The organism is Priestia megaterium (assembly GCF_009497655.1).
Classification (GTDB): Bacteria; Bacillota; Bacilli; order Bacillales; family Bacillaceae_H; genus Priestia; species Priestia zanthoxyli.
This window is the reverse complement of sequence record NZ_CP023317.1, coordinates 702,843-760,175: the sequence shown is the minus strand read 5'-3', so window position 1 is coordinate 760,175 and position 57,333 is coordinate 702,843. Positions and strand designations below refer to the sequence as shown.

59 protein-coding genes and 1 tRNA gene (1 of these 60 cut by a window edge) are annotated in these 57,333 nt (G+C 37.9%); 17 read left to right on the top strand and 43 right to left on the bottom strand.

From position 1 onward, the window contains the following. Positions 1-24: 24 nt before the first annotated feature. On the bottom strand, positions 25-2,175 hold the full coding sequence (nasC, locus tag CEQ83_RS03965; RefSeq protein WP_098113874.1) for an assimilatory nitrate reductase catalytic subunit NasC: 2,151 nt from the start codon (positions 2,173-2,175) through the stop codon (positions 25-27). 19 nt (positions 2,176-2,194) lie between these two features. Next, positions 2,195-4,540 carry a nitrite reductase large subunit NirB gene (nirB, locus tag CEQ83_RS03960; protein ID WP_098113873.1) on the bottom strand — a complete coding sequence of 782 codons (2,346 nt, stop codon included), beginning with the start codon at positions 4,538-4,540 and terminating at the stop codon, positions 2,195-2,197. 337 nt (positions 4,541-4,877) lie between these two features. Between nirB and CEQ83_RS03955 the strand changes: the two genes are divergently transcribed. Next, the gene (locus tag CEQ83_RS03955; RefSeq protein WP_033578088.1) at positions 4,878-5,312 is read left to right on the top strand and encodes a hypothetical protein; all 435 of its coding nucleotides are present in this window, start codon (positions 4,878-4,880) and stop codon (positions 5,310-5,312) included. A gap of 51 nt (positions 5,313-5,363) precedes the next feature. On the opposite strand, the gene lrgB is transcribed toward CEQ83_RS03955, so the two are convergent. From lrgB to CEQ83_RS03880, 15 genes are all read right to left on the bottom strand, one after another. Next, complete coding sequence (gene lrgB / locus CEQ83_RS03950) at positions 5,364-6,044, bottom strand: antiholin-like protein LrgB (RefSeq protein ID WP_028412309.1); 681 nt, start codon at positions 6,042-6,044, stop codon at positions 5,364-5,366. Between the two features lie 33 nt (positions 6,045-6,077). Then, positions 6,078-6,512 (bottom strand): antiholin-like murein hydrolase modulator LrgA, encoded by a 435-nt coding sequence (gene lrgA, locus CEQ83_RS03945; protein ID WP_028412310.1) that lies wholly within the window; start codon positions 6,510-6,512, stop codon positions 6,078-6,080. Between the two features lie 162 nt (positions 6,513-6,674). Next, complete coding sequence (locus CEQ83_RS03940) at positions 6,675-7,415, bottom strand: LytR/AlgR family response regulator transcription factor (protein ID WP_098113872.1); 741 nt, start codon at positions 7,413-7,415, stop codon at positions 6,675-6,677. A gap of 1 nt (position 7,416) precedes the next feature. Further along, complete coding sequence (locus CEQ83_RS03935; RefSeq protein ID WP_099330626.1) at positions 7,417-9,168, bottom strand: sensor histidine kinase; 1,752 nt, start codon at positions 9,166-9,168, stop codon at positions 7,417-7,419. A 106-nt stretch (positions 9,169-9,274) separates the two neighbouring features. Further along, positions 9,275-10,705: an amidase gene (locus tag CEQ83_RS03930; RefSeq protein ID WP_223546315.1), complete on the bottom strand. Its 1,431-nt coding sequence runs from the start codon at positions 10,703-10,705 to the stop codon at positions 9,275-9,277. Positions 10,706-10,740: 35 nt separating this feature from the next. Next, on the bottom strand, positions 10,741-12,063 hold the full coding sequence (locus CEQ83_RS03925; protein WP_098113870.1) for an MFS transporter: 1,323 nt from the start codon (positions 12,061-12,063) through the stop codon (positions 10,741-10,743). 217 nt (positions 12,064-12,280) lie between these two features. Then, positions 12,281-13,630, bottom strand: coding sequence for a sigma 54-interacting transcriptional regulator (locus CEQ83_RS03920; protein WP_098113869.1), 1,350 nt, complete (start codon positions 13,628-13,630; stop codon positions 12,281-12,283). A gap of 114 nt (positions 13,631-13,744) precedes the next feature. Further along, positions 13,745-15,073, bottom strand: a complete 1,329-nt coding sequence (locus CEQ83_RS03915; protein WP_034269418.1) for a 6-phospho-beta-glucosidase — start codon at positions 15,071-15,073, stop codon at positions 13,745-13,747. Then, positions 15,070-15,399, bottom strand: coding sequence for a PTS lactose/cellobiose transporter subunit IIA (locus CEQ83_RS03910; RefSeq protein ID WP_034269415.1), 330 nt, complete (start codon positions 15,397-15,399; stop codon positions 15,070-15,072). Before CEQ83_RS03910 ends, CEQ83_RS03915 begins: the two co-directional genes overlap by 4 nt. 13 nt (positions 15,400-15,412) lie before the next feature. After that, on the bottom strand, positions 15,413-16,771 hold the full coding sequence (gene celB, locus CEQ83_RS03905) for a PTS cellobiose transporter subunit IIC (protein WP_098113868.1): 1,359 nt from the start codon (positions 16,769-16,771) through the stop codon (positions 15,413-15,415). Positions 16,772-16,784: 13 nt separating this feature from the next. Continuing rightward, on the bottom strand, positions 16,785-17,090 hold the full coding sequence (locus CEQ83_RS03900) for a PTS sugar transporter subunit IIB (protein ID WP_028412318.1): 306 nt from the start codon (positions 17,088-17,090) through the stop codon (positions 16,785-16,787). Between the two features lie 159 nt (positions 17,091-17,249). Beyond that, positions 17,250-19,199 carry a BglG family transcription antiterminator gene (locus tag CEQ83_RS03895; RefSeq protein WP_033578082.1) on the bottom strand — a complete coding sequence of 650 codons (1,950 nt, stop codon included), beginning with the start codon at positions 19,197-19,199 and terminating at the stop codon, positions 17,250-17,252. A gap of 259 nt (positions 19,200-19,458) precedes the next feature. Further along, a complete protein-coding gene (locus CEQ83_RS03890) occupies positions 19,459-20,037 on the bottom strand; it encodes a TetR/AcrR family transcriptional regulator (protein WP_047751634.1) in 579 nt (192 codons plus the stop codon). A 4-nt stretch (positions 20,038-20,041) separates the two neighbouring features. Beyond that, positions 20,042-20,764, bottom strand: a complete 723-nt coding sequence (locus CEQ83_RS03885) for an MBL fold metallo-hydrolase (protein WP_028412321.1) — start codon at positions 20,762-20,764, stop codon at positions 20,042-20,044. A 272-nt stretch (positions 20,765-21,036) separates the two neighbouring features. After that, complete coding sequence (locus tag CEQ83_RS03880; RefSeq protein WP_048020044.1) at positions 21,037-21,375, bottom strand: YflT domain-containing protein; 339 nt, start codon at positions 21,373-21,375, stop codon at positions 21,037-21,039. Positions 21,376-21,821: 446 nt separating this feature from the next. Between CEQ83_RS03880 and CEQ83_RS03875 the strand changes: the two genes are divergently transcribed. Continuing rightward, entirely contained in the window at positions 21,822-23,213 is a 1,392-nt protein-coding gene (locus CEQ83_RS03875; protein WP_098113866.1) for an amino acid permease, read from the top strand. 289 nt (positions 23,214-23,502) lie between these two features. On the opposite strand, the gene CEQ83_RS03870 is transcribed toward CEQ83_RS03875, so the two are convergent. The 4 genes from CEQ83_RS03870 to CEQ83_RS03855 form a co-directional block, all read right to left on the bottom strand. Continuing rightward, positions 23,503-24,132 (bottom strand): copper homeostasis protein CutC, encoded by a 630-nt coding sequence (locus CEQ83_RS03870; protein ID WP_033578077.1) that lies wholly within the window; start codon positions 24,130-24,132, stop codon positions 23,503-23,505. A 64-nt stretch (positions 24,133-24,196) separates the two neighbouring features. Then, positions 24,197-25,642 carry a DEAD/DEAH box helicase gene (locus CEQ83_RS03865; RefSeq protein WP_034269394.1) on the bottom strand — a complete coding sequence of 482 codons (1,446 nt, stop codon included), beginning with the start codon at positions 25,640-25,642 and terminating at the stop codon, positions 24,197-24,199. A gap of 194 nt (positions 25,643-25,836) precedes the next feature. Further along, positions 25,837-26,190: a hypothetical protein gene (locus CEQ83_RS03860; RefSeq protein ID WP_034269391.1), complete on the bottom strand. Its 354-nt coding sequence runs from the start codon at positions 26,188-26,190 to the stop codon at positions 25,837-25,839. A 160-nt stretch (positions 26,191-26,350) separates the two neighbouring features. Beyond that, positions 26,351-26,422 (bottom strand) — tRNA-Val (locus tag CEQ83_RS03855). Positions 26,423-26,756: 334 nt separating this feature from the next. Between CEQ83_RS03855 and CEQ83_RS03845 the strand changes: the two genes are divergently transcribed. Next, complete coding sequence (locus CEQ83_RS03845; RefSeq protein WP_028412326.1) at positions 26,757-27,512, top strand: arylamine N-acetyltransferase family protein; 756 nt, start codon at positions 26,757-26,759, stop codon at positions 27,510-27,512. A 27-nt stretch (positions 27,513-27,539) separates the two neighbouring features. Here the strand turns inward: CEQ83_RS03845 and CEQ83_RS03840 are convergent, their stop codons facing one another. Beyond that, positions 27,540-27,989: an Lrp/AsnC family transcriptional regulator gene (locus CEQ83_RS03840; protein WP_028412327.1), complete on the bottom strand. Its 450-nt coding sequence runs from the start codon at positions 27,987-27,989 to the stop codon at positions 27,540-27,542. Positions 27,990-28,161: 172 nt separating this feature from the next. On the opposite strand from CEQ83_RS03840, the gene CEQ83_RS03835 reads away from it, so the two are divergent. Further along, entirely contained in the window at positions 28,162-28,782 is a 621-nt protein-coding gene (locus CEQ83_RS03835) for a YitT family protein (protein WP_028412328.1), read from the top strand. A 38-nt stretch (positions 28,783-28,820) separates the two neighbouring features. On the opposite strand, the gene CEQ83_RS03830 is transcribed toward CEQ83_RS03835, so the two are convergent. From CEQ83_RS03830 to gnd, 5 genes are all read right to left on the bottom strand, one after another. Then, positions 28,821-29,432, bottom strand: a complete 612-nt coding sequence (locus CEQ83_RS03830) for a DUF1349 domain-containing protein (RefSeq protein WP_063248132.1) — start codon at positions 29,430-29,432, stop codon at positions 28,821-28,823. A gap of 154 nt (positions 29,433-29,586) precedes the next feature. After that, positions 29,587-30,915: a GntT/GntP/DsdX family permease gene (locus CEQ83_RS03825; protein ID WP_034269380.1), complete on the bottom strand. Its 1,329-nt coding sequence runs from the start codon at positions 30,913-30,915 to the stop codon at positions 29,587-29,589. A gap of 269 nt (positions 30,916-31,184) precedes the next feature. After that, the gene (locus tag CEQ83_RS03820; protein WP_033578068.1) at positions 31,185-32,711 is read right to left on the bottom strand and encodes an NCS1 family nucleobase:cation symporter-1; all 1,527 of its coding nucleotides are present in this window, start codon (positions 32,709-32,711) and stop codon (positions 31,185-31,187) included. Positions 32,712-32,989: 278 nt separating this feature from the next. Beyond that, a complete protein-coding gene (gene gntK, locus CEQ83_RS03815; RefSeq protein WP_028412332.1) occupies positions 32,990-34,531 on the bottom strand; it encodes a gluconokinase in 1,542 nt (513 codons plus the stop codon). 25 nt (positions 34,532-34,556) lie between these two features. Next, on the bottom strand, positions 34,557-35,456 hold the full coding sequence (gene gnd / locus CEQ83_RS03810) for a phosphogluconate dehydrogenase (NAD(+)-dependent, decarboxylating) (protein WP_028412333.1): 900 nt from the start codon (positions 35,454-35,456) through the stop codon (positions 34,557-34,559). 150 nt (positions 35,457-35,606) lie between these two features. On the opposite strand from gnd, the gene CEQ83_RS03805 reads away from it, so the two are divergent. Further along, complete coding sequence (locus tag CEQ83_RS03805) at positions 35,607-36,452, top strand: MurR/RpiR family transcriptional regulator (protein WP_014461544.1); 846 nt, start codon at positions 35,607-35,609, stop codon at positions 36,450-36,452. A gap of 169 nt (positions 36,453-36,621) precedes the next feature. Next, complete coding sequence (locus tag CEQ83_RS03800; protein ID WP_028412334.1) at positions 36,622-37,101, top strand: GNAT family N-acetyltransferase; 480 nt, start codon at positions 36,622-36,624, stop codon at positions 37,099-37,101. 125 nt (positions 37,102-37,226) lie between these two features. On the opposite strand, the gene CEQ83_RS03795 is transcribed toward CEQ83_RS03800, so the two are convergent. After that, positions 37,227-37,763, bottom strand: a complete 537-nt coding sequence (locus CEQ83_RS03795) for a phosphatidylglycerophosphatase A family protein (RefSeq protein WP_028412335.1) — start codon at positions 37,761-37,763, stop codon at positions 37,227-37,229. Between the two features lie 172 nt (positions 37,764-37,935). Between CEQ83_RS03795 and CEQ83_RS03790 the strand changes: the two genes are divergently transcribed. The 6 genes from CEQ83_RS03790 to CEQ83_RS03770 all read left to right on the top strand — a co-directional run bounded on the left by CEQ83_RS03790 (position 37,936) and on the right by CEQ83_RS03770 (position 41,283). After that, positions 37,936-38,322, top strand: a complete 387-nt coding sequence (locus CEQ83_RS03790; RefSeq protein ID WP_028412336.1) for a hypothetical protein — start codon at positions 37,936-37,938, stop codon at positions 38,320-38,322. A gap of 95 nt (positions 38,323-38,417) precedes the next feature. Further along, entirely contained in the window at positions 38,418-38,684 is a 267-nt protein-coding gene (locus CEQ83_RS26920; protein ID WP_081732847.1) for a hypothetical protein, read from the top strand. Positions 38,685-38,755: 71 nt separating this feature from the next. After that, complete coding sequence (locus tag CEQ83_RS03785; RefSeq protein WP_155010426.1) at positions 38,756-39,481, top strand: alpha/beta hydrolase; 726 nt, start codon at positions 38,756-38,758, stop codon at positions 39,479-39,481. 82 nt (positions 39,482-39,563) lie between these two features. Then, on the top strand, positions 39,564-40,076 hold the full coding sequence (locus CEQ83_RS03780; RefSeq protein WP_013055455.1) for a YjcG family protein: 513 nt from the start codon (positions 39,564-39,566) through the stop codon (positions 40,074-40,076). A gap of 5 nt (positions 40,077-40,081) precedes the next feature. Continuing rightward, positions 40,082-40,516 (top strand): GNAT family N-acetyltransferase, encoded by a 435-nt coding sequence (locus CEQ83_RS03775; protein WP_028412338.1) that lies wholly within the window; start codon positions 40,082-40,084, stop codon positions 40,514-40,516. 89 nt (positions 40,517-40,605) lie between these two features. Further along, positions 40,606-41,283 (top strand): DUF421 domain-containing protein, encoded by a 678-nt coding sequence (locus CEQ83_RS03770; RefSeq protein ID WP_028412339.1) that lies wholly within the window; start codon positions 40,606-40,608, stop codon positions 41,281-41,283. A gap of 75 nt (positions 41,284-41,358) precedes the next feature. Here the strand turns inward: CEQ83_RS03770 and CEQ83_RS03765 are convergent, their stop codons facing one another. Further along, positions 41,359-41,610 (bottom strand): hypothetical protein, encoded by a 252-nt coding sequence (locus tag CEQ83_RS03765; RefSeq protein ID WP_033578061.1) that lies wholly within the window; start codon positions 41,608-41,610, stop codon positions 41,359-41,361. 377 nt (positions 41,611-41,987) lie between these two features. Here CEQ83_RS03765 and CEQ83_RS03760 point away from each other — a divergent pair, with 377 nt between their 5' ends. Beyond that, positions 41,988-44,306, top strand: coding sequence for an ATP-dependent helicase (locus tag CEQ83_RS03760; RefSeq protein ID WP_098113530.1), 2,319 nt, complete (start codon positions 41,988-41,990; stop codon positions 44,304-44,306). 342 nt (positions 44,307-44,648) lie between these two features. Beyond that, positions 44,649-45,437 (top strand): M48 family metallopeptidase, encoded by a 789-nt coding sequence (locus CEQ83_RS03755; protein ID WP_028412342.1) that lies wholly within the window; start codon positions 44,649-44,651, stop codon positions 45,435-45,437. 47 nt (positions 45,438-45,484) lie between these two features. Here CEQ83_RS03755 and CEQ83_RS03750 read toward each other — a convergent pair whose 3' ends face one another. The 5 genes from CEQ83_RS03750 to CEQ83_RS03735 all read right to left on the bottom strand — a co-directional run bounded on the left by CEQ83_RS03750 (position 45,485) and on the right by CEQ83_RS03735 (position 46,957). Next, the gene (locus CEQ83_RS03750; protein ID WP_013055449.1) at positions 45,485-45,742 is read right to left on the bottom strand and encodes a sporulation-specific transcription regulator SpoVIF; all 258 of its coding nucleotides are present in this window, start codon (positions 45,740-45,742) and stop codon (positions 45,485-45,487) included. A 133-nt stretch (positions 45,743-45,875) separates the two neighbouring features. Further along, positions 45,876-45,998, bottom strand: a complete 123-nt coding sequence (locus tag CEQ83_RS03745) for a YjcZ family sporulation protein (protein ID WP_013055448.1) — start codon at positions 45,996-45,998, stop codon at positions 45,876-45,878. 87 nt (positions 45,999-46,085) lie between these two features. After that, entirely contained in the window at positions 46,086-46,265 is a 180-nt protein-coding gene (locus tag CEQ83_RS03740; protein ID WP_014461555.1) for a hypothetical protein, read from the bottom strand. A gap of 61 nt (positions 46,266-46,326) precedes the next feature. Beyond that, positions 46,327-46,503, bottom strand: coding sequence for a hypothetical protein (locus CEQ83_RS26915; protein ID WP_167387307.1), 177 nt, complete (start codon positions 46,501-46,503; stop codon positions 46,327-46,329). Between the two features lie 67 nt (positions 46,504-46,570). Beyond that, complete coding sequence (locus tag CEQ83_RS03735) at positions 46,571-46,957, bottom strand: hypothetical protein (RefSeq protein ID WP_028412343.1); 387 nt, start codon at positions 46,955-46,957, stop codon at positions 46,571-46,573. A gap of 261 nt (positions 46,958-47,218) precedes the next feature. Between CEQ83_RS03735 and CEQ83_RS03730 the strand changes: the two genes are divergently transcribed. Together CEQ83_RS03730 and CEQ83_RS03725 are read left to right on the top strand one after the other, a co-directional pair. Then, positions 47,219-47,956: a BMQ_0737 family morphogenetic spore coat protein gene (locus CEQ83_RS03730; protein WP_028412344.1), complete on the top strand. Its 738-nt coding sequence runs from the start codon at positions 47,219-47,221 to the stop codon at positions 47,954-47,956. A gap of 139 nt (positions 47,957-48,095) precedes the next feature. Then, positions 48,096-48,929, top strand: a complete 834-nt coding sequence (locus CEQ83_RS03725) for a hypothetical protein (RefSeq protein ID WP_098113531.1) — start codon at positions 48,096-48,098, stop codon at positions 48,927-48,929. Between the two features lie 47 nt (positions 48,930-48,976). On the opposite strand, the gene CEQ83_RS03720 is transcribed toward CEQ83_RS03725, so the two are convergent. The 5 genes from CEQ83_RS03720 to mgtE all read right to left on the bottom strand — a co-directional run bounded on the left by CEQ83_RS03720 (position 48,977) and on the right by mgtE (position 53,817). Continuing rightward, entirely contained in the window at positions 48,977-49,312 is a 336-nt protein-coding gene (locus CEQ83_RS03720) for a DUF1360 domain-containing protein (RefSeq protein ID WP_048022000.1), read from the bottom strand. Positions 49,313-49,389: 77 nt separating this feature from the next. Beyond that, positions 49,390-49,902 (bottom strand): CotO family spore coat protein, encoded by a 513-nt coding sequence (locus CEQ83_RS03715; RefSeq protein ID WP_033578056.1) that lies wholly within the window; start codon positions 49,900-49,902, stop codon positions 49,390-49,392. Between the two features lie 214 nt (positions 49,903-50,116). After that, positions 50,117-50,251, bottom strand: coding sequence for a hypothetical protein (locus CEQ83_RS27545; protein ID WP_255256918.1), 135 nt, complete (start codon positions 50,249-50,251; stop codon positions 50,117-50,119). A gap of 171 nt (positions 50,252-50,422) precedes the next feature. After that, positions 50,423-52,282 (bottom strand): monovalent cation:proton antiporter family protein, encoded by a 1,860-nt coding sequence (locus CEQ83_RS03710; RefSeq protein ID WP_155017007.1) that lies wholly within the window; start codon positions 52,280-52,282, stop codon positions 50,423-50,425. 158 nt (positions 52,283-52,440) lie between these two features. Then, positions 52,441-53,817: a magnesium transporter gene (gene mgtE, locus CEQ83_RS03705; RefSeq protein WP_028412349.1), complete on the bottom strand. Its 1,377-nt coding sequence runs from the start codon at positions 53,815-53,817 to the stop codon at positions 52,441-52,443. 177 nt (positions 53,818-53,994) lie between these two features. Here mgtE and prpE point away from each other — a divergent pair, with 177 nt between their 5' ends. Continuing rightward, positions 53,995-54,735: a bis(5'-nucleosyl)-tetraphosphatase PrpE gene (gene prpE, locus CEQ83_RS03700; RefSeq protein ID WP_155017006.1), complete on the top strand. Its 741-nt coding sequence runs from the start codon at positions 53,995-53,997 to the stop codon at positions 54,733-54,735. Positions 54,736-54,768: 33 nt separating this feature from the next. Here prpE and CEQ83_RS03695 read toward each other — a convergent pair whose 3' ends face one another. The 4 genes from CEQ83_RS03695 to CEQ83_RS03680 form a co-directional block, all read right to left on the bottom strand. Further along, positions 54,769-55,662 (bottom strand): RluA family pseudouridine synthase, encoded by an 894-nt coding sequence (locus CEQ83_RS03695; RefSeq protein WP_028412351.1) that lies wholly within the window; start codon positions 55,660-55,662, stop codon positions 54,769-54,771. A gap of 14 nt (positions 55,663-55,676) precedes the next feature. Next, positions 55,677-56,474 (bottom strand): NAD kinase, encoded by a 798-nt coding sequence (locus tag CEQ83_RS03690; RefSeq protein WP_025749877.1) that lies wholly within the window; start codon positions 56,472-56,474, stop codon positions 55,677-55,679. A gap of 61 nt (positions 56,475-56,535) precedes the next feature. Beyond that, positions 56,536-57,171, bottom strand: coding sequence for a GTP diphosphokinase (locus tag CEQ83_RS03685; protein WP_014461566.1), 636 nt, complete (start codon positions 57,169-57,171; stop codon positions 56,536-56,538). A gap of 27 nt (positions 57,172-57,198) precedes the next feature. Beyond that, on the bottom strand, positions 57,199-57,333 hold the 3' portion of the coding sequence (locus CEQ83_RS03680; protein WP_014461567.1) for a UPF0738 family protein. It continues 252 nt past the right edge of the window; only the last 135 of its 387 coding nucleotides appear in the window; its start codon lies off the right edge, out of view; its stop codon occupies positions 57,199-57,201.

Sequence of the window (57,333 nt, the reverse complement as noted above, 5' to 3'; positions counted from 1 at the left end):
AAGAGGCTTTTTGCATCAGCATTTTTAATAACTGCTTCTTTTTACAGAAGGGCTAATATTCACGGCACTTACTTTAAAGCCAGGCATCTTACAGGCGGGATCTAATTTCTCAGAAACAAGGTTATTAACATTTTGAGAATCCGCCCAGTGAAAAGGAACAAATACGGTATCTGGCCGAATGCCCTCTGAAAATTTACTTCTTACCACAATCCTTCCATATGAAGATTCAATTTGTACTAATTCTTGATTCGATATTTCATATTTTTTCGCTGTTGAAGGGTGAATTTCCATAAAAGATTCGAAATTTCTAGCAGATAAAGATGCACTTTTTCGCGTTTGTACACCCGTTAAATAGTGTGACACCACTCTCCCTGTTGTTAAATAGAGAGGATATTTTTTCGTTATTTTTGCTTTAGGAACAATAGCTTGATTCGAGACAGGGACCATCATCGCCTTTCCATCACTATGAGCAAAACGTGTTTCAAACAGGCGCTCGGTTCCTTTATCTGTTAAGCTTCTGCATGGCCATAAAATTCCTTTTTCCGCTCGTAATCGTTCGTACGTAATACCGGAGTAATCCGCGATTCCTCCTTTACTTGCTATTCGCAGTTCATTAAATATTTCTTCAGCTGATGAAAACGAAAAATATTCCTCTTTCCCTAAAACTTTAGCAATTTCACATAGTATTTCCCAGTCGTGTTTGATTTCGCCACGGCGCGGAAAGCTAGCTTCGCGCAATGTAACTCTTCCCTCTACATTTGTCATCGTTCCTTCATCTTCCAAATAAGAGGATGCTGGTAAAATTAAGTTTGCTAATTTTGCCGTTTCTGATTCAAACATATCTGCTACCACTAGAAATTCAAGCTTTTCAAAAGCCTTCTTAACAAAATTAGCGTTTGGATTTGAAACGGTTGGATTTGAACACACCAGAAACAGCCCTTTAATTTCACCGTCATGAATTTTTTCAATCATTTCATATGCAGAAACACCTTTTCTAGGAAGATCTTTCTCCTCTATGTTCCAAACATCTGCTATATACATCCGATGCTCGTGATTTTCGATTGAACGGTAGCCTGGAAGCTGATCTGCTTTTTGACCGTGTTCTCGGGCTCCTTGCCCATTTCCTTGACCAGTAATGGCTCCATATCCGCAGCGGGGTTTACCGATTTTCCCGACAGAAAGTAGAATATTCAAAAAGTTCTGCACAGCAGCACTCCCGTCTGTTTGCTGCTCTACCCCTCTAGCAGTAAAAATCATTCCTGTTTCTCTTTGACCAAACATACGGGCAGCTTGATACATTTTCTCAAGCGGCACTCCCGTTATTTCTTCAATGACACTAAATTCTAGAGACGCCACATATTGCATTACCTCTTCAAATCCATTAACACGTTCTTGTAGAAATCGTTCATCTAGATAATTTTCTTCGATAATGACCTTCAAGATTCCATTGGCTAATGCCGCGTCGCTCCCCGGTTTAAGCTTCAGGTGTAAATCAGCTATTTTAGTTGTACCTGTCTCTCTTGGATCAATAGCAATAATAAAAGCTCCGTTTTCTTTTGCTTTTTCAAAATAAGGCATAATCGTTGGCTGACATTCCGCAATATTTGTTCCAGCTAACATAATACATTCAGTAAACGGAATCTCTTGTAAGCTATTCGTAAATCCTCGGTCCATGCCAAATGTTTTACTAGCAGCAGAAGCAGCAGCTGACATACATAAGCGTCCATTGTAATCAATATACTTTGTTTTTAACGCAACTCGAGCAAATTTCCCTAATAAATAAGCTTCTTCATTTGTAATAGAGGCACTTCCATAAACACCTAGCGCATCTGCTCCATTCTTCTCTTGAATCTCTGTAACGTGCTCTTTAATATAGTCAAGAGCTTCCCTCCAAGAAATCTTTACAAACTCTCCGTTTACTTTTAACAAAGGATATTGAATCCGATCTTTATGCAAAGGATGCTGGTGCGCATTCATTCCTTTGATACATAATCTTCCTTGAGAAGTAGGGTTGTCTCTTCCAATTGTTTTATACGTTTTTCTTTTTACATGTGTTTGTTCAACTAACTGCATTTTGCACTGCATGCTGCAGTAAGGACACTGCGTATTATAGATACGCTCGGTTTCAGCTTGCTTTTGCTGCTCACGAAAATATTTCAACAGCATCTCAGTCATCGTAGGTCACCCTTCTTTCCTATAATAAATATGTGATTGCACGAGAACGTTCTGAGCTGAGCTGCTTCATTAAATACTCTCGATTGTCTGCCTCAAACAAAACTTCTCTGACATGAACAATTCCTACTCGCTCGATCCAGCTGCCGACAGCTTCTAAATAGTTCCCCGTTTCACGGTAATATTGAATCAAAGAACAGCTGATTTCTATCGCTTCTTCGTTCGTTTCGGCCACATAAAACAGCTCCCCACTTCTGGCTTCTGTGCTGCTTCCGCCAGCATATATTTCCCAACCTCTGTCTATTCTTCTTAATCCTATATCACTTGTTGTGACATCCTCTGTAATGTGAAAACAAGAAGCAATACTGATTTTGATATCGCATGGGGTCTTTACGTATTCAAGCTGTTTGTCTAATTCATTTGATAAAGCAAGAGCAGGTTCATACTGACAAATACACGTTCCTTTTCCTATATAAACAGATACATTTTTAACTGTACGTTCATATAGCTGCTGAAGTCCTCTATCTATTTCCTCACTTATCAACGAAAGATATTCTTTTTTCACTCCAATAAGTTGAATGCGCTGATCACTTGTTAAACGAATATTCGAGATGTTGTACCTTTCAGCTACATTTGCTATGTTCCTTAATTCCTGTACATTTGTCAGACCACCGTGAATTTGCGGTACCACTGCATAAGTACCGTCATGAAGCAAAACGGCCTGTTCATTCTCCGTAGTAAATAAAGAATGTCGATTATTTTCGTAATGAGGATTCATCATATTTAAATAGTAATGAAGACCGCCTTCACATAACGAGCAGCCTTTCATGTCTTTAAACTTTAACATTTCTCTTACTTGCTGAACCGTTTCAAATTGATATTGCTGCATTTCTCTTACCAGCTCATCTTCTGATAGATGTGTACAAGCACAAAAGGTTTTTTGTTCAATGTTTTCATCAAATTCATCGCTTTGAATATACGTTAAAAGATCTGTTACAAGGGGCTTGCATCCTCCGCATGAACCAGAAGCTTTCGTGCAATTTTTTATTTCATCTACTGTCGTTAAATCATGTTTCTGTACTGCTTCAATAATACCTCCCTTGGTTACACCGTTACAGTTACATACCATATCTGTAACTGACATAGAAGCTGCTGCATTTTCCTTTTCATATTGAGAAGGAAATAATTGTACTTTTTCCGCTTGCGACAAATCCTTTTTTTCACTAATCATTTGTGATAGCTTTATAGCCTCACTGGTATCCCCAAAAAGAACGGCTCCCACTATTCTCCCTTCGCGAAAAACTACTTTTTTGTATATACCATCTAACATATTCGAAATCGTAATAGCTTTTGCACCTTGATTTTCCTTAAACTCTCCGACCGAATAAACGTCTATTCCTGATATTTTTAACTGAGTGGAAAGAACGGACCCGCCATAACCTTCATTTTTCATTTGGCAAAGGTGTCGCGCTAAGACTTTTCCTTGTTCGTAAAGAGGAGCAACAAGGCCGTATGTCATCCCCCGATGTTCAGCGCATTCACCTACTGCATAGATATCCGGGATGCTCGTTTCCAAATAATCATTTACGATAATTGCTCTATTTGTTGCTATTCCGCTTTTTTTAGCGAGATTCACATTTGGCCTCACTCCTGTAGCCATTACAACTAAATCAGCTGCAATTTTGCTGTTATCATTAAATCGGACGCCTTCTACTCGGTTTTCCCCTATAATCTCATCCGTATGTTTGTTTAATAGAAAACTCATGCCTTGCTTTTCCAATTCTTCTCTTAACATAGCAGATGCTGCTCTGTCTAGCTGTCGCTCCATTAAAAAACCCGAATGATGAATAACTTGAACATCCATTCCTAAATTTAATAGTCCTCTAGCAGCTTCCAGCCCTAACAGACCCCCTCCAATAACCGCTGCTTTTTTATACCGTTTAGAAATTTCAATCATTTTCCGACAGTCTTCGATGGTACGAAAACCGAGGACCCCTTCTTTTTCAGCCCCTTTAACGGGGAGCATATACGGGCTCGAACCGGTAGCAATAATAAGCTTGTCGTACATCGTCTCTCTGTTTTTATCTGTTTTTATTATTTTTCTCTTGGTGTCTATGTGCGTAACACTTTCTCCTTTAAATAAAGTGATATTATTTTCGTTATACCATGCAAAAGAATGAATGTTAATATCTTCAAGCTTTGTACTGCCTTGTAAAACGGTTGATAATAAAATTCGATTATAGTTAACGTGAGGCTCACTTCCAAAAACAGTAATATCAAAACAATCTGGAGAATGAATAAGAATTTCTTCAACACAGCGCATTCCCGCCATTCCGTTTCCGATTACTATCAGCTTTTGTTTCGTCATATAAAAACCTCCAACACATAGATTCAGACCGTAAAATATACATTTTTTATTATTTCATAAACTTCTCTAAAAGAAATGAACCTTGTTATAACTTCTAACATTAAAATCTGTTTAAAGCGTATGAATACGCCGATACCTTTCGCTGAAAGCAGGCTTTTATATAGAAGATTAATCTGCTTTAAAAAGGGGTAGAAAAAAGGATGCTGTGCTTGCATTACCTTTCTCTACGCTTTATAAGTACTCTATATAAAATTTTGTTATCTTCTTTTTGCCTACTATTTATTTATTTTGGAATCAATTATGATAAAAGAAAGAGTCTGAATTGGAGGTTTAAAACATGTCAATAACCGTTCACGCCACTCAGTGGATTCATTTTCAAATTAAATTGTATAACCTTCATTCCAAAACGAGATCGCTTAAAGATCAAAAACTAGAATTACCTCTACCAGAATTCCATCAAAACCTGATCATATTTACATCAGCAGCACGTCATGGCCTTACGTTTGGATATCAAGCCATTCAATGGGATACACCCTATACTTCTTCTCCGATTTACATAGAGCATCAGTCTATTCCGTGGTCCACTTTAGAACAACGTTCCCATAAGCGTATAACCGAACATATTACAGCTATTTTCTTAGAGACAATGTTTTATAGACAAAGTCAATTCAAACAATGTCAATTTTGTTTTGAATTTATCATTCCTGAGAGTCTTTTTGACCATACAACCTGCCAAAACTGCGCATCACGACATTTTGGAGTGGTGTATTAACAAATAAAAGCCTGAAGAAGTCAGAGGTTTTCTGACATCTTCAGGCTTTTATTACATGACTAGCTGAACAAAAAGTGGAATAACGGCAACTGTGACGACACCTACAATAACGACTGCAATACTTGCCATGGCTGCCTCTACTTCTCCCATTTCAATCCCTACGGCTACTCCTAGCGCATGCCCGGACGTTCCCAGCGCTAATCCTTTTGAAATTGGATTTTTCACTTTGAATACTTTTAAAAATAATGCGCCCAGTGCATATACAATAACTGCATTAAAAATAACTGCAAAGGAAGTAATAGCAGGAATCCCTCCAATATCTTGAGACAATGGCAGTGCAATTGCTGTTGTAGCTGCTTGTGGGAGCATTGATTTCATCACGACTTCATCCATATGAATACCTTTAGCAATCGCAAAAATAATGGCTACTGAACAAACTGATCCTACTGCAATAGAAGAAAGAATTTGCCACCAGTACTTTTTTAATTTATCGGCTTGCTTATATAAAGGGATGGCAAAAGCAATTGTTGCCGGTTCTAAAAAGAAGCTGATAATTTTTCCGCCGCTACTGTACTCCTCATAAGAAAAGTGACCAAGTTTCAAAAAAGCAATCCCGAGCACCATTGCCACAAATAAAGGAGTAAATAAGAAAAACCCTTTTGACTTTTTAAATAAATACGTTCCAATACCGTACGCAGCTAAAGAAACCACGATTCCAAAATACGGATTCATCTTTCCAACCACCTTGTCTCTTTATAATTGATATTACGCAATGCCCTGTTTTTTTGTTTTTTCACTCATATCTACATCTTTTATTTCTTCTTTTGCTTTATTATCTTTTGTCATGCCAAGTATAAGCTGTGAAAATAAGCCTGTAACGCCTAACAAAATAATCGTTGCCACGATGATAACTAAACAAATTTGAATGCCGTACTGCTGCATAACACCTAATGAATTCATAACAGAAATACCTGCTGGTACAAATAAAAATCCGATCAAAGAAGTTAAAGCCGTTCCCAGTGATTCAACTTGCTCTAGTTTAATAATCTTCAAGCAGAGTGCAAGAAATAACAGCACAAGTCCAATGACTGAAGCTGGCATCGGAAAAGGCAAATGCTCTGCAATAAAATCTGAAATCAACATAATTACGGAAAAAATAAATGCTTGTGTTAAAAAGCCATACACTTTTTTAGCACTCATTTCTTTCACCTCTCTCTGTTTGTTGACTTCATTATATAAAATGAAAACACGTTAGAAAGCGTTTTCAAATCAAAGAGTCGAATATTTGTGCTCACTTACAAAAATCGAGCCTTGAAATGCAAAAAACAGCCTGCTAACATGCATAAGCAAGCTGTTTCTTACTTAAATTCCTAAACGCTTCTTCAATTCTTTAGCATATGTACGGCTGACAGGAACTCGCTTATCGTTTTTCATCACTAAATTATACGTGGAATTAAACCATGGCTGTACTTCGGAAATATGATGTACGTTGACGATATAACCCCGGTGCACACGAACAAACGACTGAGAAGGGAGCTTTTTTTCTAGCATAGCCAGCGTATCTGCAGTATGATAGGATTCTGTTATGGTCTGAATGGTGACTTCTCCTTCTATTAGCCCTACAAACAAGATGTCCTCTATATTTACTAACACAATTGAATCGTCTACAGAAATCGCTAACTTTCCCGTTTGAGAAGAAGACTCTCCTATCGGTTCTTCTTCTTTAACAACGTGATGAGGAACACGCATTTTTTTATATTTATGAATGGCCTGCACCACTCTTTCTTCATCAAAAGGCTTCAAAATATAGTCAATTGCATCTACTTCAAAGGCTTGTAAAGCGTACTGATCGTACGCAGTTGCAAATATAATAGCAGGCGGGTTTTTCATTTTTTTAAGCCTTTTCGCAATATCAAAACCGCTGTCATCTGACAATTGTATATCTAAGAATAATAAATCCGGCTTTTCATCCATCATTTTATCCAACGCCTCTTCGATACTTTCAGCTTCTTCAATGAAGTCTACTTCTTTCGTTCGGTGGAGTAAATATTTTAATTCATCTCGCGCTAACATTTCATCGTCTACTATTAGTACTCGCAGCATATTACATACCCTCGCTTTTTAATTCAATTGGTATAACAAACGAAACTGCTGTTCCTTCTGTTACGTCAAACTCCAGTGTCGTTTCTTTTCCAAACAATCCATGTAAACGTTGTTTAATATTGTAGAGAGCCGTCCCCGTTCCTTTTTCTGAAAAAACAGGCTCATTGCCAAGCAGTTCCAATCGTTTTGTGTCTATACCTTGTCCATTGTCTTTTACCTTTACGTATACATATTTATCTTTTGTCTCAATATAAACTTCTACGCGACAGTGTTTTTGTTTGCGCGGAAACGCGTGCCGAATGGCATTTTCCACAAGTACTTGAAGAATAAACGGCGGAAGCAAGACATCATCTAGTCCTTCTTCAATATACATGTCAATTTCGTATTTATTAGGGAATCTGGCTTGTTCAAGCGATAAGTACGCGTGAACATGGTCAAGCTCTTTTGATAACGGAATCAACAGCTGCCTTGCACCTTGCAAATTAGAACGAAAATAAACGCTTAGTTGCAGTAGCAGTTTTCTAGCTTTTTCTACGTCCTGTCTGCAAAGCGCCGATATCGTATTAATGGCATTAAATAAAAAGTGAGGATTCACCTGTGCCTGTAAAGCTTTAATCTCCGCATCTTTTAGCAATTTACTTCGAAGCTCTGCTTCGCCGAGCTCTAGCTGAGTTGAAAAAAGTTTGGCCAATCCTTCTGCCAGCTCTTCCTCCACCCGGCTTAACCCGCTCGCATCTTTAAAGTACATTTTTAGTGTTCCAATGGTAGTACCGTGAGAAGTAAGCGGCATTACAATTGCGGCATGAAGCGGGCAGTCTTTATGCTGACAATCAATTTGTTCTCTCGATTTTGCTTTCATAATTTTTCCCGTCTTCAGCACTTCTTGAGACAGCCCGGTAATTAAACTGTGCGAAGGAACATGGTGATCAATTCCTTCTCCCACATGAGCTAAAATTTTGTGCGTATCCGTTAACGAAACAGCGTCCGTACCTGTGAAGCGATGAATAATATTTGCAACATTTTCACATGATTCACTAGTGAGACCCTGCCGAAAATGCGGAAGAGTTTGATCCGCGATTAATAATACTTTGTGTGTCTGAAGCGCTCTCATTTGTTCTTCTTGCCGTAAAATGGACTGAATAATAGATAAGAAAATATAGCTTCCCGTACCATTTACAATAATCATTGGAATAGCAATAATACTCACTAGCGTCCATGCCGAATCAAACGGTTTAGCAAATAATAAAATAATCAGCATCTGAAGCGTTTCCATCGCTATGCCTACAAGTGCAGCAAAGCGCGGTGTAATCGTTCGATGTTTTTTCCGGTAGGCATAACCGATATATCCAGTTAACACTCCTGCCAAAACGGATGAAACAGCGCAGCTAAACGCCGTACTCCCACCTAACATAAAGCGATGAACGCCGGCAAGTAGTCCTACTCCTAAACCAACAAAAGGACCGCCAAGCAGACCGCCCATTTCCACACCCATAATCCGCGTATTTGCAATGGAGCTTGATGGATCTACTTTTAATAATAAATCTTCATTTCGAATAATCGTTCCTTGAATTTCAATTCCCGTGTAGTTACTAATAATGCTAAAAAGAGAAAAAATAAAAATAAGTACAGCTTTTCCTTTATAACCTTGCTGCTTACGGAGAAATTGCCGAAAAACTTTTGTATGTGCTAGCAAAAAACCTATAATGACAATAACTCCAACTCGTTCTACCATCATAATTAATAAATGAATCATTTCTAGCCACCCTTTGCTGTCTGTTTCTATTTTATATTGTTACACTGATGCTGCTAGAAATCTAGCTGAACAAACAGAAAAAAGGTTCAAAAATGAACCTTTTTCTTTAGCTTAACGTTGGCTGTGTTTGAATATTCCATTTTAGTGTAGGGATATGGCGATGTTGTTCAAACGCGTATCCGATTTGATAGAGAGCAGCTTCAGCAAAATGTGGTCCTATGAGCTGCATTCCGATTGGAAGCCCATCACGAGAATAACCACATGGTAGCGACAGCGTAGGCAAACCAAGTAAGTTAGATGGTTCTGTTAAGCGAAGGAGCTCCGAACGAACTAACTTCATCTGATTATCAACTCTTACTTTTTCTTCTCCCATATAAGGAGGTAGAATCGGTAGCGTCGGAGCAATTAACACATCTACACTTTCAAATACGTCCTGAAATTCTTTCTGAGCTTGTAAGCGAATTTGCTGCGCTTTTGCATACTCATATCCCGTTACTTTTTGGCTTTCTTCCAGCCTCTCAAGAACGGGAAGCTGATAGTCTTGTCTATACGCTTTCATTCGCTTCTCATGAACCATATAGGCTTCACTTTGAATCGTTTTCGACTGTGCCCAAGATGCTTGTGACAGCATAGGAAGCTCAATAGACTTTACACTTGCACCTAGCTCTTCCAAACACTTCACTGCCTCTTTTAAAGCATTCCCAACTTCTGAATCTAAAGCATCGAAGTAAAAATTAGAAGGTATGCCAATCGTTTTTTTTAAAATAGAAGAACCAATGAATCTACTAAAATGTTCGGTCGGCTTATTTACTGAATAAAGATCTTTTGTATCATAGCCGGCAATTGTTTCTAAAAATAAAGCATTATCTGAAACGGTTCGCGTCATCGGTCCTACATGATCCAACGTTTCGCCAAGTGGAAAAACACCATGCTTACTTACTCGACCAAACGTTGGCTTCATCCCTACGATGCCACATGCAGATGAAGGTATACGAATAGATCCTCCTGTATCTGTACCAATCGCTCCATAACATAATCCAGCTGAAACAGCTGCCCCAGAACCACTGCTCGAACCTCCTGAAATCCTCTTCGTATCGTGCGGATTTTTTACGGCTCCATAATATGAAACATCTCCGCTTGGCCCATACGCAAATTCGTGTGTATTAAGTTTTCCAATCGTAATCGCTCCTGCATGATGAAGCTTCTCTACCACGGTTGCGTCATAATCCGGCGTAAAATGTTGATAAATTTTAGAACCCATCGTCGTTTTCATATTTCTTGTGTATACAAGATCTTTAACGCCAATTGGAATACCATGAAGCGCTCCTTTATACTCGTTATTCATAATTTCTTTTTCTGCTATTTTCGCCTGCTTTACTGCCTCTTCGTTTATCGTTATAAAAGCATTTAAAGCAGGATTAATATCTTTAATACGATCTAGTAAGCACTCTGTAATCTCTACCGGAGAGATCTCTTTATTTTTTATTTTTAAGGATAACGTTGTTATATCCATGTTTAAAATAGAATCTGAATGCATAAGTATATGCCTCCTCTTTTTACTATGATATAAGGTTAGCTACTTTGTTTAACAGGAATGATAGGCTTAATAATACGCTTTCCTGGCTTCACAAAAATCATGGCTATCATTCCAACAACAGCGGCTACGGCAGCTGCAGTAAACATCGCTCCGTATCCACTAGCAGCTACTAACGCACCTGTTAATGTCGGTGCTACAATCGTGGCGATATTTGTAAAAAAGTGCGTAACACCACCAAACGTTCCTGCTTTTGACGGCTCTGTATCAATAATTACTGTCCAATACACAGAGTTGGGCAAGAAATTAAATGCATTTCCAATTGTCATTAGCGTCAGTACTGCTGCTACGCTGTTAACCGTAGGCATGAAAATAAAACAGAGAGCTGTAAAAAATAGAGAGACAACGGCTAATCCAGACCTTGCTATGCGCAGGCTTCCTGTTTTTTCTCGTAAGTAATCAGATATTTTCCCTCCTAACAGCACGGTGATGCAAGCTCCTGTCCATGGAATCATACCTAAATACCATAGTGACCCTAATTGAAAATCAAATGTATCTTGCAAATACTTAGGAGTCCAAGTCAAAATTAAAAAATTCACATATTGAAAAGCAAAGTAACCGATAGCGTTCATGACTAACGTAGGATTTTTAAAGAAGTGATACCAAGGAACAGTTTCTTCATTCTGTCCACTTTCTTTCTCAAACTTTAGCAAACCTTGATTGGATCGTATTTCGGCTAATTCTTCTTGAGAAACTCTTTTATTTTCTTCCGGCTGATTAGTAAATACTTTAATCCAAATCGTAATCCATACAAGACCAATACACCCAAGGATAATAAACATCGTTTTCCAATCTGTAAAAGACAGCAGGGCTACTGCAATTGGAGCAGTTAACAGTGCACCAAGCGGCGTACCAAGTAATCCGATAGAAGCAGCAAATCCTCGTTCTTTCGGAGCTGCCCAGTTAGCCATTGTACGATTAATGGTTGAAAAAGTAGGCCCTTCCGCTAATCCAAATAAAACCCGGAAAACAGCAAATCCAGCAATAGCAGACCCACCAAACAAGGCCATCCCTATTTCACCAGCAAAAGCCGTTCCTATTTCAAATACGGACCAAGCCATACCTGCTACAATCCATACAAATTTAGGTCCTTTCTTATCAGCTAACGCTCCGCCAAATAATGCACCAAACATATAACCATATCCGAAATAGCCTAATATCCCTCCCCATGTTTTAGGATTTAGGTTAAACTCGCTTATAATTGCTTCTTGTGCATACGATATAGCACCTCGGTCGATATAATTCACTACGGTCATAAATACGATCATACCCATAATAAAATATCTGTACTTTCCTCTCATTTTCCTCACTCCCTACGAAAAATATGCTGCCTATAAAACTGCTCTACTTTATTATTAATATCAATTATTTTCTGAAAATTCAATCTCATAAAAAAAGAAACTTATGCGTCTATGCATAAGTTTTTGTGAACGTATTTCTTATAAAAATTTGATAGTTACAGAGTTTATCTCCCTCCTTTTATAATTTATGCACTTTTGCATAGGCATTTTATTTCGATTAAAAGCGGCTTAGCTTCCTACTAATTGTAGACTGATTAACGCCCAGCGCTCTTGCTATTTGTGTAGTGGATTTATATTTCTTCTTAGCCTTTCTCAGCAATTCTTGTTCTACTAAATGAACCGCGGCTTTTAAAGGCATTAGCTCATGAATTTCAATTTTCTTTTCATTTTTTGCACTTACTAGTATGTCACTCATTAACTGTTCTTCTTGAATCCACTCTCCTTCTGTTAATACAAATAATCGCTCTACTAACGCTTTAAGCTCTCGAACATTTCCTGGCCAGCTGTAGTAGTTTTGTAGTTTTTTCAACAGCCTAGGATGTAGCTTTTTCTTACTTTCATACAAGAAATTAATTTTCTCTAAAAAATGTAACGTCAATGGAATAATATCTTCTTTTCTGTTTCGAAGCGGAGGTATTTGAATAGGGATAATACTTAGCTGATAATACAGCTCTTTTCTAAATTTCCCTATTTTTATACTTTCCGTTAAATTAGTTGAAGTCCCCGTAATAAACCGAGCACTAGTATATGAGGATGTTAATTGCTGTTCTACGAGGTAAGATAACTTCAGCTGTAGTGGCAAAGGCAATAAATCAATTTCATCTAAAAAAACCGTACCGCCGCCGGCTTTTTCAATTGCTCCTATTCCCTCCCCTTGCCCAAAAATCTCCTTTTCTATATTAGATAATAAAATTGCACCACAACGAACTGTTACAAACGGCCCTTTGTTCCGTGGACTACGCTCGTGAATGAAATATGCCATGGTTTCTTTACCAACTCCACTTTCTCCATGGATTAACACACTAGATTCTACTAAAGCTGCTCTCTCAGCTCTAGAAACCGCTGTTTTCATTTCTTCGTTTTCGCTCAAAATGTACATCTGCTTTACCTTTTTGTTATTCAACCTTTCCATCTGACCCTGAGGAAGATGTTCAAATGGAGCAATTTTTTTTTCGTTTTGTAAAGACTGGTTCTGTTCCGTAATATCTTTTGAAATATTAACGACTCGAATAATGTCCCCCTTCGTATTTTTTATTGGTGCACCTATTACTTTTAATCGCCTTCCCAACTTTGTAACTTGAATCATTGATACTTTTTCTTTCTTTTCTAACACAAGCCTCGTAATCGATGGACTGTATGCCCCCTCTTTTTCTAACTCATAAACCGTTTTTCCAAGCAACTCTGTTTCCTTGTATCCCCATATCCTTTCACACCCCGAACTTACCTTTAATGTTCTTCCTTCTCCATCAGACATATAAATAGCATCATGAGAAATATCAAAAATAGTTTTTAATTCTCCATCCGCTATTTCATCAATACTATTTAGTTCTTCTCTCTTCCTATTCACGCTGTATCCCCCCTGAGTCTTGTGTCTTAGTATAAATGGAAAAGAGTAAAAACAATAGATATCTTTTATACAAAAAAGCTGTTCGAATACGTACTGTATTCGAACAGCTTGACTTTAAGCTTGAACCGTTTTAAAAAATTGAGGCAAGTAATCTTTATGAGCTTCTAACATCTCATCGACGATTTGTTTAGCTAGTTTATCAGAAGCAACAAGAGGATTAATGGTTAATGCTAAAATAGCTTTGTCATAATCTCCTGTCACTGCTGCTTCAGCTGCAATCCGCTCAAATGACTTAATGGTTTGAACAAGACCGCGGACAGGTACGGGAAGATCGCCGACTGAAATTGGCTTTGGACCATCTTTTGTAATGATACAGCTTACTTCTACAGCAGAATCAGCTGGAATGCTTGCAATAGCGCCATTGTTCACTGTGTTTACAGGTTGAATATCGCCTTTATCCGTATAAATGGATGTAATCAATCGAACCGCTGCATCACTATAATAAGCACCTCCGCGCTGTTCCAATTGAGGCGGTTTAATGTCTAGGTTAGGATCTTTGTACAGTTCAAACAGCTCTTTTTCCAACTGTTTCACGACTTCTGCTCTGGTTTCACCTTTTTCATAATTAACAAGCTCTTTTTCTACCATTTCACGCGTTTTATAATAGTACATGTGATATGGACACGTTAACGCATTTAGCGCTTTTGTGAATTCTGGCTCCCATCCAAGTCCTGCTACATTTTTCACAAAGCTGCTGTTAGTTGGATCACTCAATAAATCAATAACTTGATCTTTGACACTTACACCATCTACATATACATCTAATCCGTAGACCATGTGATTTAAACCAGCAAAATCAATTCGAATGCGAGAGTGGTCTACATCAAGCAGCTTAGCAATCCCCATTTCCATTCCGATTGGCACATTACAAAGTCCTACAATCTTTTTAATGTTACTATAGCGAAGCACAGCTTCTGTTACCATGCCAGCAGGATTTGTGAAGTTAATCAGCCAAGCTTCTGGACATAACTCTTCAATGTCACGGCAGATATCTAAAATAACGGGAATGGTGCGAAGTCCTTTAAATAATCCTCCCGGTCCGTTTGTTTCTTGACCGAGCACCCCGTATTTAAGCGGGATTCTTTCATCTTTCGCTCGTGCATCTAACAAGCCAACGCGAAATTGAGTTGTTACGAAATCCGCATCTTTTAGTGCTTCTCTTCGATTTAACGTTAAATGAACCTCGATTGGCAAACCTGATTTTTTCACCATTCTCTTCGCTAAATTTCCAACAATCTCTAATTTTTCTTTTCCTTCTTCCACGTCTACTAGCCACAGTTCTCGAACTGGAAGTTCATCATATCGTTTAATAAACCCTTCTATTAGTTCAGGCGTATAGCTTGAACCTCCGCCAATCGTTACAATTTTAATACCTTTTGTCATAATGTAATCCCCCCAGAAATTTTGATTGCTTCATATAAATCTACAAATTCAGTAGCCATTTCTTTTACCGTCATCGCATTCATTAAATGATCTTGAGCATGAATCATGAGCAGAGAAATTTCTGTGCTATCCCCTCTAATTTCTCCTTGAATTAACGACGTTTGGATATGATGAGCAGCATTTAATTCTTCAGAAGCTTGTGTAAGCTTTTCACGCGCTTCTGAAAAATCTCCCTTTTTGGCAGCCGCTATCGCTTCCATTGCTGAACTTCTGCCGTTTCCACCGTGTAAGATTAATTTAAAAATATATTCTTGAACGCTTTCCATTCTTTATCCCTCCTCACACAATATCTTTCTGTGTATCACTTGGTACCCCTTCAACTGCAGGCTGTATACCATGTTCTTCAGTGAATTTTTGTTTATCCCACATTCTAAAGAAAGGATAATAAATGCAAACAGAAATGCCGATGTTAATAGCTTGCATAACTGCACCCGATAATTTTCCTCCTGTGGCCAAATAGCCAGAAATAATCGGAGGCATGGTCCAAGGAACCGCAATACCTGCTGGTTTTGCTACCAGTCCTGTCGACATGGCAATATAGGTTGCTACTACCGTCACAAGAGGGGTAATAATAAACGGAATAAGCATCATTGGATTCATCACCATCGGAAGTCCAAAGATAATCGGCTCATTGATATTAAAAAGAGCTGGCCCTATTCCTAATTTACCAAGCTGCTTCATTTGTTGACTGCGCGCTTTTAAAATCATGGCAACGACTAGAGCTAGTGTCGCTCCGCTGCCTCCGATATTAATCCAAATGTCAAAGAACTGCTGTGTGAAAATATTGGGTAATACTTCATGGTTAGCAAATGCAATTCTGTTTTCATCCATAGCTCCATACCAAATTGGAGCCATAATTCCACCGACAATATTCGCTCCATGAAGTCCACAAGACCACATGAGCATAATAACAAGCTCGGCAACTAGCGTACCGCCTAAACTGCCGCCTAACACACCTAAAGGCTTTCCAAGCAATTCTCCAACGATATTATGCAGACTTCCAAAATGCGTTTGTTCTACTAACAAACGTAAAATCCAAATAAATGCTATTACCGTGAAGCCAGGAATAAGAGCGGCAAACGATTTTCCAACAGCGGGTGGAACTCCATCAGGCATCTTGATGACAATATCTTTTTGAATAAACCATCTGTAAATTTCCGTAGAGAGAATCGCGACAATCATTGCTACGAAAAGTCCTTTACTTCCCATTAAAGCGGTTGGAATTCCGCCGTCTACTAAAATAGCTTCTTTAGCGCCGCTTGGGAGAAACGACACTTTATACGGAGTAGCAAGTAAAAAGGCAGCAAGTGAAATAGCACCTGCGGACAAAGCGTCTACTCCATATTTTTCAGCTAATCGATAGGCTATTCCGAAACAAGCAAGCAGCGCCATAATATCGAATGTAGCTCCAACTGGATACGCCATTTTTGTGGCCCATTCTTTTCCGAAAATCCCTGCCATAAAGTCGTTGTAACCTGGTATCGGTAAATTCGATAGTATTAAAAATACGGAACCGATAATAATGAGCGGCATTGTTAGAACAATACCGTCTCGAAGTGCTTGTAAATGGCGTTGACCTGCCATTTTTCCGGCGATAGGCATTACTTTGCTTTCAAGCATACTATTAAATTTGCTCATGTAGTCCACACTCCTATTTTGAAACTAGTTGAGCTGCAAATTTTAACACTTGTTCTCCATTACACGTTCCGTAGTGAACAGGATTTATAACGTCAACTGGCACTCCTTTTTCTTCACCTAGCTTCTTAAGCTGCGGCAGCAAGTAGCGCACTTGAGGTCCTAATAACAGTACATCTGCTTGATCAATATGATTGCGAACAGAGTCACCAGGAACTGCCCAAATTTTATACTCCGTGCTTTGGTCCTGAGCACTTTTTTCCATTTTTGTTACTAGTAAACTTGTAGACATTCCAGCTGCACAACATAATAGAATATTCATCTGTCATTCCCCCGTTTTTTTATTTTGCTATCTGTTTTGTTGATAGTTTTATCTTAAAATAAAAGCGCTTACATTTATACACAACCTTTTTCCGTTAGTAACGGAAAAATTATGTTTGAACATTCAGATAAAAGAAGAAGCCCCTCTCTTGGACTTCTTTTATCTAATATTTTTCATAAATACCTCTATAAACTCCTCATAATCCTTGCACTTTACTAAGCGCTGCACGACCTGCTTGTCATCCACAACGCGAACCAACAAACTGTACATCTTCTGCAAATCGCCTTGATTATTCGCTTTTACACTTAAAAGACAAATAAATTGCACAAGATTTCCTTCCCACATAATCGGTTTTTTTAACGTGCAAATGGCCCAAAACGTCGTATCGGTTTGAGGAACCATAGGATGCGGAATCGCAACGAGATTGCCAAAACTTGTTGGGGATGCAGCTTCTCTTTCAAAAACAGATTCTATAAATTGAAAAGGAACTAGTCCTAGATGAGTTAATTTCTCTCCTAAAAAATGAAGCACTTCTTCTCTTGTTTGAAATTCTTGCTGTAAATATACTAATTCTTTTTTCGTGTATTCTAACGAAGACTGCGGTTTATTCTTCATTAAACATTCAATTTTTTTAAAATCATTGTTTCCTAGAATTGTACTTACTTGTACTACAGGAACAGGAAGATCCTCTGGAATTGGAATGGTACTAACAATAAAATCTAAAGAGTGCAGCGACATTTGGTGAAGCTTATAATACTGAGTTGTTCCTAAAATAGTAAGATTTAATCCAAACGTAGCCTGCAGCTTATATGATAATAGCTTGGCACTCCCTACTCCCGATGCGCATACAATCAAACAGCGCTTAGGCTGATTGATAATTTTCCGACGTTCAATGGCCCCTCCAATATGTAAAGCTAAATAGCCAATTTCCGTTTCATGCATGTCAATTTCAAGGCGATTTTTTAAAACCTTCCCGGCAATAATTCCAGCTTCAAAAGCAAGAGGGTAATGACTCTTAATTCCTTCAAGCATCGGGTTTCGCAGATTCATTCCATATTTATAGCGGTTGATAGCCGGTTTCAAATGCAAACTCATGCCAAGAATCAACTCTGAATCTTCACTAATTCCTAAATGAAGCTCTTTTTCAATTGCTTCTAATATAGCCGCTGTTAATTCATAAATATCTGCGGCAATAAACTGCTTCACTTCTTTGTCTTCATGATTGCTACTGTTGAGCATTTTTGTACCTAGCAAATGAATGGCGATATACGCTGTTTCTGATTTCGGAAAACGAATCTTGAATGCCTTTTCAATTTCCCTCACAATTTCAGCTGCTACTTCATATTCTTTATGCTCCATAATTTCAAGCAAGTCTTCTGAATACAAAGAGATAAAATTTTCTTCTTGTATTCGCTTACAAGCTATTGCTAAATGAATGATTAAATTATTTAATCCAATATCTGAAACCATAATATTGTATCGTTTTATTTGATTTAAAATGTGGGCTTTAATCGTTAAGATTGATTCTTGGGGCAGGATGGATATTTCATTGTATACCATATCTACTTCTTTATCTTTTCGGTTAAATATGTACTCAGACATACAAAATCTCATTTTCATTTCGTCCCCTTTAGCTTTCAAGCCATAGTTAGGACGTTTTTCTAAAAGAATATCATACTTACACAGCTGTTTTTTAACATCTCTTAAATCGTTTTGAACCGTTGATTTGCTAATATATAACTCGTCTGCTAAATCTTCGAGCTTCAAATATCCGTCTGCTAGCAGCAGTCTTTTAATTAAATAATGCACGCGGTCATCAGGAACGGTTGGAATAGAAGTTGAATCAAATAATTGATTAGCCGAAAGTTCTTTTAATAGCTGATGAAATTGTTTTTCATCTAAAACGCTAAGTTCATATCCCGTCCCTCGAGCTGATTTAATTTTGGCCCCGTACTGAGACAACATGTCATCTAACTGTTTTATATCCGTTCGAATAGTTCGAGAAGATACCTGATTTACTGTTGCTAAATATTCGCTCGTAACGGTTGATAATGTAGACTGTACGGACATTAGTTCTCTTAATATGACGATCATTCTTGAATTAAGCATGTTTGTTTCTCTCCATTCTCAGAAGATTTCCCCTTTATAAAATAAATTAAAAGAGCTGGTTATTTTAAACAAAAGCAAAAAATACCTAAACAGCAACAAACAGAAACTACCTTTTCTGTCCTTGCAGCTTAGGTTTTGCCTGCTTCATCAGTAACAACCCTAAAACAATAGGAATAAATGTCTTTATTTGTAATCTATCATTCTTTCTGTTTTTTTTCAATTTCCATTAAAGCGTTAGGCTTAGTGGCATTAATGAAATTTATGGAGTCTGTTCATACCGGTGTAGCCCCAATACAAACGTACGAATTAAAAAATCTAGTGTCTCATCAGTACTCAACGGCATGCCAAATCCCCCTTTTTGCTCCAAAGAAGAAAATCCATGTAAAATGCTGCGGAGACTTCTAACAGCATGAAGGGCTTCACTTTCCGGAAGATGATACGGTTTTAACACCTCCAGCACTAAAAATACGATGTTATCAGATGCTTTTTGTACTTCTTCATCCTGTATCGTTGGTGCCACCGTTGCCGTTGCTTCGTATATTCCGGGAGACTTTCTTACAAATGAAACGTACGCTTTACTTAGCTGATAAACAGCGTCTTCTGCAGAAGCATGTTCAACAGCACTTTTTAGAAGATAGTGTAGCTGCTGCAGTCCGCTTAAAGCCAGTTCTTTGCGCAGCTCTTCTAACCCTTTTATATGATTATACAAAGACGGAGGGCGAACATCTAATTCTTTGGCTAATGAAGCAATTGTAACAGCATAAAACCCTTCACGATTGGCCAAATTTTCACCTGTTTGAATAACCTTTTTGAAATCTAGTCCTTGTCGTGGCGACATCCCTTCATCTCCTCTTTTCTATTTTTACTTTTGCTTGTTGTATTGCTTTTTCCATCATTTTTAGCGGTTGAGAAAGCATTCTTCCGTGTCCAACAGCAAGAAGTGACGGGTTTAATTCATATAGCTTTTCTGCACTTTTAAGCGCTAGCTCTTTGCTCCACGTTCCAAAGGCAGGAAACGGAAACAGCGGTTTTAACTGACCTGATACGGCAACTCCTCCCCGCACTTGGAAAGAATCTCCCGCAATTAATGCGTTCGTTCTCTGGTCTAAAAAAGACATAGACCCAGGTGTATGTCCAGGTGTAAAAATAGGGGCAAGTGAGCCTATATAAGACTCTTCTTCGATGAAATGATCAATTTTAGTTGAAATCTTTCCTAGTTTTGGTATTCCTCCACGGATTGGGTTTTGAGGTTCTTCAGAATTGAGTGTGAAGTCTCCTGAAAATAATCGATAATCTCTTTGCGACATATAAACAGAAGCATTCGGCAAACTTTTCTTCACATTATCAATCGCTCCGATGTGATCTTCATGAGTATGAGTAAAAACAATTCGAGTAATCGGTTTTCCAATTTGATCTGCAGCTTTCAAAATACCTGACGCGCTGTAAGGAAGAGCCGCATCAATTAACGTAAGACTGTCTTTCTCTTCGACTAAATAACAATTCACTGGAAAAAACCGAGGCAAAAACGTCAATTGATACAACATTTTCTCACGAACTATTCTCATTTCCTCATCCCCTATTATCAAAATAAAAACTAATGGTATTAGTTTTTATTTTAACTAATACCATTAGTTTTATCAATCATATATTGGAAAAAACAAAAAAGAGTGTGAGACATAACGAAATCGAGTGAATTTAAAGACGAACAAATGGAATAAAGGAGCTCGTATAGATCACTTGTTACACCGTCCCCACAAAAAAATCCGAACGCGGCTGATTCTTGATAGAGAATCAACCGCGTTCGAATCTTACTTTAACTAAACTACTTTTGCCCTAATTAAACGTCTTTTCTTTCTCCCGTAGCAGCCACTACAATCGCACTGCCTTTCTTTAACTCTTCTTCATATTTTTTTGTTTCGTCTTTTGATAAACCTAGCGCAGCCATTTTTGTTCGAAGCTCATCTTCTCTTGTTAAAAATAAACTCGCTGCTGAATGTAAAGGACCTTCTTCAGACAGTCGAATAATATTTGTGTCCGTTACTTCTGTTAAATTTTTAGAATTTTCCTTGTCATAGGTAAACACGTATACTTCATTTTTCTCAAAACCTTTATCTGCAAATTGATTAACTGCTTCGTTAATATTCGCTCCGTTTTCTACTACTTCAACATGTTTCATTATTTATAACCTCCTGTTTCTATCGCACATCTTTCTTTTATACTTAGCAAAAGAATGAACTTCTTACTACTATATATACCCGTTTTCAGAAAGGAAAACCCGCATTTAGTGCTTTACGGAGAGTTTGAATATCATTCCATATTATCCTTTAATCGGATGTATATCTCTTTTGATTAACGTATCTAAAACAATCATTCAGCTTATTTTCAGCTACCATTCATAAAAAATTCATCTGCATTGCTTATTATAATAAAGAAAAAAGGCGCTAATCAGGTACTTTCTACGCATAATGAATGTCTGTGTCAGAGTAAGCCGGATATGAATGCAACCATTCATATCCGTTTTTTTATATGAAAGAACTTCTAACAACATCCTGTCCTTGCACCTTATAACATACTATAATTCTCCGTATTAACTAAAAATTCAGGTTATATAGGAGGTTACAAATGAACAGCCATCCACAGCCACAGTTAAAAAAAGAGTTAAAGATCCGGCATATCACCATGATTTCTCTTGGAGGAATTATTGGCGCTGGATTGTTTATTGGAAGCGGATCACTCATTAACACCGCTGGACCCGGCTCTATTTTTTCGTACGCATTTGCTGGTTTACTCGTTATTTTAGTCATGCGAATGCTTGGAGAAATGTCTACTGCAAATCCTTCCAGCGGTTCGTTTTCCACTTATGCAAAAGAGGCATTAGGCCCTTGGGCCGGCTACACAATTGGCTGGCTCTACTGGTTTTTCTGGGTTATCGTTATTGCTGTTGAAGCCATTGCAGGTGCAAATATTATTCAATACTGGTTCCCGTCTTTACCGTCTTGGGGAGTTAGTCTGACTCTTACTTTTTTATTAACGATGACCAATCTGTACTCTGTTAAATCTTTCGGAGAATTTGAATATTGGTTTTCTCTCATTAAAGTTGTCAGTATCGTTCTTTTTTTACTTTTAGGTATTGCTATTATTTGTGGATTCATTCCAGGAATTGATTCTCCCGGCACTTCCAATCTTTTGCATAAAGGCGGCTTTTTACCGAATGGAATTAGCTCTGTATTTTTAGGAATCGCCCTTGTCATGTTCTCCTTTATGGGAACAGAAATTGTTGCAACCGCGGCAGGTGAATCTTCTCAACCTGAAAAAGCCATTACCATTGCGACCAATACCGTTATTTATCGTATTTTATTTTTCTATTTAGGATCTATTTTTATTTTAGTAACCGTTCTTCCGTGGAATTCATCAAGCCTAATGAAAAGCCCATTTGTCTCTATTCTTGAATTAGTAAACATACCGGCCGCCGCTCAAATTATGAACTTTATTATTTTAACAGCTGTCCTTTCTTGTCTGAATTCTGGTTTGTATACAAGCTCTCGTATGCTGTTTTCCATGTCTCAAAATGGTAATGCGCCAAAAAGCTTTTCAAAATTAAATAAAAAAGGCGTACCGGTTAGCGCGATATTAGCATGTACAGTTATTTCGTACATCAGCGTCATCTTTAACTATATTTCGCCAGATAAAATCTTTTTGTTCTTAGTGAATGCATCAGGCGGCGTAGCCCTTCTTGTGTACCTCGTTATTGCATTTTCACAAATTAAAATGAGAAAAAAATATGAAAAAGAAAACCCTGAAGCATTAAAAATTAAAATGTGGTTGTTTCCTTACTTAACTTACGCTACAATCCTTGCCATCACTAGTATCTTTATTGCCATGGCATTTATTGATTCATTGCGTTCGCAGTTCTTTTTAACTCTTTTAATTGCTTTACTCGTCGTAGGTTCGTTTTTCTTTCAGCGTACCAAAATGACGAGCAGCTTAGCAGCAAAAGAAAACACATCAAAATAAAAGAGGTTGAGACATAACGAAATGGATCCAACCTAAAGATGAACAAGTGAGATAGATGAGCTGGACTGCTTATGACACCGCAGTTGATTTCCGTGCAAGGCTTCGCTTTCCGCGGGCGGGCGCTGTTCCCGCAGGAGTCTTCGCCTTGCCCTCCAATCACCTGCTAGAAGGAACGAAACACATAAAACTATATTTACCATCACAAAAAAACGAACCACCAATCAAACATGTTGATTAGTGGTTCGTTTTTCACTTTGACTAACATACTTTTGTCCCAGCCTCTTTTTATTTAATCCGATAAATCTCCTACAATTTTTGTTCCGTGTAATTCAGTCGCCTGTGTGTCTTTTATAACCCGATCTGCGTTGCCTTCATGAATTCCTCCGCCGGGCAAAATAATAAGACGGTCATTGGCGTATGTGATCAGTTCTCGGATCACCTGCAAGTTTTGCAAAGCAGACCCTTTCCCACCTTTGGTCAAAATGCGGTCTGCTCCCATTTCACTAAGTATATCAATGGCTTTGTATTTATCTTTAATCTCATCAAATGCCATATGAAACGTAACGCTTAAAGGACGAGCTTCTGCTATTAATTCTTTAGTGCGTCCGTGATCGATTTCATTTTTTTCTGTTAATATGCCGAATACTACTCCGTTTACTCCAAGGTCTTTACATGCTTTAACGTCTTTTTTCATAATTTGAAATTCTGCTTCGGAATATAAAAAATCACCGCTTCTTGGGCGAATAATCACGTTGATATCTGTATCAAGGTGTTCACTTGCATGTTGAATGGTGCCGTAACTTGGCGTAGTGCCTCCTTGACTGAGATTGTCACATAATTCAATGCGGTCTGCTCCTAGCTTTTCCGCTTTTTTTGCCTGCTCATACCCTTCTACACACGCTTCTTTTATGTACTTCATACTCTCAACTCCTTTATTGGCTGTATAAATAAAGCCCATCTTTAAAAAGATGGACTTTCCTTTATTATTTAATCGCTTTATGAACTTTTAATTTCTTTCCTTTAATTGTTTTGTTTTTCATTGCTTGCAACACTTTGGGACCTTTTCCATTCAGAATCTCTACATACGAGACATTTTCTTGAATCGTAATAATTCCAATATCGTCTGCGGTTACTCCGTCTAATTTTGCGATTGTTCCTACAAAATCGACCGCTCGAATTTTCTTTTTCTTTCCTCCGTTAAAATACAGCTTCATAATGTCTTTATTTAATGACTCGCTTTTATCTTTTTTAACTTCTGGACGCTCATTAATTTTTTCATTAAAAGCGAATGCTGCCTGCTGTACTTCTTCTTTAGAAGGAGGAGTAGATACTGGAATCGAAAAACCAATATATTCTTCAATTTCCGATAGCATTCTCTCTTCATAAGGCGTTACAAATGTGATAGCCTTCCCTTTTTTACCGGCACGTCCCGTTCTTCCCGTACGGTGAACGTAGCTTTCTTTTTCCAACGGAAGGTCATAGTTAATAACGTGCGTGATATTATCAATATCAATTCCTCTCGCAGCTACATCTGTTGCTACTAAATAGCGGAATTTCCCTTTTTTGAAATCATTCATAACCTCAAAACGGTCTTCTTGCACCATTGCCCCATGAATTTTATCACAAGGATATCCAAGATCATCTAAATCATCTAACAGCGTATTTACCTGCTCTTGCGTGCGGCAAAAAATGATGCAGCTGTCTGGATTTTCTACTGTAGTTACGTCTTTCAGCAGTTCAAATTTACGTTCATTTTGTACTGTTATAACAGAATGGTCAATCGTGCTTGTTGTTAATCCGTTCGCTTTGATTTCAACATCAACCGGCTTCTTCATATATTTGCGAGACAGCTCTTCAATATCTTCAGGAAGCGTAGCCGAGAAAAGCATCGTTACACGCTCACTAGGAAGATGTTGAATAATTGCTTCCACTTGATCAATAAAACCCATATTTAGCATTTCGTCTGCTTCATCAATAACCAAATAACGAATTTTCTCTAATGCAAGCGTTTCTTTTTCTATATGATCAAGCACTCGTCCAGGCGTTCCCACGACAATATGTGTTTTTTGCTTTAATTCTACTTTTTGCTTGGCAAATGGTGATTTTCCATAGACAGCTGCTGCTTTAATTCTCTTAAAACGGCCGATATTGGTAATATCTTCTTTTACCTGTGCAGCCAGCTCTCGTGTAGGCGTTAACACTAAGGCCTGGGGCTTATTTTCTTCCCAATTAACTAATTCACACAGTGGAATGCCAAAGGAAGCCGTTTTTCCACTTCCTGTTTGAGACTTCACGACAACATCTCTTTCTTCTAGCGCGATGGGAAGCACCTTGCTTTGTACTTCCGTAGGATGATTGTATTGCAGGCTAGAAAGTGCCTTAGCTACCTTGTCACTAAGACCGTATTGACTAAAACTTCTTTGATTCATTTTGTACCCTCATTTATTTTAAATTAGTGATTATCTTTATCATGACCTGATGCACTATGTTTCATTATACTTTAATTCTTCTATACGCGCTCAAAATTTCAAATCACATCAGCCGCTTTTGAATATACACTCATTTTTAAAGTCCAACTTATTTTCAGTTCATACACCTACAATATACAAAATCAGTAAACTAACTAAGAAATAATAAGATAATAGCGCGCACTGTTAATAGTTTGTTTTGAATATGTAGCATAATCCGTACAATCTATCCACTTGTATTTATCTAATTTCTTTTCTAGCTTTTCACTAATTTCGTCTTCAATCTCGTGCATTAAAGCAACCGTTTCGTAAATGCTCATCCCAAAACGTTCAGCTGCTTGGTGGTGAGGAGACTGCTGTTTAAGGAGTGTTAAAAACTGTTTTTTCGTCTCAGCTTTTTGCGCTAAACGATCTTCGACTCCCTCAATGAATTGATATAGCATTCGCTTGTTAAAAGGAAGAGAAGCAATTATATCTCTTGCAAAAACCTCCATCATCTTTTCATTCATGGTCACTCCACCCTTCAACTTTAAAACAAATCATAGTTTTACTTATTTAGTTTTAATTATTATAAACGTAATGATTACGATTTACAATGTGGCATTCTTCCTAAACCAATGAAGAAAGTGAAAAAGCCGCTCTCTTATTAATAAGAAAACGGCTTTGGTATGAGCGATGAGGGATTCGAACCCCCGACCCCATCCCTGTCAAGGATGTATTCTCCCACTGAACTAATCGCTCGTAATATGTATTGACTATATTATAGAAAGAGTTATCCAATTTTGTCAACTATTTTTCCACAGTCCCCAAGTTGGAAGAACCGTCTTTACTTTTGATAAACTAAAAACATGCCATAAAGGAGCATGACGGGATGAAAGCACACGCTGAATTTTATTTTGATTTTGTCTGTCCACTATGTTTTCTAGCCACTAATCCTTTAAGAGAAGTCAGTAAAGAACAAAAAGCTGAGATTGAAAGAATTTGCTTCCAAAGAAACCATTAAAAAAACGCTGTTACATGAATATTCTGCTAAGCTTAAAGACAAAGAGAAATGATTCACTAAGAGGTGTATTTGATGAATATTAATTATTATTTTAGTCGGTTTTTAGCTAAGAAACCGGATAGTCCAACGTATGAAAACTTAGCTGCTTTACAGAACAAGCATATGCTTCATGTTCCGTTTGAGAACTTAGACGTTTTGTCTCAAACTCCTATTATCATTGATTTAGAACGGATCTTTCAAAAAGTAATTGTAAATTTGCGCGGAGGATTTTGCTACGAATTAAACGGTTTATTTGGCTGGCTGTTAAAAGAAAGCGGTTATGAAGTCTCGTACGTTTCAGCTACCGTCAAAAAACCCGATGGCACGTGGACCATTGAAGGAAGTCACGCTACAAACCTTGTGACAGTTAAAAATCAGTCTTATATCGTAGACGTTGGATTTGGAGATTCTGTTCGCAAGCCAATGCCTTTAAATGGCGAAGTAGTAAGAGATGTAAGCGGCTCTTATCGTATGACAAACGTTGCTGAGCATATGTATGATTTGCAGCGATGGGAAGATGATGTATGGAAAACGCTGTACCGTGTGTCTACGCTTCCTAAGAAACTGACAGACTTTACTCCCATGTGTGAGTTCAATCAAACGTCAGCTGATTCTCCGTTTGTACACAAACGCCTTGTTACGATCGCAACACCTACAGGGCGAATTACCCTCTCTGGTGAAACACTAACTGTAACAGACAGCGGAAAAAAGACGAAAAGAAACGTTTCAGAAGAAGAAGTTCCTGATATTTTGCAAAATCATTTTTATATTATTAAAGGGTTTTATTAATATGTCCTTACACAAAAAACCGGCCTCTTATGGGGTCGGTTTTTGTATAGGAGTAATCATCCTGTTTTCTACAGGCGACTTTAAAATAATTGAGGTATTCACATTTCCATAAGGAATCAGTTCATCCACGAGCATTCTAAGTCCATCCATTCCAGACACGGCTGCTTTGATAAAATAAGAAACCGGTCCCGTTACGCGATGACATTCAAGCACATCTTCATTTTGCTCAATAAAGTCTTCAAATTCCTCTGGTTTTCTTTTTAATTCGCTTACTTGAATAAACAGCTGTGTATCTCTCCCTAAAGCTTTCGGAGACACCGTAGCGCTGAAACGCTGTATCACTCCTCGTTCCTGAAGGCGCTGCAGCCTTTCTGATACGCTTGGACGGCTAAGAGCCAGCTTTTTTGATAAATCACTAATCGTCATACGCCCGTCTCTTTGCAAAATAGACAATAATTGTACATCGATTTGATCCATACAAACCTTTCCTTTCAAAATGAATATAATAAATAAAATCTTTATTCAAGTTGATAACAGAACAAGTATTATTTCCTTCATTTATACATGTGTTTTCTTTATTTAATATCCTATCATTAAAGTAGATAATTGAAAATGAAAATTCCGAAAAAACAAACAAAGGGGTTTATTTATGAAAAAAGTTTTATGGATTATTCTTGGATGTACGATTGCAAGTATTGGTGTTCTTATTTTGCGGCACTCTCACGTAGTGACGGGGGGAACAGCTGGTCTGTCTCTTAGCTTATCATATGCCCTTCCTTTGTCGTTTGCGGTGATTTTTTTTCTCATTAATATTCCTTTTTATCTCTTTTCCTTCTTTCAAATGGGATGGAAATTTACCGTCACAACTATAGGATCAGTGTCTTTGCTATCACTTCTCACTTCACTCGATCACTTGCTTCCTGCTTTTACACTTCCCAGCCTGATGGGTGCTGTTACGGGCGGACTAATTGCCGGTCTTGGCTTATCCATTTTATTTATGAACGGAGCTTCTCTTGGGGGTGCTAATATTCTAGCGTTATTCGCGCAGCGAAAATTCGGTTGGGATCCTGGAAAAGTGAATTTTTCATTTGATTTCCTCGTCGTGCTGTCGAGCATGTATTCAATTGGATTTTCAAAAGGAATTTTCTCTTTTATGTCCATTGCGATTACAGGGTTTGTCATCAGCTATTTCAAACAAAAAATTGCTTTACACAATCAATCGACACCCACTGCTGCCACACAGCCTTTAGATAATGTGCTCTCTAAATAAAAACCACGATTTAACTGTGACTAAATCGTGGTTTTCGTTTAAAGCTTTTCTACTTTTATAAAATCAAATTGGGCCTCATATCCTTCTCCTTGAGGACTACAAGCGTAAATCCCAACTTGAACAGGTTCTTTGGATGAGTGCAATAAGTGAGCGATTCGGAGCTGAGTCCAGGAATCTCCATCACTTGAATAACAAACGGTGTAATCATCATTTTTGCGCTGAATTTTAAAATAAAGCGCTGATTTGTTTTGAGTAAAATTTTGACTGGACCAATCTGAGAAGCCCTGGTTGGTTACGACTGCTCCTAATTGGTTAGGGCCATCGGGATTGTATTCAACTGACGTTTTGATCCACGTATCTTTTGATACACGAATCATGAGACCTGCTTGATCGTAGCGATTAACTGGATATGTATGCACCTTTGTCATGATTTCAAAGTCGCCTTCTACTTCACGATAAAGAAAGTGTCCATTGTCCGCTTCAAAGCCATAATGAGTACGCTGCCAAAAATCTGTTTTAGCGTCTGTTTTAATCACTAATCGATTCGTTTCCGTATCAATTTGAAATTGAGCTGGTGGACAATACCAAGAAACGTCTGAATCTAATTTTCCTTCTGAAAAGTTTGTGAAAAATACTAGTTGATTACTCACTCTCTGTCATTCCCTTCTTAGAAGCTATTGTTCTTCTATTTCTATTTTGCCATAATTTAACGAATAAATAAAATATTTTGATTATTTTTCTAGTAAATTCTTTTCTTTCATAAAAAAATAAGACTCTTTTACATAGAGTAAAAGAGTCTTATTTTTAGATTATTGCATTTAGAATAAGTGCTCCTGCAAAAGCAATAAAGGATAGAAGCGTTTCCAGAACAGTCCATGTTTTGAACGTTTCTTTTACTGTTAATCCTAAATACTCCTTCACCATCCAGAATCCAGCATCATTAACGTGAGAGAACATTAGTGAACCCGCGCCCGTAACAATAACCAGAAGTTCTAAATTAACACCAGACATGTGCTCAATGATCGGTGAAACAATACCCGCCGCTGTTGTTAATGCAACTGTTGCTGAACCTGTAGCGATACGGATTAATCCAGCAATTAAAAATGCAAGTACAAGTGGTGATAGAGATAGATGTTCAGACATTTGACCAATCGTTGTACCTACTCCACTATCGATTAATACTTGTTTGAAGCCACCGCCTGCACCAATAATCAAGACAATAGATCCTACAGGAAGCAAGCATTCTTCCGTTAGTTTTTTAATCACATCTTTTGTCATACCTTGACGTTTTCCAAGCAGGTAAAACGCTGCAAAACAAGAAATTAAAAGTGCAATTAATGGACTTCCTATTAATTCTACAAACTTCACTACGCCGCTTGGCAATCCGTTAATAATAGGCACTATTGCTGCTAAAACCATTAATAAAACAGGAAGTAAAATAACAAAGAATGAAACGCCTGTACCAGGAAGATCTTTAGATGTTGTCGTGATACGAATTAAATCCGGCTCTCCTTCTGGAATTACTCGTTTGTTAACCCATTTTGCAAAAACTGGTCCAGCGATAACTGCTGCTGGAATTGAAATGATTAACGCGTATAAAAGCACTTTCCCCGTATTTGCTCCGTAAATACTAATAGCTGCCATCGCTCCCGGATGAGGAGGAACGAGACCGTGAACAATTGATAATCCTGCAATAACTGGCAGAGCAATCAATAATATATTTTGTTTTGTTGTTTTATGAATCGAAATAACTAAAGGCAGTAAGATTAAAATTCCTACTTCGAAGAAAACAGGAATACCAATAATGAAACCTGCTACTAGCATTGCCCACGGCAATCTTTTCACACCGAATATTCTTACAAAATAATCCGCTACCTGCATGCCAGCGCCTGAATCAGCCATCAGCTTACCTAAAATTGTTCCCAGTGCTAAAATTCCTACTAAGTGTCCTAAAACACCGCCCACTCCCGTTTCGTAAGCGGCAACAATTTTATCCATTGATAACCCAGAAGCAATTGCTAAAAACAAACTCGCAACCGTTAAACTGATAAACGCATGCCATTTAAAAACTGAAACACCTACAATAACAATAACAATTGCGACAACCGTAATAGCTAATAAGTATGCATCCATCTTGCTTTCCACCTTCCTCTTAAGTAAACGCTTTCTTTATGTAGCAAAAAAGCTCTAAACCTGTTAATTTTTTAAAAAATACGTTTTAATTATCGAAATCGTTTACATTAATTAAATCAGAAAACGATTTCATCTTTTTATTACTTAAATTATATGAAAAAAAAATTCTTAAATCAATAAAAAAACTCAAAAAAATTTTATCAATTTTCTTCCATAGAGTTTCAACTCATAAAAAAATCCAATCATGTTAATGATTGGATTTATCTTATTTATTTAGTGATGGTGGGATCAGCGGTTTGACTGTCGATAATTGGTTTTTCGCTTGTTTTTAACGTTATTTCTTCATATTCTCCCGGCGCTAATACACTTTTATCTCCTCTCATGAGATACGTATAGGCGATGATAGAAATGAATAGACCAAATGTCCAGGCATTATCCCATAAAAAGCGCAGTCCAGGAATCAGTAAGCCTAAAACAGGTATGGCCACGCCAATTACTAATGCATAAATACCGTTTTTATTAAAACCAGTTGAATAACTATAGCGACCGTTTACCTCGTATAAATCCTTTAATGCCATCTGTCTCCTTCTTACAAGCCAGTAGTCAGCAATGGCGATGCCGTCTATAGGACCAAGCAGCGCTCCGTATGTTCCAAGCCATCCAAAGATATAATTCCCGAAATTAGACATGATGTACCATGGCTGAAGCAAAATAGCAAAGATACCGGTTACTAGCGCTCCCATCGCAAACGTGATTTTCTTTGGATTCAGATTCTCAATTGCACGGGCCGGCGCCACAATATTTGCTCCCACATTAATCGTTAAAGAAGAAAGCACGATAACGATTGTTCCTAAGAAAATGATAAACGGAGGGAATTTAGCTACTAACGCCACTGGATCCCAAATAGCTTCTCCGAATATAACGATGGTTGCCGAGGTAACAGCAATTCCAATAAATGAAAAAACACTCATCGTCAACGGCAAGGAGAAGGTTTGCGCAACCATTTGGGATTTCTGGCTTCTAGCATATCGACAAAAATCCGGAATGTTCAAAGCGAGCGTCGCCCAAAATGCAATGACTCCGGTTAAAGCAGGGAAAAATACAGCTAGAAATTCTCCGGTGGATGTAAATTTAGAAGGCGTAGATAAAATGGGTCCCCACCCTCCTGAGTTTGTATAAGCCCATATAAAAAGAATAATAGCTGAAATACCAATAACCGGAGCAGCAATCGCTCCTAACACTTTAATTGCTTGCGGTCCTTTATACGCCACTCCTACATTTAAAAGCCAAAAGAGAGCAAATACAATGGCTGTATGACCAGCTAAACCATTCCAAGATGAAAATGAAGCGCTTAGCAGTGTATCAATTGCTTCCGTTCCAATCCATGTATTAATTCCAAACCATCCAGCAGCCACAATAGCCCTAGCCAGTGCTGGGATATGTGCTCCTTTATCTCCAAACCACAGGCGGGCAAATACCGGATAAGGAATGCCAAACTTGGTTCCAGCGTGAGAATTAAGCAAAATAGGAATAAGAACAATTACATTTCCTAAAAAGATTGTACCAATTGCCTGCCACCAGTTCATTCCAAGCGTCATCATTCCGCTCGCCATTGTGTAAGCTGGAATACACAGACACATCCCAATCCAAAGCGTGGCAAAGTTAACTCCTTTCCAAGAATGTTCTTTCATCGTAGTAGGACGTAAATCTTCATTCCAAAGATCGCTGCCGCTCAGCTGATTGTGCGTCTCATCTGTGAGCGTCACAATTCCATCTTGCTCGATTTGTGTTTTCATCCATAAAACCCCTTTTCATAAAATAAGTTCATTTCAAAAAACAAATTTTATTTGAATTTTCTGAAATATAAAGGCGTTTGTGACGATTCCTTCTAGTATGTGATCAATACTAACGTTATTCCTTATTATATTTAATGCGAAACAGGGATACACTGGACAAATTGTAACATTATTTGAGGGAACTTTTATATATTGTGTAGTGTTAACTCTTTTGGTTGTTAGATAACCTAACACACAAAAAATCATCGCCTGAAAGCTTCAAGCGATGATTTTTGAACTTAATGTACGTATTTTTTTTGAAAAGCCGTAATGCTTTCGTATTCTTCTTTAAATAAACGAGCCAAACGAATATAGATAGTCGTTAACTCTTTATATACTTCACTGTTTTCTTTGATTGGATAATGATGATTAGTCGCTCCAACCATATCGGAAACAACGTTTAATGAGTCGACTTCGCCAAGGCTATATAAGCCAAGAATAACTGCTCCTAGACATGAACTTTCAAAGCTTTCCGGCACGGATACTTCTTGGTTAAAAATATCTGCCATCATTTGGCGCCAAAGTGCGGAACGTGCAAATCCGCCTGTTGCCTGAATTTTTGTAGGTTCTCCAATTAACTCTTCAAGTGCTAATAATACCGTATACAAGTTAAAAATAACGCCTTCTAATACGGCGCGAATCATATGTTCTTTTTTATGATGCAAACCTAGGCCAAAGAACGAACCTTTAGCATTTGCATCCCAAAGCGGCGCACGCTCTCCTGACAGGTATGGATGAAACAATAAGCCGTCTGCTCCAGGTTTCACTAAAGCCGCAATATCCGTTAATACTTCATATGGATCTTTTCCAAGACGTTTAGCTGTTTCGACTTCCGACGCTCCAAATTGATCACGAGCCCATCTAAAAATCATGCCTCCGTTATTTACAGGGCCGCCAATTACCCAGTGGTCTTCTGTCAACGCATAACAGAAAATACGACCTTTAGGATCGACTACTGGCTTGTCAGTGACTGCTCGAATAGCTCCGCTTGTCCCAATTGTTACTGCAACAACGCCTGGTTCAATCGCATTTACACCTAAGTTTGATAATACGCCATCGCTTGCACCTACAATAAAGGGCGTATCCGGCAGTAAGTGCATCTCAACTGCAAGCTCTGTGTTTAGCCCTTTCACTTGATGCATAGTTGAAACAGGAGTGGATAGCTGATCTGTCGTCACACCTGCTACTTTTAATGCTTCTTCATCCCACGCAAGATTTTTCAGATTAAATAAACCTGTTGCTGATGCAATCGAATAGTCGATCACATATTCGTTAAACAACTTAAAGAATACATATTCTTTAATTGAAATAAACTTATGTGTTCCCTTCACTAATTCAGGCTGTTCATTAGAAAGCCATGTTAGCTTGGAAAGTGGCGACATCGGGTGAATAGGCGTGCCTGTACGTAAATAAATCTCATGGCCGTTGTATTCATTTTTAATTTTTTCCGTCCATTCTGCACTTCTATTATCGGCCCACGTAATACATTTTGTCAGCGGCTTTCCCTGCTGATCAACGGCAATAACACTGTGCATAGCTGAGCTGAATGAAACGCATAAAATATCCTCAGGTTTTACATCGCTTGTTTTTACAACCGTTTGAATGGTACGTACAACTGCTTGAAAAATTTCTTCAGGATCTTGCTCAGCCATCGCGGGCGTAGGCGAGTATAGTGGATACTCAATCCCATGGTTAGCAATGACTGTACCGTCTACTGAAAATAATACAGACTTTGTACTCGTTGTTCCGATATCTACACCTATTGCATATTTTTTGCTCATGCTGCTGTCCCCCTACTTTACTACTTTACTTATTTACAACACCGTGACCGCCGAATTCATTTCGAAGTGCTGCTACAACTTTTCCTGTAAATGTATCTTCCTCTAATGAACGATAGCGCATCATTAGCGATAAAGCAATAACAGGAGTTGCCGTTTGAAGATCAAGGGCAGTCTCTACGGTCCATTTCCCTTCACCAGAAGACTGCATGACTCCTTTAATACTATCTAGTTTAGGATCTTTTGAAAACGCATTTTCCGTTAGTTCCATTAACCAAGAGCGAACGACAGATCCGTTATTCCAAACGCGCGCTACGGCTTCATAGTCGAAATCAAACTGACTTTTTTCCAGAACTTCAAATCCTTCAGCAATGGATTGCATCATTCCATATTCTACACCATTATGAACCATTTTTAAAAAGTGACCGCTTCCGCTTTTGCCTGCGTACATAAATCCATTTTCTACGCAAATATCACTAAAAATTGGTTCAATTGTACGGAATGCTTCTGCATCTCCGCCAATCATTGTACACGCTCCGTTTCTTGCACCTTCCATTCCGCCGCTTGTCCCTACATCAAAGAAGTAAATACCTTTTTCCTGAAGATCCTGAGCACGTCGAACAGATTCTTTATAATTAGAGTTTCCTCCATCTATTACAATATCTCCTTCTGACAGAAGGTCTTTTAGTTCTGTAATCACATTTTCCGTTACTTCTCCAGCCGGAACCATAACCCATACAACTTTAGGTGAAGGGGGAAGTTCGTTGACTAGCTCTTCAATAGTAAAGGCACCAGCTGCTCCTTCATTTGAAAGTTTTTCTACCGCTTCTTTATTCACATCATAAGCTACAACTTCATGATGGTTGTCCATTAAATTTAATGATAAATTATATCCCATTTTTCCTAAACCGATTAATCCAATTTTCATTTTATAAACTCCCTTTGAAAAAAAATTTCACATTACCTCCATTATACGAATTATTTTTCATTTTGCAATCGTTTACAAGAAAATTTTTTTCACACATATTTTTGTGCTATACTCTTTTTACTACTAAATTCGTGGAAAGGAACATCAGTTATGACGCAAAATTGTTTAGGAAAAATTCGTTCTCACTATGCTAGATTCAGTGAAAAAGAGAAAAAAATTGCAAATTATATTTTAGAACAGCCGGAACAAATTATTCACAGTACCATTAACGAAGTAGCAGACGATTTAAATGTAGCTGATGCAACAGTCTTTCGCTTTTGTAAACGAATTGGCTTCAAGGGCTATCAGGCGATGAAAATAGCGCTGGCTGCTGAAATTATGACGCCTATTCAGCAGATTCACGAGGAAATTGCTGAAACGGATAATGAAAAAACGATCGCTGAAAAAATCTTTCGCTCCAACGTGCGAACGCTTGAGAATACATTACAAATACTAGAGGGCAATGCTATTGAAAAAGCCGTCAAACTTTTAATGAAGGCCGATAAAGTTCAATTTTATGGCACGGGAGGCTCTTCAGTCGTAGCTATGGATGCTTTTCATAAATTTGTGCGAACAGGAATTAAAACGTTTGCATTTATCGATTCCCATTTCCAGCTTATGTCCGCTTCTCAATTGACGAAACAAGATGTAGCGGTAGTGATTTCTCATTCTGGAACAAATAAAGACACGATGAACATTTTAAATACAGCAAAAGCGAACGGCGCCAAAACGATTGGGATCACGGGTTTTCCTAAATCTCCATTAAGTCAAAACGTTGACGTTTCTCTTTATACAAGTTCAGAAGAAACCGAATATCGATCTGAAGCTCTCGCCTCGAGAATTGGACAGCTAAGCCTCATTGATGCTTTGTATGTTAATGTAATGATTGCGAATAAAGACACCTCTAAACACTCGCTTGAAAAAGTACGCGATGCTATTGCTGAAACTAGAATTTAATGTTTCGCCCTTATATATTCTTCAACTACAACATCAAACAGAGCATAAAATATATGCTCTGTTTAGTGCAGTTCTTCACTTAAAATTTTCAGGTTTTCATTCTCATTTAACATTTTCTAAGTTGCTACATATGATAAAGCACAACTTTTAAAAAGTAGGTGAAGTGTGTATGGATATTATCTATCGCACTGCAAAACTAGATGATTATACAGAAGTAAATAAAATATTAGGGGAATCACTAGAACTCCACGCAAATGCGCTCCCTTCTATGTTTGATAACCAAATGGCTGTTTTATCTCCAGAACAATATCAAGCTACCCTTTATTATGCAACCATTGATATTCTTGTAGCTCAATATCGAAATCAAATTATTGGAGCGTCTGTTGTTGAATTAAAATATAACCCTCCCACCACGTTAGCTCCGCTTTCCTACACAGCATACATCCAATATTTTGGTGTAAAAAAAGGCTTTCAAAATTATGGGGTAGGAAAAGGTCTTTTTTCTGCTACGAAACAGTGGGCTGTACAAAAAGGAGCAAATGACCTCCAGCTTACCGTATGGGCATTTAACGAAAAAGCACGTGCTTTTTATGAAAGTCTTGGGCTGGAAAACTTAAGCTATCTTATGACTACTTCACTACAGCCATAAATCGTTCCATTAACGCAGGCTAGGCACGTATCTCCTACGTGCCTAGCCTCCGTTATTCAAATAAAAGACTAAATCATTTTAACGCGTTAATTTACGCAGCTTATATACATACTAAAAGAAGTTTATTACGTAGCCGGATTGCCTTCTTGCAGCTGTTCTTGTTCATCACGCTGACGGTGAGCCAAACGACTTGCCGCACTAGAAGCTACGCTCGCTACCAAATCATCTAAAAAGGTATTAACTCCTTTTTCTTTTTTACAGTCCAGCTTTTCAATAATACCTACTTTTACTTTATCTAAATAGCCAAAGGTCGTAACAGCGATACTGCCATAGGTTAAAACGGCACCTAAAGCAATCGTTTCGTCAACGCCAAACAACCCTTCGTCTTGTTCTACAATACTTTGAAGAGGTTCTGATAATTTATTTTGCTCAGCTAACTTATCAAGTTCGATTCCAACTAGAAGGGCATGCTGAATTTCTCGCTTTTGCAGTACTCTCTCTACGCTTTCAGCGCATTCCTGAATGGTTAGAGCTGGATGATAAGGAAGCTGTAAATCATACACAATTTCAGCAATATCCAAAACTGTTACGCCACGCTCTTCCAGCAAATTAAATGTTGCCTTTGCTACTTCTTTGCTCGTTGGGATTTTTTTCGCTGTCATGTCTCTCTCTCCTTTTCAAGTTGTTGTCTCTCTTTATACTAAATTCGATGAGAGCCGCTAAAAACCTTTTTTGTTCATCCGCCTGAGTTCATAAACTCGTCACATATCTCTTTAGGCGCTCATTACATTTACTTGCTATAATAAAATTATCGAATCAGGAGGTTTGTCTACTGTGGAAGAAAAACAAAGTAAATTTAGCAGAGGCTTATTATTATTTTTCATTGGCGCAACAGCCCTTTTCTTTATCATCTTAATCGTTCTGTTTCTCATGTCTACTTTTGGAAAAAGCGAAAAAGAAGCTGTGGCTCTGCTCGCAGGAAATCACTATGCTATCGTTAAAGAAGAGAATTCATATACTCTTTATGATCAAAAAGAAAACAAGCCTATTTTGAAAGATGTAAACGGCTATTTCGGTGCTCGCAATATCCGAAGTTATGTAAAGAATGACACAGAATTGGTTTCGATTGATGAAAAAGAAGAGGAATATACGAAAAAACCGCTAGAAAAAGCCACTCAAGCAGAAAAAGATATGTTTAAAAAGATGAAAAAATTAGATTAACAAAAAAACGAATCATCAATCAAACTGTTTGATTGATGATTCGTTTTTTTTGTTAAAGTGGACGCAGATTTTATCTGTTTCATTCCTTCTATCAGTTGGTTGGAGGGCAAGGCGAAGATTTCTGCGGAAACAGCGGAACAGGTGAGACCCCGCAGGAGCACAAGCGACGAGGAGGCTCACCGCCCGCCCGCGGAAAGCGGAGTCTTGCACGGAAATCAACTGCGGCCGAGCAAGCTGCCCAGATTATATATCCAGATTGTTCATGCTTGGATGAAATTCATTTCGTTACGTCCCAACCTCTTTTTTTAGCAACGCATGCCTCTTTCTCGTCATTCGCTAAAAAATTCGTTACAATAAAATAAAGAACGATTTTTAGAAAATGTGTTACAATAAAGGTAACGCTTTCATTCAAATGCATAGGAGTCGATTATTCATGTCAGAAAGTAAGCGGAAGTTAGAAGAAATTTCTTTTTATAGTGACGCACTGCAAGAAGATGTCACGTTACTAGTCTATTTGCCGTCAAACTATTCTACGCTCTATAAGTATTCTCTACTTATCGCCCAAGACGGAAAAGATTATGTTATGTACGGACGTACACCTCGTTTAATCGATGATTTAATGAACGAGTCAGAAATCGATCGTACTATTTTTGTTGGAATTCCATATAAAAGCGTGGAAGACAGACGCGATAAGTATCATCCAGAAGGAAAGCAGGTAGATGCTTACATTCGCTTTTTAGCACATGAACTTGTGCCATTTTTGGATAAAACATATCCTACATATCAAATGGGAAAATCGCGTGTTCTAATTGGTGATTCGCTTGCTGCTACAGTTTCACTGCTGACGGCCATTGCGTATCCTCACACGTTCGGGAAAGTAATTATGCATTCTCCTTTCGTGAACGATGCTGTATTACAAACGGTCAACTCATTTGCTTCTCCTTCACTTCTGGATTTGTATCATGTTATTGGAACGGAAGAAACGGATGTCAAAACAACACAAGACGGTATATTGAACTTTATTGAGCCTAACCGCCTGTTGCACGAACAAATGAAGCAGCGTGGATATTCTATTTTCTACGAAGAATTTAATGGAAATCATACGTGGAAATACTGGCAAAAAGACGTAAAGCGGTCGCTTCAATATATGTTGAAGTAGAAAGATATCATATTTTTTGAAAATTTGTTATAATAAGCTCGCTTTATACATATTTTATGATCTTACTTTGGAGGGATTTTTTATGAAATTTGGCGTTGTACTTTTTCCATCTAAAAAATTGCAAGATGTAGCGAATTCTTATCGAAAGCGCTATGATTCTCACTATTCATTAATTCCGCCTCATCTTACATTAAAAGAAGTCTTTGAAGCTACAGAAGACCAAATTGACGAAATTGCGGCTAATTTGCGTAAAATTGCCGAAGAAACAAATCCATTTACATTAAATGTAACGAAAGTAAGCTCATTTTCACCAGCCAATAACGTTATTTACTTAAAAGTGGAACAAAAGCCAGAACTGACGTCACTTTACAATAAACTTCATGAAGGCAATCTCGAACAACCAACTGAGTATTCATTTATTCCACATATTACAATTGGTCAACGACTTTCAGATGATGAGCACTTAGATGTGTATAGCCAGTTGAAGCTTGTAGATGTCGCTCATGAAGAAACAGTTGATCGCTTTCATTTAATGTACCAGCTTGAAAATGAAACATGGACTGTGTTTGAAACATTTCGTCTTGGAAAGGGATAAGATACGTGAACATCAAAGTACTAACGAACAAACAAGATCCTTCTGATGCTTACTTCGTACGTCAAAAAGTATTTGTAGAAGAACAGCAGGTTGATGTAGAGCAAGAAATCGATGAATACGATTCCGAAGCCCTGCATTTAGTTGTATACAAAGGAAATGCACCAATTGGGGCAGGACGCTTCCGTATGGTAGAGGACTATGGAAAAGCCGAACGAATCTGCGTTCTTTCTTCTTATCGAAAAGACGGTGTAGGAAAGCTTTTGATGGATAAGTTAGAAGAGATCGCAGCAGAGCATGAGATTGAAAAGATTAAGCTGCATGCTCAAACGCATGCGGAAGGATTTTATAAAAAGCTAGGCTACGTAACGGTTTCAGGTGAATTTATGGATGCTGGAATTCCACATGTGGAGATGGTAAAGAAACTAAGTAAAAAACACTAGGAATTGAACCTGGTGTTTTTGCTTTTTTAAAGGATAAGAACCTTTGCTTTGCTTATACTAATACCTAATCATGTGAATTAGGTGAAAATATGGATGAACTTATCGGAATTGCACTAGAACTCTTTATCGGATTTATCTGCTTGTTTATCTTAACTAAATTTTTAGGCAGAGCGACGATCACTCAGCTTACCACTTTTGATTTTATCTCTGCTCTTGTATTAGGAGAGTTAGTAGGAAATGCGTTATATGACTCAGAAGTAGGCATAGGCAAAATTTTATTTGCTGTTATCTTTTGGGGAGCGCTTATTTATGTCACCGAAGTTATTACTCAAAAAAATATTCGCCTGCGCTTGTTTTTAGAAGGACGGCCATCTATTATTATTCGAAAAGGGAAAATTTCGTACAAAGAACTTAGCAAAAATCGATTAGATATCGATCAGCTTCTTCATATGCTGCGTTCAAAAGACATATTTTCCATTCGTGAAGTTGAATATGCGATTTTAGAAACAGATGGCTCGCTAAGCGTATTGCCAAAATCTGATTATGCTAAGCCAACAAGAAGCGATCTGCAGCTGCCTCCTTCTGAACCTGTTTTATCTATCGCCTTCGTCAGTGATGGACGTTTGCTTTTGAAAAACTTAATTCAGTCAGGCTTTGATGAAGACTGGCTAAAGAAACAATTAAAAAAACAGGGATTTACCGATTATAAACAGGTGCTTTATGCTGAATGGCAGCAGGGCCGTACACTTTTTATTGAATCTTACTAAGGTGTTTTTTACTTGTTCATTACTTTGTTAAAAATCGTGAGCGCATTCATTCTGCTGCGTTCACGATTTTTTCTATTATACCCGTGTATTAATCACTAGGCCCTTATTTGTTAGCTTGCTGTATACACGCTCTGCTGCTTGAAGCTTTTTTCGCTTTTGTACTGAACTTGGCGTCAATTCCAATGAGTGAGAACGCGATTCAAACTCTTCGTCAAAGCTTTTTTTCTGGACAGGCCAAATACGATTTGAAAAAGAAGCATTATTTTTTTGAAGGCGATTTGCATATTGAATAGACTGATAAGGCGTGACGGGCAGTATATATCCCATATGAACCCTCCTCTTTTTCAAGATACCTTCTACTCCCAGACCTCAGTATTTTTCGCAAGAAGTATCGACATTGAAACAGCTCACTTACGCCCTCTTCTAGACTTGTTCAAAACAGATAGCACTTTGTATCTATACCTCCTTTTTTTGAACATATGTGATCTCTTACTCAATATATACCCTTTTTTATATCGTATCCCTCCAAAAATATCCGTACTCTTTTTAAAAAAAGATGATTTTGATATGATAGACTTTGATTATAGAATAAAAACTGTGCGTATATACACATCTATATCGATGTAGAACAAGAGCGGCTTCTTGCTTTAACTCCCTCTTATTTACTATTGATTGTTCATGTTTTACAAAGGAGGCCATGTTTTTTGCAACGTGCACTTTATCAAAAACAGATACTTAATCTTGCTATAACGGCTAGAGACCGATTTCAATATTTATATGAAGCTAGTCTCCGAGGAGAAATAACATGTGCTCACTGCGGAGAACCAGTTAAATTATATCTGGGGATTGAACATTCTCCTTACTTTTATCATGCTCAAGTTCCTCATGAAAGAGAAGAGTGTTCAGACACACTATCAGAAACAACAGCTGTACAACAAATAAAAGAAACTCCGGCTGAATACAGAGAAACCAATGGATTTCGTATTCCTAAAGGACGAGCTATTGGTGAGAAAAATTCAACTGTAAAAGAGAAAGCGACATGGAGGTCTTCCGCGCCTTTTTCAAGTGTTCCTGCTTTTCGCTCAAAACCACCTGTTCCTAAACACTCTGACTCTACTTATTTAAATGAATTTAAAGAGAGCGGTATTGAATTAGATTCGAACCAATGGAAAGCTGTTACACATTCAGAAGGACCTCTTCTTATTCTAGCCGGTGCAGGAAGCGGAAAAACGCGTGTGTTAACAGCTCGCACCGCATATATGATACAAGAAAAACAAATTGATCCAAAATCCATTATGCTGGTGACTTTCACGGCTAAATCAGCTAAAGAAATGAAAGAACGATTGGCTACATATCCAAAGATGTCCGGCTTACATCTTCGTCAAATGCTAGTTGGAACTTTTCACAGCATTTTCTTACGTATGATTGTTCATCACAATCCTCAAGCGTGGCAAATGGATCGCCTGCTGAAATGGGATTGGCAAAAAGAACAGATCGTGAAAGAAGCAGCAAGAGAGCTCCACGTGGATGAAAAAGATTTCCCGTTTGATCAGGCACTTCAGCAAATCGGCTATTGGAAAAACACGCTTGTTGGCGTGAAAGATGTTCGCCCAAAAGACAAATGGGAACAAGATGTGCACTTTTTATATCGTCGCTATGAAGAAGTCAAAAAGCAAAAACAGCTATTCGATTTTGATGACATGCTGTATGGATGTTATGAAATGCTAAAACAAAATCCCGATTTGCTAACTCGTTATCAAAAAAGATTTCGCTATTTTTTAATTGACGAATTTCAAGATATCAATAAAGTTCAATATAAAATTATGAAAATGCTAAGTGAAGACTCTAAAAACTTGTGTGTCGTAGGAGATGATGATCAATCAATTTACGCTTTCCGCGGAAGCGACCCTTCGTTCATCTTAAACTTTGAAAAAGATTTTGCTCATACAACTGTTATTACGTTAAACCAAAATTATCGTTCAGCTCACGCCATCGTTTCTTCCGCTAATAAAGTAATTGCACGAAATACAGCGCGCCGACAAAAAGAAATGGCTGCCCAGTTTGATAATGAGTTAAGACCTACCTTCTTCTTTCCATACGACGAAGAAGAAGAAGCAACAATGATTGTAACGGATATGAAAGAAAAGATTAAGCAAGGAGCTTCTCCAACTGACTTCGCGGTCTTGTACCGAACTCACGCTTCTTCACGCGCCATCTTTGAACGTTTATCGCAGTCAAACCTGCCATTTTCAATCGAACAAGATGCGGATTCGTTTTATAAAAGAAGAATGGTTCGAAGTTTACTTTCATTTCTACGCTTGAGCGTGAATCCAAATGACGCAAGTTCGCTACAAGATTTAGTGAACGCACTCTTTTTAAAGAAAACAGCAGTCAATGACTTAAAAGCAGCAAGTATTCTTCATGATGGTACATTTATTGATGCGCTTGAATATCTTCAAGATTTAAAACCGTTTCAGCAAAAAAAGCTCAAGAAAGTAATTCCTTTATTCAAGTCGCTAAAATCAATGTCTCCTTCTTTGGCACTTGAGACGATTTCTAAGGATATGGGATTCGATGATTTTGTCAAAAAACGAGGAAATGAAGGAAATATGATGGAAAAAGGTTCGGATGACGTGCGGGATTTAAAAGTTGTAGCACGTAAATTCAAAACCGTACCTGAACTGTTAGAGCATGTGGATCATATGATTGCCATGAACACAGAGATGAAAGCTTTAAGCAAGCAATTTAATGAAAGTATTCAGCTAACCACCATTCACCGAGCAAAGGGTCTTGAATATAAGCATGTATACGTACTGAGCAGCGTAGACGGAGGATTGCCTCATGATTATGCACTCGAAGCTTATCGAGGCGGAGATGATGTGCCGCTTCAAGAAGAACGCCGCCTTTTATATGTAGCCATGACGCGTGCACAGAATTCACTTTACTTATCTGTTCCGCAAACTAGAAGAGGTAAAACCGCTTATCCTTCAAGATTTCTGAAGTCTTTTATAAAAAAAGTATAAAGCAAAAAAGGCTGGGACAAAAGTATTTTAGTCAAATTGAAGTACGAACGGTTAATCAAAATTATTGATTAACCGTTCGTACTTTTTATTGTCATGTACATGTAGAGTTAATATATTTAGTTGCTTCTAGCTGTTGATTGGAGGGCTCTTTGGGGAAAAGCGGAAGGGATGAGACCCCGTAGGAGCTCATGTATCCAATTTTCTCCTCTTTAGATTGGATTGATTTCGTTACGTTTCAACCTCTATTATTAACCAAACATTCCACTAAGAGGTAGATATTCATAAGTAGATGCGTTACACTACGTTATGTACTGCATTACTATATTTTAGGAGGTTCCATTATTGAACGCAAAGCTTATTCATGAAAATGAAAAGATTTTTTTCATTTTGTGTATGGTTATCAGCTTATTAACCTATTTGTTTTTAATTATTTCACTCGTCGGCATTCTCTACATTGCAATCGGTTTTTTCATTACATTTATGCTACACGGTTTCTCTATTGCTCAAATTCGCAATAATGGAGTTAGATTGACAGAGAAGCAGTTCCCGCATACTTATCATCAGGCAAAACATTTATCTTCAGAGCTGGATTTAGAGCTGCCCGATATTTATATTGTTCAATCAGGCGGCTTATTAAACGCGTTTGCTACACGTTTTTTTGGACGTCACTTTGTCGTTTTATACTCCGACATTGTTGAAATGATTGAAGATAATCAAGAAAAAGAACTTTCTTTTATCATTGCCCACGAATTAGTTCATATCAAACGTAAGCACACACTCTACCACTCACTTATTCTACCTGCTCTTTGGGTTCCTTTTTTAGGAAAAGCTTACTCTAGGGCCTGTGAATATACATGTGATCGCATAGCTTCCGTTGCGATTGGTGATGCAAAAGCTGCCACTCAAGCACTCACTATACTTGCGGTTGGTCATTGTCTAAATAAAAAAGTAAATCAGGAAGAATTTGTTCATACGCACTCACAGGAAAAAGGTTTTTTTATGTGGTTGAATCAAGCTACTTCAACTCACCCTCCTATCGCTCATCGTATTAAAGAAATTAATTACTTAGCACAGCATCCCGAACTGTTTGATCTTGATTCTAACGCATTTCAAACAAATGAAATTGCCTAAATGGAAAAAAGCCCTGACACCTCAGGGCTTTATATAAAAATATTAAATTATTTTTTCTCATTTAGCATTTTAGCGATGGTCGCAAAATCAATGGATTGATTATTGTTTGCAATCGCCTTAACAATTTGTTCTTCTTTTTGTTTTGAAATTGGCTTATTCGCAATTTGTGCTACTCGCTTCACAATATTACGCACCGTTTGCTCATCTTTAAAATTAGCATTTTGTACAGAATTCGCAAGTTCAAAAATATCCTTCATATTAACGCCTGTTTTCTTTTCTATATTTTTAAACATATTATTATCCATTTTGCATGACCTCCTTTATTTATACTTCATCGTATGCACCATGTGCCTAGATGGTGCCCTTTACATTTAATAAAAAAATAAAGTGCGAGTGAAACTTCACCCGCACTTTTCGGTGCCTTATTCATAGAAGGGATTAATTGTAAAAACAAACACAACCAACAATAATTAATAGAATGAATAATACAACGATTAACGCAAAACCACCGCCGTAGCCACCACCGTAACCACAACCACCGTAGCCAAATCCGCAGCCCATAATATTACACCCCCTCTGTTTTACTCTCTATACTGTATGTTCAATAATATGATTTTGTATGGGCTTTTCAACTGTGTACATTAAATTTCATTGTCCAAACGGATCTTCAGCATCTTGCTCATCAAGTCTTTTTACATTTTGCTGCAGTTTCCTCTCTTGCTGTTCCATCTGATTTTCTGCTTTTTCTACTTCTTTCATTCTCTTTCGATGTTCTCCCATCATATGCTGTTCAAAAAACCGTTCAAATTCATCGAAAAAATCTGGCATCTCTACACCTCTCTCCACTCCATGTAAAAAAGCATTGTCCGAGTGACAATGCTTCTATTGCTTATCGCTTTGGTAACTTTGAACCGCAGCCGCAACCACCTTGTTTTGGAGAAGGGTACTGGACTGGCTTAGGAATGGCATGCCCTTTCTTCACCGATTGTTTTGTCATTGGTTGTGGATGATAAGGCAGGGGCTGAGGGTATTGATTAGGATTATAATTATAATGATAATACATCATGTTTCCCTCCTTTTCACAGCATCCTATCTATAACATTATATTCAGGACTAAAGAAAGACGTTCTATCTTATTTGTCCATTTTGCGCTGCAGGGACAAAAATAAATCCGTGCTGTTTTTTTGTTTCCTCACTCTCGGTCTTTCTCCTCCCTTTTGCTCTGTCACTTCACGCAGCCGATTTTGCAGTTCTTGAATTGTCCCTTGAGCTTGATGATTGTACTGTACAATAGACTGTTCGGTTTTTGATTTTTGTTCATTGACGCATGCTTTAAGCCAATCTATTTTTTCCTCTAGCTTCTTTTTTTCTTCTTCATGCTTTTGCTGTAATTCCAATAACTCTTCCTTCATATCTTCATATTCAAATTCTTGGTGCTTGAATTTTTGATATTCTTCTTTATAAAAAGCCAACTCCGACTTCAATGAAGCAATATATTGTTTTGTTTTTTCCTCGCTCATGCCCTTCACTCCTCCATTATAAATAACCCACAGCTTCTAAAAAATCAGTTAAAGATGAATAACACTTTTTATTAACATGAATATGCTGTAATTGAGTTTATTATTTCCTTCATTTTTTATGCTCGCTCCAACTAGGATTTATTCCGATAAATTCCGCTTTTACTAAGGAACATAAAAGCAGGTCATTCATACACTATAGTAGTCCGATACCTAGTAACGAAAAGCGTAAAGGAAGGACAATTACAATTAGGAGGTTTAAAAATGGCAGAACTTTTTGAATCATTATGTATCCGCGTACCTAAAGTGTACGACTGGGTTAGACGTCAAGTTGTTTTACCACAAATCTTTACGAACGACACTTCATTATTTGAAGAAGAAGCACTTAAAGATTTAGGCCATGACGTAGAAGTGGAAATTGTTTTAACAGATAGTGAAGGTCACCCTGTAGATCCTTCAGATGAAGACGCACTTGATAACGTGATTGAGCTTGTGCCGCACGGTGGTCGCAGACCTAAAAAAATTGTGTTACCAGATGGAGAAGTTGTTGTTCTTCATGAAGTAAAATTATCAATTAGCGGCTTTTACCGAGTTAAGTTAATTGAATTGAATGGACATCACAAACACGATGAGGTTGAATCTAGCGTTATTCCTTGGAAAATACATCAAACATTCTATTTATGCGCCCCGGAAGGAACAGAACCTGTTGTCCACCTTGAATCTTTTGAAGGAACTGACGGTTCTCTCAGATTATCAGATTGTCACTTACAGCAATTAAGCTTTGATCTTATGTTATGCCTAAGTGTTCAAATTGAAAAAGATGTTAAAGTTGAAGTAGAAGGAAGCTTCTGCTACCCTCGCCCTGAAATCATTTCTACAAGCAGCTGCTCACCTATTGAATATCCACCTCAATGTGATGCTATTTTCCCTGGAAGACCACATCACGATGATTTTGATGGAGACGATGTAGAGTCAGGCTTCGACCATCACGAATTTGATTAACAAGATAAAAAGCCAGAGGAGAATATTTCTCCTCTTTTTTCATCCTTTACGCGCTTTCTGCATACATATAAATAAAACTGCTATGGGCAGCTCTAACGACCAGATTAATTTATAGCTCAGCAGGAAAGGAGACTACTAGATGAGTCGTAACTCCCCTTCCCCTAAAGATGATCTAACTCAATTAAAACAAAAGCTCATACACTATAAATCAGAAATTCGAAACGTGCAAAACCAACTAAAAAGCTATGAACGAGCTTTAGAGCGAGAAAAAGAAAATACATCGTTTTGGAAAAAGAAACACGCTGAGACGCTTTCTACATCTGAAAAAGAAGTAGAAATTGAAGAATTAGAAAAAGAACTGGATCTACTGAGAAACGAGCTTTCCGAACAAAAAATTATTGCCGAAGCGTTTCGAGAAAAAGCTTCAAGGAAACAGCCCGTTATTGAAGAAAAAATCGTGGAGAAAGTAATTGAAAAGATTGTAGAAAAACCCATAGAAAGGTTCGAAAAAAGCGATATCCTCTGTTTCTTCCAACATTCCATACTGCTGCCAGAACAAGATGAAAGCGAGCTGATGATGTTCGGCAACGTAATTATTCAAAATCAAACGAGCAGTACTTTATACTCTCCAACACTTTGCTTAAAAATGAAGCCTACTGCTTCTGCTATGTTAAGCGGGAAGCTCATTGATGAAAAAGATATTGAAGCTTCTAGTGTCCCCTCTTCTTCTTTAGAATGGCGCTACGCTCATCCAAAATGGAACGAAAAAATTCAAAATGACGGTGAATATTGGATTAAACCCATTAAGCAAACAGTATTAAAGCCCAAAGGCAAATTATTATTTGACTCTTTTCAAGTAGTCATTCCTCTCTCCACTGATACGACTTCGTTTATTCTAGAAGGCTTTTTCTATAGTGAAGAGTGGCAGGAAGGTATTCCTTTTTTAAATAAAGTTGTGCTAAATTTCCCTTAATCATTAAAAGACATATTGACGATCAATATGTCTTTTAACTCGTCCATTTATTTCATAAAAGATTCTATAATTCCTGCACACCCTGCAATAGCTAAGATCGTAATAACAGGAATAGCAATGTGCGGGACCGCTACATAACTAAAATAAATTCCTACTGCACACCATATGCCTGTACACCAATAGCAGCTGAGCAGTTCTCCAATCCACCTTTGCAGCCCCTTCCCTTTTATCTCCAGGTACGTTACCGTATTTCCTTGTTCATCTTGATCTTCTACAATTTTGTGAAACGGCTTCCGAATAAAAGCCGTAATTTTATCAAAAACAATTAGACGAGTAAGTCGAAACGTTGCAAAGATAAATAGCGTTAGATAAATCCATGTCATCTTCATTCCTCCGTACATTCACAAACTTATGAAAATAAAAGCTAACGTGCTTTTTCACTGTTAGCTTTTAAAATTACTTAAATTTTAACGATAGATATGGTTTGAATATCATGAAATGTCAATACTGTTTTCTCTTTATTAGGAGGAACGCTTACGTATAAACTTCCTTCTTTTAATTCTAAAATTGTTCCTATATATTTTTGATTTTGGCACGTAATTTCACAAATTGGCTGAGACATATGAGGCGGGAAGCTGCATAGAAATTCAACTTTTTCTTTAATCGTCATAGACTGAAACATTTTATTTGGCTTTTTATTCTCTGATTGCGGTATATCCACGGGAACAATTGAACGCTCTTCCTTTTTTTCATTCTTAATCTCTTCCACTTTTTCTACGTCAGGCTCTTTGACTTCTTGAATAGAAGAAAAGCTGGGCTCTTCTTTTAACACATGCTCTTTCTCTATTCCTTTATTGTCTTGCTGTTTTGAACTAAAATAATATTGCATAGAACGCTGGTTTTGCGTAGCGTTTGGCTGGACAATGTACATTAGCGGCTCATTTTCTTCTGACTTAGATTTTGAGTTAGTCATGAAGCATACCTCCAATTGCTTGTTATCGTTCTTTTAAAAATGTATGCTTGCACACGGAAAAACTTGTTTATTTTTTTGCGGCAGCCTTTTTAGAAATAAAAGCAGCACTATACTTTTTTATATAATTTAGGAAAATACCACAAAAGAAGTTGAGATATAACTAAATTAATTCAATCTAAAGACGCATAAATAGGATACATGAGCTGAACGCTTGTTACACCGCCGTTGATTTCCGTGCAAGACTTCGCTTTCCGCGGGCGGCCAATGAGCCTCCTCGTCGCTTGCGCTCCTGCGGGGTCTCACCCCTTCCACTTTTCCCGCAGGAGTCTTCGTCTTGCCCTCCAATCAACTGCTAGAAAGAGCTAAACAGATGAAACTTATTTTCAAAACAACAAAAAAAAACGAACCACTAATCAAACATGTTGATCAGTGGTTCGTTTTTCACTTGAGCTAAAATACTTTTGTCTCAGTCTCTTCCTCTCATTCAATCAGGTAGAAAACTAAATCCAGCTAAATACCTTTATCTAATTTTATACTCAAGAAGCATACGCAATTCATTCACATACGAACGAGACCCCGTTACAATCAAACGATCATCAAATTCAAGCTCTGTATCGCCATGAGGTACAATAGAATCTTTCCCTCTGAAGATTCGAACAAAAATCACATCTCCTGTAAACGGGAACTTACGAAGCTCTACCCCCTCGTATTTAGGGTTACGCATATTAATTTGATAAAGTGCTGTTTCTTGATTCGTTAAGATATTTAAAATATTTGGCGATTCGATTAAAGCTTTTAGCAATGCCGTTGTAGATAACAGCACAGAAAAAACTTCAATGTTATTTTCTTTCATCTTTTCATCTAAGACAGGACTTTCTACGCGGGCAATAACCCGTTCTGTACCATACTCTTTTGCAAATAGAGCAATGTCGCTATTTCTTTCTTCTTCCCCTGTTGTTACAACTAATACATCCGCATCTAAAATCCCTATACTTCTTAACGTTTCCTTACTATATCCATCGATGTCGACGATATTAAAAATGGAATCCGACGTACGGTTTTCAATTTTGTCCTGAGTAGGATGATAAATCGTCACATCATATAAATCAAGATCCATTTCTCGAATAACCGGGAGTGTAAATTGATTTGCACCAAGCATATTGACCTTCAGCTTTCTATCACTGATTTCTGGCTTTGGAAACAGCTTTCTAAAGATAATAGGTGTAATAATACATGTAATAATCGCCACCAAAATCAGCGCACCGGACATTTGTGAATCAATCACACCAATATTTTCACCAACCGTTGCTGCCGCAATAACGAGTGATAAAGTCGATGTTAAAAGAAAACCCGATGCCAAAACGGTTTTCATATCATACCATTTTCTTAAGATTAACGCTGGAACTAGCTTGGATATTAATAATGCAATGAATAATAAAGGCATTAAAATCAGCACTTTTTTATCACTGAACAATGACCAAACGTCAAGCTTCACTCCTACCATCACAAAAAAGATAGGAATTAAAAAACCGTAGCCAAACGAATCTAATTTATGAACTAAGTTTTTATTAGGCGCAAGAAGAGAAACGAGTGATCCCGCTAAAAAAGCGCCTAAAATGTTTTCAACACCAATTGACTCCGAAAGGCCCACTAGAATGATAATGAGTGCAAATACGGCGCGCGTGTCAATTTGAATTGTACCTTTAGACATTGTCTCAAGAAACGATCGGTTTTTAAACTGCTTCCCTATGAAGTATAAAATCACTCCTACTCCAAATAAAATTAAAATCAACCATGTATTGCTATTTCCTGATTTATCATAGACGGAAGCAAATACGGCTAGTAAAATCATCGTGACTAAGTCCGCAATAACCGCAATCAATAAAATGGTTTGTCCAATTGGCTTTTTCATAATCTGTGCATCTTTTAAAGTCGGCACTACTACTCCTAGTGAAATGGTAGAAATAATAAGCGTCATCAAAAAGGCATTATCAATAAAACCGGTCCATACAAAAACATAGGACAAAAATAGTGAAACCGCAAAGATAGCTGCAAACACTAGTATAGAAATGGAAAAAGCATTCGGAACCTTCGCTCCTGATGCCTTTTTGTCTTTTGAATTTCCTCCAGCAAAAGCAGAAAAATCAATTTCCAAACCACTTAAAAACATCAAAAAGATAAAGCCTAAAGTGGAAAGTGTTTCAAGCCACATATCCTGCTCCACAAGGTCAAAACCACTTTTCCCTATAATTAATCCCATAATAATTTCAGCTACGACTACAGGTATAATGTTGAGTTTAAACCGATGCAACAGTATAGGCGTTAAAAAGGCCAAACTAATGACGATAACAAGTGATGTAAAGGACGCGTGCTGTTCCATTAGATTCCCCTCCTTTTACCTTCGCTATTTATAAAACGAAGACGTTAGTATTCAAAATTAAAGGTTAATCATAAAAGCTTGAAGGTTCTCTGTCAACTATATGAACTGATAATGAAAATCCGACATGATTACTCATGTCGAATTCCAAAGTCCCTTCATTATTTTAAATAACTCATAAATGTTGTGGCTAGACCGAAGTAAATTAAAATACTGATAAGATCATTGATCGTTGTAATAAATGGTCCTGATGCGACTGCAGGGTCAATTTTGAATCTGTGCATGAGAAGCGGGATAAACGCTCCTGCTAGTGTAGCCACAATCAATGTTGAAAATACAGAGACGCCTACCAAAGCGCCTAAAACCAGATCTCCCTGCCAAATATAAACAATTAATACAACTAAAAGTCCACATGATGCGCCCGTAATCATTCCGGTAGCTGCTTCTCGGATTAACAGCTTAAATTTGCTTTCTTCTTCGATTTCTCCCGTCGCCAGTCCGCGAACCGCAACGGCTAGTGCCTGTGTTCCTGTATTACCAGCCATACCGCCAATTAAAGGTATAAATACAGCTAAAATAGCTACTTGATTCAACGTATCTTCAAAACGTCCAATTAAACTCGCTGTCATCATTCCTAAAAACAGCAAAATAATCAGCCAAGGCAGCCTCTTTTTGGCCGCTACTAAGGGATTGTGGTCAATCGTATCATCTACATCACTAATACCGGCTAATTTAGAATAGTCATCCGATGCCTCTTCATCAAGAACATCCATCACATCATCAACCGTAATAATCCCTAGAAGATGCTGCTGAAAATCAACAACTGGAAGCGCAAGAAAGTTGTAATCGCGCATAATGCGCGCAACTTCTTCTTGGTCTTCTGCTACTGACACGGATACAACTCGTTCATTCATAACTTCGCTTATCATGGTATCTTCATCTGCTATAATTAAATCACGAAGAGAAATAACACCTGCTAGATGCTTTTGTTCATCAATAACAAATACATAATAAATCGTTTCCGCTTCTGGAGCTTCCCTGCGTAGAATGTGCATAGCTGAATGTACGGTTTGATTTTCACGAATGGCCACAAACTCAGTAGTCATAATACTTCCAGCGGTATATTCCTCGTAATGAAGCAGCTCTTTAATTTCATCGGCTGCTTCTTCATCCATAATCGTTAAATAGCTCGCCACTTGTTCTTTATCCAATTCATTTAATACGTCAACGGCATCATCCGCCGACATTTCCGACAGCATGTCTGCTGCAAAATTGGGATGCATTTCTGAGAGAATTTCTTGATAATCTTCTTCTCGTATCTCTACATTTTCAAAGATATCCGCCATTTCTTCCGGAGATAACATCTCGTACAGCGCAAACCTAGAAGGCTCATCTAATTCTTCAAAAAATTGAGCTTGGTCATACGTATGCATATGTAAAAATTCTTCACGAAATGCATCGATTTCATTTTTTTCTAGAAGTGATAATAAATGTTCGGCGAACCATGCTTTTTCTTCTTTTTCAATTGAATCTGTCATGTCTTCAACCTCCCTGTCGCACAAAACTCATTTAACTTTATGATGAATTTTGTTTTTTTTCAACTCATAGCTCTTTACTCTTTTCCCAATAATATATAAGTTCTACACATAGTTTGCTCCATATAAGGGTAATTTTATATCGTCAAAGGAAAAACCTTTTAAGGATGTGGATAAAAGATGAAAGTAGATATAATAGGCGATATCCATGGATGCTATGATGAATTAAAAGCGTTAACAGAAAAACTTGGGTATGAGTGGCAAGACGGGATTCCTGTCCACTCTGACGGACGGCGCCTTGGATTTGTAGGTGATTTAACAGACCGAGGACCTCATTCACTAAAAGTGATTGAGCTCGTATGGTCACTTGTAATCAAGCATCAGCAAGCTTACTACTGTCCAGGCAATCACTGTAATAAGCTATATCGCTTCTTTTGCGGTAACAAAGTGGAAATTACTCATGGGTTAGAAACGACCGTTGCTGAGTACGAAGCCTTGCCTTCAAGAGAACAGAAATTCATTAAAAAAAAGTTTATTGAGCTTTATGAGCAATCACCTCTATATGTGCAGCTTGATCAAAATCAAGTAATTATTGCTCACGCCGGCCTTAAAGCTGAATACATCGGCAGAACGGATAAAAAAGTTAAAACCTTTGTGCTATACGGAGACATTACGGGTGAAAAACATCTAAACGGTATGCCTGTCCGACGGGATTGGGCCCAACATTATAACGGAAAACCTTTTATCGTGTATGGGCATACGCCCGTAGTAAAAGCCAGAAAAATTCATAATACCATTAATGTTGATACGGGCGCAGTTTTTGGAGGGGCTTTAACGGCGTTTCAGTATCCTGAAGGGAATATTATATCGGTGCCTTCATCTATGCCTTATGTAGAGGAAAAATTTAATCACTTCGTGTAAAAAGAAAGTCGCTTTTCATTTAAAAAGCGACTTTTATCTTACGATTTGAAGTTTCTGCATATCTGGCGGCAAAGGTGCTGTAAAAGACAACGTTTTTTGTAAAAAAGGATGAAAAAAAGTGAGCTCATAGCTGTGGAGAGCTTGACGAGAAATAAGATGATTCGTTCCGCCATATAGGGTATCTCCAAGCAGTGGATATCCTTTATAAGCCATATGAACACGAATTTGGTGAGTTCTCCCCGTCTCAAGCGAAAGAGCAACTTCTGTAAAAGAAGAATACGGACGAAGCGCCGTATAGTGTGTAATAGCAAACTGCCCATCTTCTCTTACTTCCCGTTCGATGATACTTGACTCTTTTCGGCCAATCGGTGCCTCTATCGTTTCCTTGCCAACAAGCTTACCATGAACAAAAGCTCGGTACACGCGTTTAATTTCATGTTCTTTTTGTGCTTTAGAGAATAAGTAATGAACGTGCCTATGCTTAGCCACAATAAGCAGCCCAGATGTGTCTCGGTCTAACCTGTTCACAAGATGAACAGTCGAGTTAATGTTATTTTTCTCATAATAATAGAGCACAGCATTACTTAGTGACCACGTTAGATGTTCTCGAGAAGGTATACTTGGCATGTTTGGCTGCTTATTCAAAACTAATATATACTCATCTTCGTATACAATATCCAAAGGTATAGCTTTAGGAAGAAGACTTTCACTTGCTTTTTCTGGTGGAAACGCCACCTTGATTTCGTCACCTTTTTGCAGAATATATCGAACCGTTGCATGCTTTCCATTTACTTCAATCGCTCCTCCTCTGAACTTAATGTCCGTCAGCGAAGCTTTGGAAATATCATGTTCTTTTAAAAATTCACGAACCGCTACACCCTCGAAAGAATGATCTACGGTCCAACTCAACGTAAAAACTTGTTTCATTCTCTTCCCTGCCTTTAATCATCACATACAAAAGAGTCTCTGACACGCTGCCAGAAAGGAAACGCGCGAAAGCGAGCAAATCGAATTTTTTCGCTTGCTACCCGAAATTGAATCGACTTTACATCTTTATGTAAAAGAGTTAAATGATCAATGGTAATTTGAAAGTCTGCGTCGTTAACAGGCTTTAACAGCGCTGTATGATGTCCAGGAAGAACCAATGGAGAACCTATCGTACGGAACACTCGATTGTTAATAGAAGCCATTTCAGCAATTTGAATAGCTTGAAGCGAAGGATGTAAAATCGCGCCTCCAAGGGATTTGTTATAAGCTGTACTTCCCGAGGGAGTTGATACGCAAAGGCCGTCTCCTCGGAATGTCTCAAATCGCTGCCCTTTAATTTCCACATCCATTACTAAAGAGCCTTCTACACTTTTCACCGTACATTCATTCAGAGCTAAATATCGAGCTTCGCGTCCACCGTTCGTATAGCGGATAATCACTTCGAGCAGTGGATACTCTACAGTCTGGTAGGGTGTCTTTGCAATAGCAATCACCAGCTTCTCAATCTCATCAGGTGTCCAATCTGCGTAAAAGCCTAAATGACCGGTATGAACCCCAATAAAAGCCGTCTTGTCAAGTCGGTTTCGATAGCGGTGAAACGCGTAGAGAAGCGTTCCATCCCCCCCTACTGACACTACAATATCAGGCTGGTTTTCATCATATTCTAAATGAAAATCTAATAAATACGTTTTCATTTTTTGCATAAGCGTATTTGATATTTGGTTGCCTTTTGATGTAATAGCAAATTTTATTTTCTCCACCTAATTCTCTCCCCCTATCCATCCAGTGTACAAAGCTGTTGCTGAGTCATACCTAAGATTCTTCCGCCGATTCTTTTTTTCGTGAGAAAATAGCCTGGGCTTCTTGGATCTCACCTCGTATTTGAGACATTTCTTCATCGAGCTGAGTAGCCGCTTCAGAAGCACGCTGAAGTCGCTTTTTGATATTCTCAGGAAATTTCCCGCTGTACTTATAATTTAAAGAATGCTCAATTGTAGCCCAAAAATTCATAGCCAGTGTACGAATTTGAATTTCCACTAAAATTTTCTTTTCACCTTTAATTGTCTGAACAGGATAACATACGACCACATGATATGAACGATAGCCGCTTTCTTTTTTATGAAGAATATAATCTCTTTCTTCAATCAATTCAAAGTCTGTGCGCTGACGAAGGAGCTCTACGACCGCTTTAATATCGTCCGTAAATTGACACATCATACGGAGTCCTGCAATGTCCTGCATCTCTTCCTCTAAGCGATCGAGAGAAATTCCTTTTCGAGTCGCTTTATCCAAAATACTGGCGATAGGCTTTACTCGTCCCGTCACGAATTCAATAGGTGAATGCGTAGACTTCATATCATACTGTGAACGAATTCCTTTTAATTTCACCTTAAGTTCTTCAACGGCTTGTTTATACGGTGCTAAAAATAAATCCCAATGCCTGATCATTAATAACACCCCCCTTTTTTCTCTCTGTTACTTATTTTCTTTATCTAAAAAAACTTCCTCTACTCTTGCTACCATCTCGTCTCCATAATTCACGTTTCCTTCGATGTTACTGATGAGATAAGACAGCTCTTCTTTAACGGCTGATAGCTCAATTACTTCCTT

What these genes read in the sequence shown, in the direction of transcription:
- nasC (WP_098113874.1), bottom strand. Translation starts at nt 2,175, where the DNA reads ATGACTGAGATGCTGTTGAAATATTTTCGTGAGCAGCAAAAGCAAGCT.
- nirB (WP_098113873.1), bottom strand. Translation starts at nt 4,540, where the DNA reads ATGACGAAACAAAAGCTGATAGTAATCGGAAACGGAATGGCGGGAATG.
- CEQ83_RS03955 (WP_033578088.1), top strand. Translation starts at nt 4,878, where the DNA reads ATGTCAATAACCGTTCACGCCACTCAGTGGATTCATTTTCAAATTAAA.
- lrgB (WP_028412309.1), bottom strand. Translation starts at nt 6,044, where the DNA reads ATGAATCCGTATTTTGGAATCGTGGTTTCTTTAGCTGCGTACGGTATT.
- lrgA (WP_028412310.1), bottom strand. Translation starts at nt 6,512, where the DNA reads ATGAGTGCTAAAAAAGTGTATGGCTTTTTAACACAAGCATTTATTTTT.
- CEQ83_RS03940 (WP_098113872.1), bottom strand. Translation starts at nt 7,415, where the DNA reads ATGCTGCGAGTACTAATAGTAGACGATGAAATGTTAGCGCGAGATGAA.
- CEQ83_RS03935 (WP_099330626.1), bottom strand. Translation starts at nt 9,168, where the DNA reads ATGATTCATTTATTAATTATGATGGTAGAACGAGTTGGAGTTATTGTC.
- CEQ83_RS03930 (WP_223546315.1), bottom strand. Translation starts at nt 10,705, where the DNA reads ATGCATTCAGATTCTATTTTAAACATGGATATAACAACGTTATCCTTA.
- CEQ83_RS03925 (WP_098113870.1), bottom strand. Translation starts at nt 12,063, where the DNA reads ATGAGAGGAAAGTACAGATATTTTATTATGGGTATGATCGTATTTATG.
- CEQ83_RS03915 (WP_034269418.1), bottom strand. Translation starts at nt 15,073, where the DNA reads ATGACAAAAGGTATTAAAATTGTAACGATTGGCGGAGGTTCAAGCTAT.
- CEQ83_RS03910 (WP_034269415.1), bottom strand. Translation starts at nt 15,399, where the DNA reads ATGGAAAGCGTTCAAGAATATATTTTTAAATTAATCTTACACGGTGGA.
- celB (WP_098113868.1), bottom strand. Translation starts at nt 16,771, where the DNA reads ATGAGCAAATTTAATAGTATGCTTGAAAGCAAAGTAATGCCTATCGCC.
- CEQ83_RS03900 (WP_028412318.1), bottom strand. Translation starts at nt 17,090, where the DNA reads ATGAATATTCTATTATGTTGTGCAGCTGGAATGTCTACAAGTTTACTA.
- CEQ83_RS03895 (WP_033578082.1), bottom strand. Translation starts at nt 19,199, where the DNA reads ATGCTTAATTCAAGAATGATCGTCATATTAAGAGAACTAATGTCCGTA.
- CEQ83_RS03890 (WP_047751634.1), bottom strand. Translation starts at nt 20,037, where the DNA reads ATGTCGCCACGACAAGGACTAGATTTCAAAAAGGTTATTCAAACAGGT.
- CEQ83_RS03885 (WP_028412321.1), bottom strand. Translation starts at nt 20,764, where the DNA reads ATGAGAATAGTTCGTGAGAAAATGTTGTATCAATTGACGTTTTTGCCT.
- CEQ83_RS03880 (WP_048020044.1), bottom strand. Translation starts at nt 21,375, where the DNA reads ATGAAACATGTTGAAGTAGTAGAAAACGGAGCGAATATTAACGAAGCA.
- CEQ83_RS03875 (WP_098113866.1), top strand. Translation starts at nt 21,822, where the DNA reads ATGAACAGCCATCCACAGCCACAGTTAAAAAAAGAGTTAAAGATCCGG.
- CEQ83_RS03870 (WP_033578077.1), bottom strand. Translation starts at nt 24,132, where the DNA reads ATGAAGTACATAAAAGAAGCGTGTGTAGAAGGGTATGAGCAGGCAAAA.
- CEQ83_RS03865 (WP_034269394.1), bottom strand. Translation starts at nt 25,642, where the DNA reads ATGAATCAAAGAAGTTTTAGTCAATACGGTCTTAGTGACAAGGTAGCT.
- CEQ83_RS03860 (WP_034269391.1), bottom strand. Translation starts at nt 26,190, where the DNA reads ATGAATGAAAAGATGATGGAGGTTTTTGCAAGAGATATAATTGCTTCT.
- CEQ83_RS03845 (WP_028412326.1), top strand. Translation starts at nt 26,757, where the DNA reads ATGAATATTAATTATTATTTTAGTCGGTTTTTAGCTAAGAAACCGGAT.
- CEQ83_RS03840 (WP_028412327.1), bottom strand. Translation starts at nt 27,989, where the DNA reads ATGGATCAAATCGATGTACAATTATTGTCTATTTTGCAAAGAGACGGG.
- CEQ83_RS03835 (WP_028412328.1), top strand. Translation starts at nt 28,162, where the DNA reads ATGAAAAAAGTTTTATGGATTATTCTTGGATGTACGATTGCAAGTATT.
- CEQ83_RS03825 (WP_034269380.1), bottom strand. Translation starts at nt 30,915, where the DNA reads ATGGATGCATACTTATTAGCTATTACGGTTGTCGCAATTGTTATTGTT.
- CEQ83_RS03820 (WP_033578068.1), bottom strand. Translation starts at nt 32,711, where the DNA reads ATGAAAACACAAATCGAGCAAGATGGAATTGTGACGCTCACAGATGAG.
- gntK (WP_028412332.1), bottom strand. Translation starts at nt 34,531, where the DNA reads ATGAGCAAAAAATATGCAATAGGTGTAGATATCGGAACAACGAGTACA.
- gnd (WP_028412333.1), bottom strand. Translation starts at nt 35,456, where the DNA reads ATGAAAATTGGATTAATCGGTTTAGGAAAAATGGGATATAATTTATCA.
- CEQ83_RS03805 (WP_014461544.1), top strand. Translation starts at nt 35,607, where the DNA reads ATGACGCAAAATTGTTTAGGAAAAATTCGTTCTCACTATGCTAGATTC.
- CEQ83_RS03800 (WP_028412334.1), top strand. Translation starts at nt 36,622, where the DNA reads ATGGATATTATCTATCGCACTGCAAAACTAGATGATTATACAGAAGTA.
- CEQ83_RS03795 (WP_028412335.1), bottom strand. Translation starts at nt 37,763, where the DNA reads ATGACAGCGAAAAAAATCCCAACGAGCAAAGAAGTAGCAAAGGCAACA.
- CEQ83_RS03785 (WP_155010426.1), top strand. Translation starts at nt 38,756, where the DNA reads ATGTCAGAAAGTAAGCGGAAGTTAGAAGAAATTTCTTTTTATAGTGAC.
- CEQ83_RS03780 (WP_013055455.1), top strand. Translation starts at nt 39,564, where the DNA reads ATGAAATTTGGCGTTGTACTTTTTCCATCTAAAAAATTGCAAGATGTA.
- CEQ83_RS03770 (WP_028412339.1), top strand. Translation starts at nt 40,606, where the DNA reads ATGGATGAACTTATCGGAATTGCACTAGAACTCTTTATCGGATTTATC.
- CEQ83_RS03765 (WP_033578061.1), bottom strand. Translation starts at nt 41,610, where the DNA reads ATGGGATATATACTGCCCGTCACGCCTTATCAGTCTATTCAATATGCA.
- CEQ83_RS03750 (WP_013055449.1), bottom strand. Translation starts at nt 45,742, where the DNA reads ATGGATAATAATATGTTTAAAAATATAGAAAAGAAAACAGGCGTTAAT.
- CEQ83_RS03745 (WP_013055448.1), bottom strand. Translation starts at nt 45,998, where the DNA reads ATGGGCTGCGGATTTGGCTACGGTGGTTGTGGTTACGGTGGTGGCTAC.
- CEQ83_RS03740 (WP_014461555.1), bottom strand. Translation starts at nt 46,265, where the DNA reads ATGCCAGATTTTTTCGATGAATTTGAACGGTTTTTTGAACAGCATATG.
- CEQ83_RS26915 (WP_167387307.1), bottom strand. Translation starts at nt 46,503, where the DNA reads ATGATGTATTATCATTATAATTATAATCCTAATCAATACCCTCAGCCC.
- CEQ83_RS03735 (WP_028412343.1), bottom strand. Translation starts at nt 46,957, where the DNA reads ATGAGCGAGGAAAAAACAAAACAATATATTGCTTCATTGAAGTCGGAG.
- CEQ83_RS03730 (WP_028412344.1), top strand. Translation starts at nt 47,219, where the DNA reads ATGGCAGAACTTTTTGAATCATTATGTATCCGCGTACCTAAAGTGTAC.
- CEQ83_RS03725 (WP_098113531.1), top strand. Translation starts at nt 48,096, where the DNA reads ATGAGTCGTAACTCCCCTTCCCCTAAAGATGATCTAACTCAATTAAAA.
- CEQ83_RS03720 (WP_048022000.1), bottom strand. Translation starts at nt 49,312, where the DNA reads ATGACATGGATTTATCTAACGCTATTTATCTTTGCAACGTTTCGACTT.
- CEQ83_RS03715 (WP_033578056.1), bottom strand. Translation starts at nt 49,902, where the DNA reads ATGACTAACTCAAAATCTAAGTCAGAAGAAAATGAGCCGCTAATGTAC.
- CEQ83_RS03710 (WP_155017007.1), bottom strand. Translation starts at nt 52,282, where the DNA reads ATGGAACAGCACGCGTCCTTTACATCACTTGTTATCGTCATTAGTTTG.
- mgtE (WP_028412349.1), bottom strand. Translation starts at nt 53,817, where the DNA reads ATGACAGATTCAATTGAAAAAGAAGAAAAAGCATGGTTCGCCGAACAT.
- prpE (WP_155017006.1), top strand. Translation starts at nt 53,995, where the DNA reads ATGAAAGTAGATATAATAGGCGATATCCATGGATGCTATGATGAATTA.
- CEQ83_RS03695 (WP_028412351.1), bottom strand. Translation starts at nt 55,662, where the DNA reads ATGAAACAAGTTTTTACGTTGAGTTGGACCGTAGATCATTCTTTCGAG.
- CEQ83_RS03685 (WP_014461566.1), bottom strand. Translation starts at nt 57,171, where the DNA reads ATGATCAGGCATTGGGATTTATTTTTAGCACCGTATAAACAAGCCGTT.